This is a genomic window from Pseudomonas sp. NPDC089534 (genome assembly GCF_044749305.1).
GTDB lineage: Bacteria > Pseudomonadota > Gammaproteobacteria > Pseudomonadales > Pseudomonadaceae > Aquipseudomonas > Aquipseudomonas ekonensis.
Window position 1 is genome coordinate 1 of the sequence record NZ_JBIVHR010000037.1, and the last position, 55,824, is coordinate 55,824.

A 55,824-nucleotide genomic window follows, 5' to 3' on the forward strand; every position below is an offset into this window, starting at 1 on the left:
CCGGTCGGCTTGACCTTGGACATGTCCGACCGGCAAGCGCGTCGCGATCATCGGCGCGGGCCCGGCGGGCCTGGGTTGCGCCGACGTGCTGGTGCGCGGCGGCGTGACCCCGGTGGTGTTCGACAAGAACCCGGAAATCGGCGGCCTGCTGACCTTCGGCATCCCCGAGTTCAAGCTGGAGAAGACCGTGCTGAGCAACCGGCGCGAAGTCTTCACCGGCATGGGCATCGAGTTCCGCCTCAACACCGAGGTGGGCAAGGACGTGACCATGGAGCAACTGCTCGCCGAGTACGATGCGGTGTTCATGGGCATGGGCACCTACACCTACATGAAGGGCGGCTTCGCCGGCGAGGACCTGCCGGGCGTCTACGACGCGCTGGACTTCCTGATCGCCAACGTCAACCGCAACCTGGGCTTCGAAAAGTCGCCGGAAGACTTCGTCGACATGAAAGGCAAGAAGGTCGTGGTGCTCGGCGGCGGCGACACGGCGATGGACTGCAACCGCACCTCCATCCGCCAGGGCGCCAAGTCGGTGACCTGCGCCTACCGCCGTGACGAGGCGAACATGCCCGGCTCGCGCAAAGAGGTGAAGAACGCCAAGGAAGAAGGCGTGAAGTTCCTCTACAACCGCCAGCCGATCGCCATCATCGGCGAAGACAAGGTCGAAGGCGTGAAGGTGGTCGAGACCCGTCTCGGCGAACCGGACGCCCGTGGCCGCCGCAGCCCCGAGCCGATCCCGGGCTCCGAAGAGATCATCCCGGCGGACGCCGTGGTCATCGCGTTCGGTTTCCGTCCGAGCCCGGCGCCGTGGTTCGAGCAGTTCAGCATCCAGACCGACAGCCAAGGCCGTGTCGTGGCGCCGGAGAAGGGCCAGTACAAGCACCAGACCAGCAACCCGAAGATCTTCGCCGGCGGCGACATGGTGCGCGGCTCCGACCTGGTGGTGACGGCGATCTTCGAAGGCCGCAATGCGGCTGAAGGGATCCTCGACTACCTGGGCGTCTGACCGGGCGGCACAAAACCCTGTAGGAGCGAGCCTGCTCGCGATGAAGGCATTTCAGTCACTGCAGAGTGGCTGATCCGCCGCCATCGCGAGCAGGCTCGCTCCTACAGTTGTTTCTCGGTGTTGCCGAAACCTGCGCATTCATTGCGACAAATTGACCCGATAGACAAAAGGCTGACCTGCATCCGTGCCTTTTGCGCCGCGCTCTGAGAAAATGCCCGCACTTTTTTTCCGGATGCCGACATGACTGCCCTGAAGAACGACCGTTTCCTCCGCGCCCTGCTCAAGCAACCCGTTGACGTCACCCCGGTGTGGATGATGCGCCAGGCCGGCCGCTACCTGCCTGAATACCGCGCCAGCCGTGCCCAGGCCGGTGATTTCATGAGCCTGTGCATGAACCCGGCGTTCGCTTGCGAAGTCACGCTGCAACCCCTCGACCGCTATCCGCAGCTGGACGCGGCGATCCTGTTCTCCGACATCCTCACCATCCCCGACGCGATGGGCCAGGGCCTGTACTTCGAGACCGGCGAAGGCCCGCGCTTCAAGAAGGTCGTCAGCACCCTGGCCGACATCGAAGCCCTGCCGATCCCTGATCCGCAGAAGGACCTCGGCTATGTGATGGACGCGGTCAGCACCATCCGCCGCGAACTGAACGGCCGCGTGCCGCTGATCGGCTTCTCCGGCAGCCCGTGGACCCTGGCGACCTACATGGTCGAAGGCGGCTCGTCGAAAGACTTCCGCAAGACCAAGGCCATGCTCTACGACAACCCGCAGGCCATGCACCTGCTGCTCGACAAGCTGGCGCAGTCGGTGACCTCCTACCTCAACGGCCAGATCAAGGCCGGCGCGCAGGCGGTGCAGATCTTCGACACCTGGGGCGGCAACCTGTCGGCGGCGGCGTACCAGGAGTTCTCCCTGGCCTACATGAAGAAGATCGTCGGCGGCCTGATCCGCGAACACGAAGGCCGCAAGGTGCCGGTGATCCTGTTCACCAAGAACGGCGGCCTGTGGCTGGAAAGCATCGCCGACGCCGGCGCCGACGCGCTGGGCCTGGACTGGACGTGCGACCTGGGCAACGCCCGCGCCCGTGTCGGCGACAAGGTCGCGCTGCAAGGCAACATGGACCCGACCGTGCTCTACGCCAAGCCGGAAGCGATCCGCAGCGAAGTCGGGCGCATCCTCGCCAGCTACGGCAAGGGCAGCGGCCACGTGTTCAACCTTGGCCACGGCATCACCCCCGAGGTCGATCCGGAACACGCCGGTGCGTTCCTGCGGGCGGTGCATGAGCTGTCGGCGCAGTATCACGAGTAACCGACACCCGATAAAAATGCGGGAGCGAGCCTGCTCGCGATGGCGGAGTGTCAGACACGCATGTTCTGACGGATCCTCCGCTATCGCGAGCAGGCTCGCTCCCGCAGTTGTTTTTGGGCTCAGGCTTTTACGCCACCGAGGGGCGCGAGCTTCGACAGCTTCAACGCCACCAGCAGCGCCACCAGCAACAGCGCGCCGATGAACAGGCCGATCCCGTTCCACCCGCCCAGGTGCCAGAACACCCCGCCCGCCGTTCCGGCGATGCTCGATCCCGCGTAGTAGCTGAACAGGTACAGCGACGATGCCTGCCCCTTGGCCTTGGTCGCGCGGCGGCCGATCCAGCTGCTCGCCACCGAGTGCGCACCGAAGAAGCCGAACGTGAAGATCAGCATGCCGGTGATCACCAGCGCCAGCGGCGTGGCCATCGTCAGGGCGAGGCCGGCGAACATCAGCACGATGGTGGCCCACAGCACTTTGCGCCGGCCCAGCCGGTCGGCCAGTGAGCCGATCTTCGCCGAGCTGTAGATGCCTGACAGGTACACCACCGACAGCAGGCCGACGAACGCCTGATCCAGGTGATACGGCTCGGCCAGCAAGCGGTAGCCGATGTAGTTGAACAGGGTGACGAACGCGCCCATCAGCACGAAGGCTTCGAGGAACAGCAGCGGCAGGCCGGCGTCGCGAAAGTGCATCAGGAAACCGTCGAGCAGGCTGCGCGGGTGCAGCGAGCGGGGGCGGAAGTTGCGCGATTCGGGGAGGATCCTCCAGAACACCGCCGCCGCGACCAGCGCCAGGGCGCCGAGCACCAGCATTGCCGTGTGCCAGCTGACGAAGTCGATCAGCACGCCGATGATCAGGCGCCCGCTCATGCCGCCGATCGCGTTGCCGCCGATGTACAGGCCCATGGCCAGACCCAGGTGCTGCGGATGGATCTCTTCGCTGAGGTACGTCATGGCCACCGCCGCCAAGCCGCTCAGCGAGAGCCCGACCAGCGCACGCATGAACAGCACGCCGTGCCAGCTCGGCATCATGGCGCTGGCGAGGGTGCACAACGCGGCGGCGAACAGCGCGGCCACCATCACCGGCTTGCGGCCGATGCGGTCGGAAACCGGCCCGGTGATCAACAGACCGACGGCCAGCAGCGCGGTCGCGACCGACAGGATCAGGCTGCTTTGCGCGGCATTGATCGAAAACTCTTTGGACAGCAGCGGCATCATCGGCTGCACGCAGTACAGCAGGGCGAACGTCGCGAAGCCGCCGCAGAACAGCGCCAGCACCGTGCGCATGAACGCCGGCGTGCCTTTTTCGATGTAGATCTCTTGCAGTTCGGCCCTCACGTCGTCTTTCGCGGCGGGAGGGATTTCATGGGTCAGGGGGGCGACGGCGGTTTTCACTTCAGACCTCGGAGGGCACGGGCTGGCGGGCAGTGAAAAAATCATATAGCTGGCTAATGTTTCTATCCAATATATTGTTCGACCTGTTTGATAGCTTTGACGACCTATTGGAATCACCATGGAATTACGTCACCTGCGCTACTTCATCGCGGTGGCCGAAGAGCTGCATTTCGGCCGCGCCGCCCAGTCGCTGGGCATTTCCCAGCCGCCCTTGAGCCAGCAGATCCAGGCGCTGGAGCAGGAAATCGGCGCCCGCCTGTTCGAGCGCACCAACCGCCGGGTCGAGCTCAGCGAGGCCGGACGGCTGTTCCTGGAAGAGGCGCGGCTGGCGCTGGCCCAGGTCGACAAGGCGGCGGACGTCGCCCGGCGTGCGCAGTTGGGGGAGCTGGGCGAGCTGAAGATCGGCTTCACCTCGTCGGCGCCGTTCAACTCGACCATCCCCCAGGCGATCTTTTCTTTCCGTCAGCGTTTTGCGGCGGTGCACCTGAAGCTGCGGGAGATGAGCAGCACGATGGTGGCCGATGCGCTGCTGGACGAGTCGATCGAGGTCGGCATCATGCGCCCGCTGGCGGGGCTGCCGGACTCGCTGAGCGTGGTCGAGCTGACCCGCGAGCCGCTGGTGGCGGTGCTCAGCGCCAAGCATCCGTTGGCGTCGGGCAGCGAGGACGGCCTGTTCCTGTCGGCGCTGGCCCTGGAGCCGTTCGTGTTTTTCCCCCGCAGTTACGGCAGCGGCCTGTACGCGCAACTGTTGAGCCTGGCCCGCGACGCCGGTTTCAGCCCGCATTTCGCCCAGGAGGCCGGCGAGGCGATGACCATCATCGGCCTGGTGGCGGCAGGGCTGGGCGTGTCGGTCTTGCCAGCGTCCTTCCAGCGGATGCGCATCGACGGCGTGGTCTACCGTCCGCTGCTCGACCCGACGGCGGTGTCGGCGGTGTGGCTGGTGCAGCGCAAGGACCAGAAATCGCCGATGGCCAAGGCGTTCGTGGAGTTGCTGACGCGCAAGGTCGAGCCCTTGACGGCGTGAACGCTGCGCGGTCTATCGCGGGGATTGCGTCGGAAATTTGGGGATGGGCCGGGCAGCTCAAGGCACTCTGACCAGATCCCCCTTGAGCGCCACCCGCGTCACAAACACCCCGGCCCGGCACTCATAGGTGTTCAGGTCCTTGCGCACATGCCGGTCGTAGAAGCTCACGATGTTGGTCACCGCGTTCGCCCCGACCCGCTTGGCCTCGGCCTGCAGCGCGATCAGGTTAGATTGCAGCACCCATTCGCACGAATCGTGGTCGCTCTTGTTGAACCCGTTGGTGCCCAGATCGCTGACCGCATCCCGGCGCAGCATCTGCTGCACGCCCTGCGGCCCGTTGCCGGCCAGGTAGAACTTCACGCTGCCGTCCAGGCGCCCGGCGCGGATCGCGTCCGACAACACGGTCTCGAACGGCATGTACATCAGGTTGGTGGCATGGCTGGCGCCCGGCAACAGGCTGAGGGCAGCGGCGGCGATCAGGGCTTTCACTTGCATGGTCTTCTCCTTGACGTGAAAGAGAACCGCGAGTGACGGGCCCGCCGTTCCGACAGGTATCTGCGTTGACCTGCTTGAGCGAGTGTAGATGCTGCCACCGGCCAATGCTGGGCCGGACAGGGGATGGGCAATGGCACGACAAAGGGCGCCGAAAGGCGCCCTTTTCAGTGTCCGGCGTCACTGCACCTTCGCCAGGTCTCCCTTCAGCGCCACTCCCGCCATGATCGCGCCGGCGTGGCACTCGTAGGTCGAGGCGTCCTTGCGCTCGTTGCTCTTGTAGTAGCTGACGATGTTGGTCACGGCGTTGGCGCCGGCGTTCTTCGCGGCCTGGTGCAGGCTGATGATGGCCGATTGCACGACCCACTCGCAGGCCACCTGGTCGGACTTGTTGAAGGCGTTGGTCTTCTTGTTGGTCACGGCGCCGGGACTGACCACGGTGACCTTGCCGGCCGGCACGTTGCCCGCCAGGTAGAACTTCACGCTGCCGTCGATCTTGCCGGTGCGGGTCGCTTCGGCGACGGCCTTGTCGAACGGCAGGTACATCGGTGTGTCGCGGGCCTGGCTGACGCCGGGCAGGGCGATGATCAACAGGGCGGCGAGGTGTTTCAAACGCATGGTGGTCTCCTTGACCGGGTGGTTCAGCGCCAGCGGCGGAAGATCAACGACGTGTTGACGCCACCGAAAGCGAAGTTGTTGTTCATCACATGTTCATGGCTCATCTGCCGGAACTCGCCGCGCAGGTAGTCGAGCTTGCCGCAGTGCGGATCGACCTCGTCGAGGTTGAGCGTGTGCACGTACAGGTCGCGGTTGAGCATCTCGATGCTGAACCACGACTCCAGCGCGCCGCAGGCCCCCAGGGTGTGGCCCAGGAAGCTCTTCTGCGAGCTGATCGGCATGCGTTCGCCGAACAGGCCGCTGGTGGCCAGGGTCTCGGCGATGTCGCCCTGCTCGGTGGCGGTGCCGTGGCCGTTCACGTAGCCGATGGCGTCCGGGGCGAGGCCGGCGTCTTCCAGCGCCAGCTCCATGGCCCGGCGCATGGTGACCTGTTCGGGGCGGGTGGTGTGCTGGCCGTCGGCGTTGCTGCCGAAGCCGACGATCTCTGCGTGGATCCGCGCGCCGCGGGCCAGGGCATGCTCCAGTTCCTCAAGCACCAGCATGCCGGCGCCCTCGCCGATCACCAGGCCGTCGCGGCCCTTGTCGTAGGGGCGCGGCGAGGTGTGCGGGGTGTCGTTCTTCAGGCTGGTGGCGTACAGGGCGTCGAACACCATGGCTTCGGTCGGGCACAGCTCTTCGGCACCGCCGGCGAGCATCATCGGCAGACGGCCGAACTTGATCGCCTCATAGGCGTAGCCGATGCCCTGGCTGCCGCTGGTGCAGGCGCTGGAGGTCGGGATCAGGCGCCCGGTGAGGCCGAAGAAGATGCTGATGTTGGCCGCCGTGGTGTGCGGCATCATCCGCACGTAGGAGTTGGCGTTCAGGCCTTCGGCCACCGAGTTGAGCAGCATGTTGCCGAACGCCTTGATCTCGTCGGTGCTGCCGGTGGAGGAGCCGCAGGCAACGCCCATGCGCCCGTCCCGGATCGAGTCGTCGCCGAGCAGGCCGGCATCGGCCAGCGCCTGTTCGGCGGCGCCGACGGCCAGGCGCGAGACCCGGCCCATGCTGCGCAGTTGCTTGCGCGTCCAGTGCGCCGGCACCGAAAAGTCATCGATGGGGCCGGCCAGGCGCGTGTTGAGTTCGCTGAACCGGTCCCACTCGTCCATCCGGCGGATGCCGCTGCGGTTGGCGGCGAAGTTGCCGGCGATGGTGTCCCAGTCGCTGCCCAGCGAAGTGATGCCGGCCATGCCGGTGACGACGACGCGTTTCATCAGCACAGGCCTCCGTTGACTGCCAGCACTTGACGGGTGATGTACGACGCTTCCGCCGACATCAGGAAATTCACCGCGCCGGCCACTTCTTCCGGGGTGCCCATGCGTTGCGCCGGGATCATTTTCATCAGTTCTTCCACCGGCACGTTTTCGTCGAGCATCGCCGTGTCGATCAGGCCCGGCGCGACGCAGTTCACTGTGATTTTGCGCTTGGCCAATTCGATCGCCAACGCTTTCGCGGCGCCGATCACACCGGCCTTGGAGGCGCTGTAGTTGACCTGGCCGCGGTTGCCGATCAGCCCCGACACCGAGGTGATGCAGACGATCCGCCCGGCGGCGCGGCGGCGGATCATCGGCATCGTCAGCGGGTGCAGGACGTTGTAGAAACCGTCGAGGTTGGTGCGCAGCACCACGTCCCAGTCATCGTCGCCCAGGGCCGGGAAAGCGCCGTCGCGGGTCAGGCCGGCATTGAGCACCACGCCGTAATAGGCGCCGTGGGCTTCGACGTCGGCCTCAAGGATCGACTTGCAGGCCTCGCGGTCGGCCACGTCGAACTGCAGGATCCGGGCGTTGCGGCCCAGCGCTTCGATTTCGGCCTTCACGGCGTGAGCCTCGGCCATGCCGCTGCGGCAATGCAGGACGATGTCATGGCCTGCGCGGGCCAGGCGCAAGGCGATGGCGCGGCCGATGCCACGGCTGGAGCCGGTGACCAGTACGGATTCAGTCATCGTTCGACTCTCTTTTTTGTTCAGACGGGGTTTGTTCAAGATAATTCGCCGGCTGCGGCGGGCGGAACACGTTCAGCCGGGCGCTGGCCTCGATGCCGGGCGCGTTGATGTGGCATTCGAACACGCCCATGCCGTTGTCGTCCTCCAGCGAGCGGATGCCGTGGACCGTCAGTTCGCTGCCGGCCGGAAACGCTTCGACATTGCACTCGAACCGGCGGGTGCCCAGCAGGAAGCCCAGCTCGACGGGGTTGCCCTTCAGCCTTGCGTGGCAACCGGCGAACGCGGCGACGCTCTGCGCCATCAGTTCGATGCCGACCCACGCCGGCAGGCTGCCGTCGGGCAGGCTGAACAGTCCGCCGGGGCGGACGGTGAGGCAGGTGCGGATCTGCTCGTCGTCGAAGCCGAGGATCCGGTCGATCAGGATCATGTCGCCAGCGTGGGGCAGCAGTTCGGCGAGCGGCCAGTCGTTCATGGTGCGTCTCCGATAATCAGGCTGACGTTGTTGCCGCCGAAGGCAAACGAGTTGCTCATCAGGCAGCGGGGTGCAATGGACGACAGGCGGTCGTCTGCGGTCACCCAGCGCAGGGCCGGCAGCGCCGGATCCGGCTGGCCGTCCCAGACGTGCGGCGGCAGGCGGTGCCTTCGGTTGCCGGCTTCAAGGCTCAGCCAGCAGAACGCGGCCTCCAGCGCCCCGGCGGCGCCGAGGGTGTGGCCGGTCATCGGCTTGGTCGAGGAACACGGCACGCCGTCCGGAAACAGGCTGGCGACGGCCAGGCTTTCCATGGCGTCGTTGTGCTGGGTCGCCGTGCCGTGAAGGTTCAGGTAACTGATCTGCGAGGCTTGCAGGCCGGCGCGGTCCAAGGCCTTTTGCATCGCTTGCAGCGCGCCGCGGCCGGAGGGCTCCGGCGCGGAAATGTGGTGCGCGTCGGAGCTGGCGCCATCGCCCAGCAGAGCGATCGCAGGACCTGCGCCGCGCTCGCGGCTCATCACAAACAGTACGGCCGCCTCGCCGATGTTGATGCCGTTGCGGTTGGCCGAGAACGGATTGCAGCGCTCGTCCGACACCGCCTCCAGCGCGGTGAAACCGTTGAGGGTCAGCTTGCACAGGCTGTCGACGCCGCCGCACAGCACCGCATCGCACACGCCCAGGTCGAGCAGGCGGCGGGCGCTCATCAGCGCACGGGCGCTGGAGGTGCAGGCGGTGGAAATCACATAGGCCGGGCCGCTCAGCTGCAGCCAGTCGACCAGGAAGTTCGCCGGCGCGCCGAGCTCCTGCTGCCGGTAGTCGTAGTCGGCCGGAAAGCGCTGATCGCGGATGTAGCGGGCCAGGCCCTGGCTGGCCTCGTCGATGCCCGAGGTGCTGGTGCCGAGCACCACGCCGACGCGGTCGGGGCCGTAGGTGCGGATCGCCTGTTCGATGTCGTCGCGGATCTGCAGGGCGGCTTCCAGCAGCAACCGGTTGTTGCGGCTGCCGTGCGCCGCCAGCGCCGGCGGGATCGGTGCGAGATCGCCGTGGACGCCCGCCACCGGCAGTTCGCGCTCCGGCACCCAGCCGGACTCGCGGCGCATGCCCGAGCAGTCGCCGGCGAACAGGTTGCGGGCGACTTCAGGCTTGCCGCGGCCCAGGGCGCAGACCACGCCGAGGGCATTGAGATAGGCGGTCATGGCGTCGGTTCACCGAGGGGGGAGACGCGGTAGTGCGGGCCTTGGGGCAGATTCACTTCGAAGCTCAACGGTTGTGCGTAACGGATGTCCCAGCGCGCCGGCAAGGAACGTTGCCCGCCGCCTTGCTGCGCGGCGGGGTAGTTGCGTGTCAGCTCGTCCGCCGGGGTCAGGGCGAACAGCAGCGCGGCGAACAGCTCCCGGGCTTCCGGGTTGGGCGGCAGCAGGCCGTCGGCCTGCCAGCTTCCGTCGATCAGTCGCTGACGGGCCTGGGGAATGCCCAGGGGATCCATCATCGACCAGCGGATCCCGGCGCCTTCGCGCTGGATCACCAGCAGCCAGTCCTGGCGCTGGCCGGCCAGTTGCCGCTCGACGTGCAGTTGCAGCGGCAGCGGCAGCGCCGGGTTGCCCGCAGGCAGCGGCGCCTGGCTGGCGCAGGCGCTCAGCAAGGCCAGGCAGGCGACCACGAACAGTCGCAGCGCCGCGGACACGGCGGCGAAGGCGGGCGGGGCACCGCTTCCACAAGTTGCGTGCAGCATCAGTCGGCGACCTCCAGCGGTTTGCGGGCGACGACATTGACCAGGGTCTCTTCCCGCTGGCCGAACGGTTTGGGCCGGCGCAGGCCGAAGCGCTCGAGCAGGCCGAAATCCTTCGCCCGGCTCCACCACAGGTACGGGTACGAGACGTTGCGTTCGGTGAATTCGAATCCTTGCCCGCGGATCATGTCCAGATACTGCGCCGCGCTCTTCTGCACCTGCATCGGATGGCGGAACAGCCAGCGGATCACCCATGTATCAATGTAGGCCTCGGTGGACTCGGCGAACAGCAGGTGACCGCCGGGCTTGAGCACCCGGTAGAACTCGGCGAGGGCCTTTTCCTGTTCCACCAGATGATGGAAGGTCTGGTGGCAGAACAGCAGGTCGACGCTGTTGTCCGCCATTTTGAGCGTGGCGCAGTCGCTGCCGATCAGCTCGACGTCCAGGTTCAGGCTGGCGGCCTCTTCGGCGCTCAGGGCGAGGCTGTGCGGGTCGGCGTCGAGGCCGATCAGGTGCTTGGGCGCGAAGGTCTGGTGCAGGTGGCGGAACGACTTGCCCTGGCCGCAGCCGGCGTCCAGCAGCACCGGACGCTCCGGCAGCGGCCCTTCGAACAGCCCGCGCAGGTCGTTGATCGCCACGCGCAGCACATGGTGCTGCCAGGTGTGGCTGCGCAGGAACCAGAAGCCGAAACGGGTTTCCTCGACGTAACTGTCGCTCAAGTAGTTCATGGGGCGTCCTTTGCACAGAGTTCGGAAATCGTTTTCAGCCGGCGGCGCGCTTCGCTGACGAACGGGTTGCGCCCGTCCCAGGCATAGCCGGCGAGGATCGAGCAGATCATCCGGCGGATGTCCGGGGAGGCGTGCTCATGGAAGATCACGTCCTGGAAGGTGCCGGCGTACCAGCCTTCGACGTAGGCGCGGAACGTGTCGACGCCGCGTTTCAGGGGGACGGCGAATTCGTCCTGCCAATCGACCGCTTCGCCCCGCAGCTGACGGTGCAGCAGGCCGGCGGCCATGCTCGCCGAGCGCATCGCGATGGTCACGCCGGAGGAAAACACCGGGTCGAGGAATTCCGCCGCGTTGCCCAGCAGCGCGAAGCCCGGGCCGTGCAGGGTCTTGACGTTGGCCGCGTAGCCGCCGAGGGCGCGCGCGGGGGTGTCCCACACGGCATGCTCCAGCACCCGGGCCAGGCTCGGCGTTTGCGCGATGAAGCCGCGCAGGCAGGCGTCGAGGTCGCCATCGCGCCCCTGGAAGTGTTCGGCGCCCGCCACCACGCCCACCGAGCAGCGGCCGTCGCTGAACGGGATGGTCCAGAACCAGACGTCCCGCTGCTGCGGATGGACGGTGACGAGGATCTTCTCGCGGTCGAAGCCCGGATGGACGATGCGGTCCTCGACGTGGGTGAACACCGCCTGGCGCAGCGGGAAGTCCGACGGCGCCTCCAGATCCAGCAAGCGCGAAAGCACCCGGCCATAACCGCTGGCGTCGAGCACGAAATCCGCTTCGACGCGGTATTCGCCGCCGTCCTCGCGCTGCACGGTCAGCTGCGGCCGCGGACGGTCGAAGTCGACGCCGGCGATGGTTTCGCCGTAGCGGATCTCCACCCCTTGCAGGGCGGCCTGATCCGCCAGCAGCTTGTCGAAGCCGGCGCGCTGCACCTGGAAGGTGGTCGGTTTGCCGGCGGTGAACGTGTCGCTGAAGTCGAAGGCGCTGTAACGCTCGCCCCAGGCGAACGCGGCACCGGTCTTGAGCTGGAGTCCGGCGGCGTTCACGGCGTCGAGCATGCCGGCCTCCTCGACGAAGTCCAGGCAATGGCACAGCAGGCTTTCGCCGATGGAGAAGCGCGGGAAATGTTGGCGCTCGATCACCAGCACATCGTGCCCCTGGCGCTTGAGCAGCGCGGCGGCGATGGCGCCGGACGGGCCGGCGCCGATCACGGCCACCTGACGGGATTCCATTTCAACGGTCGGCACGTGAGCTCCTGGCCGGGGCGGCGGTAGGTTTCGGCGACGCGCGGTGCAGGCCGATGAGGGCCGGCATCAGCGTCGCGAACAGCCCCATCAGCATCAGCGCGAAATACAGCGCCGGGCTGATCAGGCCTTGATGCAGCAGCAGGTTGAGAAAGACGATTTCGCTCAGGCCGCGGATGTTCAGCAGCACGCTTTCGCGCCAGCGGCTGGCGCCGGGGAACGAAGCGCCGGCCCAGCCGAGGCCGAGCCAGTTGCCCAGCACTTTGCTGGCGACCGGCAACAGCAGCAGCGCCGCCCATTGCGCGGCCCCGAGGCTGGCGAGGGCGCTGTGCACGTCGATCTGGACGATGCCGAAGGTGAGGATCAGCGGAATGGCGATCCAGGTCTGCAGGCGGCTCATCCAGCGCGCCGGCAGCGGCAGCACCAGCGGCACCTTGAGCGCCGCCATGCACAGCACGTAGCCGATGCCGAAAATCAGCGCATTGAGCTTGAAGTGTTCGGCCGCCACCAGCAGGCCGAAGAAACCGATGCTGTAGGGCAACGGCCGGCGCACGCGCAACAGGCGCAGCAGCAACGGCACGCAGGCCAGCCCGAGCGGCAGCAGCAGGCTGCTCAGGTGCAGGCTGTCCTGGGCCAGGCCGAACAGCGTCCAGCAGGTCAGGTCGATCAGGATCGCGGTCTGCACCAGGCGCCGGGTGGCGGCCGGCGGGTAGCCGATGTGGCGCAGGTACAGGTACAGCACCGGGATCGCGGTGATGGCGAACACCAGGCCGATGGCCAGCGAGTGGATCCAGGGTTGGGGCGGCAGCAGCCAGTGCGCGGTCGCCAGGCCGCAGGCGAACGGCACGGCGAAGCTCGGCACGGCGATCTTCACGCTCCGGCGGTCCAGGCGCAGGTCGATCACATCGCTGAGGATGTGCCCCAGCAGCAGGGCGAAGCTCAGGCTGTAGAGGTGTTTCAGCCAGTCCGGCGCGATCAGTTGCGCACCGGTCAACTGCCAGCCCGGCTCGATCCAGAAGTACATCAGCAGCGGCAGGCCGAAACTGGCCAGCAGCAACTGGCTGACGATCGGGATCAGCCCGAGGAGCCGTCCGGCACGGGTCGCCAAGGCGAACAGCGCCAGGGCCATCAGCCAGAACGCGGCGACCGTCATGCTGCCGGCTCCACGGTGACGGCGTCATGGACGTGACGACCGGCCCAGGGGGCGAGCAGGAAACTGAACGCCAGCCCCAGGCTCACCGACAGGCCGAAGTTGCTCACCGCCGGGGTGCTCGACACCGCCAGCAGGCCGAACGACAGCCAGGTGGTGACCGCCGCCAGCAGGGTGCCGAGCAGGCTGACGGCGGCGCCGCCGACCTGCTCGCGCATGAGGATCGCGTAATCGACGCTGATCGCCGTCACCAGCAGCAGGCCGAACAGGCTGAACAGGGTCAGGGGCTGGCCGAGCCAGCCGAGGCTGGCCAGGCTGCACAGCGCGGCCAGCAGCGGCAGGGACACGATGCGCAGTGCGCCGCCGAAGCCGAACGGCAGGATCAGCACCAGCACGATCAGCACGCACGAAGCCAGTTTCAGTTCGGCGGCGCTGATCTGGGTGGCGGCGAACACGTCGTTCAGTTCGCCGAGCCGGTCCACCAGCGCCACGCCCGGCAGGTCCCGCGCCTGCACCCGCAGCAGCGCCGGGTTGTTCAGGCCTTGCAGGCTGGTCATCGCCGCGACGCCGCCGTCTTCGGTGGGGCCGAGCCACAGGGGACGGTACGGCTCGCCGAGCGGGCCCTCCAGGGCGGTGTCGATGTCTTCGGCGGGCAGGGCCTGCAATTGGGCGAGCTCGGCCTGCAGCGCTTGGGTCGGCACGCCCAAGTCGATCAACGGCTGCCAGAACTGCGGCAGCTTGCCCAGGGCCTCGCGCACCTGTTGCTGTTGGGTCGGCGGGCCGAGCAACTGGTCGAGGGCCAGATAGCCTTGCAGCTTGTCGAGGTTGACCAGTTGCTCCAGCCGTTCGCTCAGCGCCGCTTGCCGTTCGAGCAGTTCCTGCTGGTTGGCCGCGCGCACCAGGAAGAACTGACTGGTGGGCTGGAAGCCGGTGATGCGGGCGATGGCCTGCGCTTCGTCGGTCAGGTGTTTCGGTGCGCCGATCCACTGGCGGATATCGTTGCGGGTCTCCAGCTGCAGCAGGCCGCCGGTGCAGAAGGCGATCAGCAGGGCGAACAGGACGGGTGTCTTGGCGTGCTCCAGCAGTTTTTCCCGCAGCTTCACCATCCGTTCCGCCAGGCGCAGCGGCCATTGCGCCGGACGCAGCTCGACGCTGTCCAGCAGCGCCGGCAGCAGGCACACCGCCGACAGGTAGGCGCCGAGCAGCCCGGCGGCGGAGAACACGGCGATCTGGGTCAGGGCCGGGAACGGCGTCCAGGCCAGCGCCAGATAACCGATGGCGCTGGTGACCAGGCTCAGGGTCAGCCCGGACACGGTCAGGCGCAGGGCCGGCCAGCTGCGCCAGGGCTTGAGGCTCCAGCTCTTGGACAGGTAGTGCAGCGGGTAGTCCACCGCCACGCCGATCAGGCTGGAGCCGAGCACCAGCGTCATCACATGCAGGTGCCCGAACAGCGCCACGCAGGCCACCGCGCCGAACAGCATGCCCACCAGCACCGGAACGAACGCCAGCAGCACCCGCCAGCGACGGAAGGCGAACAGCAGCAGCAACAGGATGCCGAGGGTGGCGCCGCCGCCGACCCAGGTCATTTCCCGCGTCGCCTGCCGCTGGCCGTCGGCGGCGTACAGCAGGCCGCTGGCGGCCAGCAGTTGCACGTCCGCCGCCGCGGCCTGTTCACGGCTTTGCTGCAGCAGTGCGGCGACCCGCGGCGGCAGGTTCATGTCGAAGGCGTCGCCGGTGGTGCGCGCGCGCAGCAGCACCCAGTGCCTGCCGTCGGCCTCGGCGACCAGCGTGCCGCTGCCGATGTCCAGCTGCACGGCGCCGTGCTTGGGCTGGCTGTTCTGGATGCGCCCGGTCAGGCCCAGCCAGTCGTCCTGGCTGGGCACCAGGCTGAAGCCGGCGAAGGGGTCGAACAGCCCTTGCACCCGTTGCTGGATGAACGCATCCGGGTGTTCGCTCAGCAGTTGCCGGTCATCCGCCGACAGCATCGCCAGCCGGCCCCGCAGCAATTGGGCGCGCAGGGCCGGCAGATCCGCCTGAAGGTTCCACTGCACGCGCTCGAACAGACCGCTGGCCTGCCACCGCTCGCCCAGGGCCTGAGCCATGGCGACGGCCTGCTGTCGGTCCGCGTGGCCGACCAGCACCAGCATTTCGCGGTTGAGCGGCTCCTGCATGCGCTGTTCGGCACGCAGCTCCAGCGCGTCGGGGTGGGTGCCCGGCACCAGCTCCATCAGGTTGGCCGACAGCGGCGCGCCGTTGCGCCATTGCCAGCCGCCCAAGGCGACGACCGCCAGCAGCAGGATCAGGAACAGCCAGGGCAGCCTGCGTTCGCCAGGCGTGTGCTCACGGGGCAAAGTCATGGCGCTCCGCGTCGCTCAGCGGCTGGCCGGCGGTGCTGTCCTGCATGCGCAGCACGGTGCTGTCGCCCTGGGTTTCCTGCAGTTCGATGGTCCGCACCAGGGCGCCGCCGTCGATGTCGATCCGGTTGAACACCTGCTTGAGCAGCACCGAGCGCGGGGTGAGGGTCAGTTTCCATTGTTGGGCGTCGCCGCTCAGGGCCAATTCGAAGTCCCGTTGCAGGCCGCTGCTGTCGCCTTGCAGCACCGCGAGGAACAGACGGTTCTGCTCGGCGCCTGCGCCCTTGTTCGGCAGCATCTGCCAGCCGCCGGCATCGCGCCGGGCGATGCCGGCGGCGGTGATGCGGTAGTCCTGCTGCAGCGGGGTTTTCAGCAGCCAGAGCAGGCCGTGGTCCTTGGCCAGGACGAAGCTGCCCTGGCTGATCAGCGGTTGGGGCAGGGCGCGCAGGTGTTTCTCCTGGGTGAACCGGCCGTGGATCACGTCCGGCTTCGCCAGTTGATCGCTGAGCTGCTGCAGGTCGAAGGCGTGGGCCAGCGACGTGACGGCCAGCAGCGCCAGGGCGCCGAGCCATTTGAGTCGAACGGTCATCGCAGCATCCTTTCCACGGCTTCGGTGAAGACTTTCGGTGACGCCAACTGCATCTCGCGGCTGCTGATCTCCACCGCCACCTGCACCGAGCTTGCGCGGGTCAGGCGCTCGCCGGTGCTGGCGTCGGTGATCAGGTAATGGATCTTCAGCCGGTTCTCCCACTCCACCAGGCTGGCGCGCACGTTCAGCCGCTGGCCGAACACGGCGCCGCGCACGTAGCGCAGCTGCAGGTCGATCACCGGCCACGCGTAGCCGGAGTCGGACATTTGGTTGTAGTTGTGGCCGATCTTGTCCAGCAGCGCGCAGCGCGCCACTTCCAGGTATTTGACGTAATGGCCGTGCCAGACGACGTGCATGGTGTCGACGTCGAAGAACGGCACGACCACTTCCGTGTCGGCGTGAAGCACCCCGGCGCTACGCATGCAGCCTCCAGCGGCGTTCGCCGATGCGTTGCAGGCACAGGCGCAGTTCGCCTTCCAGGGCGCGGTCTTCGATCACCGGGGCAAAGTCCTCGGCGAGCGCTGCGTGCATGGCGGCCAGCGCCGGCGGCAACGGCCGCGCATCGTCGGCCCGGCCGCGCAGCCAGACGCCCTGGTGGGCGGCGAGCAGCGTGGCGGCGGCCACCTGTTCGGTCAGCTCCAGCACGCGGATCGCATCCCGGGCGGCGATGGTGCCCATGCTCACCTTGTCCTGGTTGTGGCACTCGGTGGAGCGCGAGAACACGCTGGCCGGCATCGTGTTCTTCAAGGCTTCGGCGGTCCAGGCGCTGGCGCCGATCTGCACGGCCTTGAAACCGTGGTTGAGCATCGCCCGTTCGGCGCTGGCGCCGGACAGGTTGCTCGGCAGCCCGTGGTTGTAACGCTCGTCCACCAGCAGGGCGAGCTGGCGGTCGAGCAGGTCGGCGACGTTGGCCACGAGGTTTTTCAGGCTGTCCATGGCGAACGCGATGTGGCCGCCGTAGAAGTGCCCGCCGTGCAGCACGCGCTCGGCCTCGGCGTCGATGATCGGGTTGTCGTTGGCGCTGTTGAGTTCGGTCTCGATGAACCCGCGCAGCCAGCCCAGGCTGTCGGCCAGCACGCCGAGCACGTGGGGCGCGCAACGCAGGGAGTAGCGGTCCTGCAGGCGGTGCAGCGGCGCGGTCGGCGCGTCGATGGCCAGATCCTGGCGCAGCCACGCGGCGACCTGCATTTGCCCCGGATGCGGCTTGGCGGCGAACAGGCGCTCGTCGAAGTGCTCCGGATTGCCCTGCAGCGCCACCACGTTCAGCGCGGTGATGCGGGTGGCCAGTCGCAGCAGGTAATCGGCGCGGGCGAAGGCCAGGCAGGCGAGGCCGGTCATCACGGCGGTGCCGTTCATCAGGGCCAGGGCTTCCTTGGGCCGCAGCACCAGCGGCGTCCAGCCCAGTTCGCGGTGCACGTCGGCCGCTTGGCGGCGCTCGCCGCGGTACATCACTTCACGCTCGCCGGACAGGGTCGCGGCGACGTAGGACAGCGGCGTCAGGTCGCCGCTGGCGCCCACCGAGCCCTCTTCCGGAATCAGCGGCAGGATGTCGTGTTCGAGGAAGGCCTGCAGCCGCTCCAGCAGCTCGACCCGCACCCCGGACACGCCGTGGCACAGCGACTGCAAGCGCGCCGCCAGCACCGCACGGGTGGCCTGGGCGTCGAGCAGCTTGCCCAGCCCGCAGCCGTGGAAGGTGAACAGGTGCTGCGGCAGCGCCTCGACGTGGTGCAGCGGCACCGCGACCACGCAGGAGTCGCCGTAGCCGGTGGTCACGCCGTAGATCACGCCTTCCTTGTCCAGCAGCGAATCGAGGAACTGCGCGCCCTTGGCGATGCGCCGGCGGTAGTCGGCGTCGTCCTGCAGCTGCACGGGCGCCTGACGGTCGGCCAGGGCCAGCACGTCTTCGATGCGCAAGGGGCGTTCGCCGAAGGTTACCGGCTCATGGGTTGGCGTCGTCATCGGTCTTCCAGAAAGGGTAGAAATTGAACCATTGCTGCGGTGCCTCAAGGCAATAGTGACTCAGTCGCCCGGCATAGCGTGCCGCCCACTGATGAATGACCTGTTCGCGCTCGCTGCGCTTCCACTCCACGCTGCCGGCGAAGGGTTCGAGGGTCAGGCGGTAGCGGCCGTCGGGACGTTTCAGGCACATCAGAAGGTTGACCGGGCACTTGAGCAGCCCGGCCAGCAGCCACGGGCCCTGGGGGAACGCGGCCGGGTGGCCGAGGAAGTCCACGGTCACGCTGCGCCCGCCGTGCAGGGGCACGCGGTCGCCGGCGATCGCCAGCCATTCGCCGCGCTCCAGGCGCTCGTGCAGCTGCAGCATGATCACGGGATCCAGCTCGCTGACCTGGATCAGCCGCAGGTTGGTCGCCCCGGCCTCGCCCAGCAGGCGGTTGAACTGTTCGGCGTGCTTGGTGTGCACCAGCACGTTCATGGTGACCTTCTCGCCGATCTCCGCCAGCGCCCGGCACACTTCCAGGTTGCCCAGGTGCGAGCCGACCAGCAGTTGTCCGCGCTTGCCGCGCATCTGGTGGCGCAGCAGCGCCGGGTCGACGATCTCGATCTGTTCGAGGCGGATCTTGCCGTGCCACACGTCGAGCTTGTCGAGCATCGCATCGGCGAAGGCCATGAACTGGCCGAACACCCGCCACCGGCTGGGGCGCAGGTCGCTGCGCCCGCTCCACTCGGCCAGGCGCTGCTGGTATTGCCAGGCGCTGTGCCGGGCGCTGCGGCCGAACAGGAAAAAGTACAGGACGATGCCGTAGAGCAAAGGGCTCAGCAGGCGCCGGCCCAGCACCCGGGCGGCGAACGCGGTGAATTTCATCAGCAGGAAGCTGCCGCGCTCCTGGCGGTCGGCCCAGTGCCTGTTCTCGGTCTCGACGCTCATGTCCGCCACCGTCGCCAGAGGATCACGGGGGCGCGCAGCAGCATGCCGAAGAACAGCCGGGTGTGCATGCCCGAGATCAGCGCATTGTCGCGCAGCAGCCGGAAGTGCGACACGCCGTCCAGCGGGTAGTGCACGCGGGTCTGCAGCCAGTGCATCGGCTGGCCGCGCCACGACAGGCGCACGAGGATGTCCGAATCGAAATCCATGCGCTTGCCGATCCGCGCCGAGTCGATCAGCGCCAGCGTCGGCTCCAGCGGGTACACGCGAAAGCCGCACATCGAATCGCGGATCTTGAGCGACAGGCTGTTGATCCACACCATCACGTGGGTCAGGTAGCGCGCGTACAGGCGCCCCTTGGGCACGCTGGCGTCATACAGCGGATAGCCGCAGATGACCGCGTCGGGGAGCGCACGGGAGGCTTCGATGAAGCGGGCGACGTCCTGCAGGTCATGCTGGCCGTCGGCGTCCACCTGCAAGGCATGGGTGAAGCCCAGCCGCGCCGCTTCGCGCAGGCCGGTCATCACGGCGCCGCCCTTGCCCTGGTTGGCGGTGAGGCGCACCAGGTGCACGCGGTCGCGCCCGGCCAGCGTGTCCAGCACCTGGGCGCAGGTCCGGCTGCTGGCGTCGTCCACCAGGATGCACGGCAGGCCTTGGGCGAGCAGGGCCTCGACCACGGTGGTGACGGCGGTTTCGTGGTTGTAGACGGGGATGACCGCGCAGGGGCTATGCATGTGGGCCCCGCGCGTCGGGAAGGCTGGCGGGCGCGGCCCCCAGCAGGATCCGGCCGCTGGAGCAGGTCGCGGTGTCATTGCGGTAGGCGAAGTACAGCTTGCCCCGCTCGGGGTCGTAGCGCAGGTGCAGTTGGATCTCGTCGCCGGGACGCACCAGTTGCTGGAACTTGAGCACTTCCATGCCGGCGAACGCCCCTGTCAGGTTCAGGCATTGCCGACCGAGGTTGAACGCCCATTCGACCTGCACCACGCCGGGCAGCACCGGGGCCTTGGGGAAGTGGCCGCTGAAGTGGGCCAGATCCGGCGGCACCGCCAGTTGCAGGCTCCATTCGCCGTCGCTTTCGAGACGCTCCAGCACTTCGGGCGTTTTCGGCCGGGGCGCCAGCAGCAGCGCCTCGACGTCGGCCTGAGGCAGCTTGCCCTGGGTGTTCAGCGGCATTTGCCGCAGCAGCCGCCAGCGCCGGGGCAGGGCAAGGGCCTCGCAGTGCTGGCTCAGGTGCCGGCGCAGGGTTTCGGTCAGGTGGCGTCGGCCGTGCTCGCGCAGGGCCTGCAGGCCCGCTTCGCTGAGCACCAGCAAGGCGCCGAGGGACGCCCGGTTTTCCTGCACCACCGCCAGCCGCGCGTCCGTCACCCAACCGTGGGCCGTCAGTGCCTGTTCCAGCATGGGCAACGAGATGCGCTTTTCTTCCAGCTTCACGATCCGGTCCAGCCGGCCGAGCAGTTCGAACCGGCCATCGGCGCCGATGCGGGCGGCGTCGGCGGTGTGTTCGACATGGCCGGCGGGCAGGTAAGGCGAAGCGACCAGCAGGGCGCCGTCGCTGTCCTGGCTCAGTTCGACGCCGGGGAACGGCTGCCAGAGCGGCTCGCCCTGTCGCCAGGCGATGCCGCCGGTTTCCGAGCTGCCGAGGATCTCCGTCGGCCATTGCCCCAGGCGCAGGTTCAGGCCTTGTGCGGCGTCCTGCGGCAGCGCGCCTCCGGAGGAGAACACCCGGCGCACAGCGCTGAGGGCCGGCCAGTCGAGGTTGTCGCCCATGCGCTTGAGCAAGGCCGGGCTGGCGACCCAGGCGAAGGCCGGGTGCTCGCGGCTGGCGCGTTGCAGATCCTCGGGAAACGGCAGTTGCCTGCGCAGGAACGGACGCCCGGCGCACAATGGCCACAGTACGCGGAACAGCAGGCCGTAGATGTGTTGGGTGGCCACGCTGCCGATGATGCAGGCGTCGCCCAGGCCCTCGCCCCAGAGCCGTTCGAGGGCTTCGACTTCATTGGCCAGTTGCCGCAGTGTCTTGTCGATGCGCTTGGGCTCGCCGCTGGAGCCGGAGGTGCACAGGCTCAGCCGGCACCGGTCGAGGTCGAGCTCGGTAGCGTTCAGGGGCGGATGGTCGAAATCGTTCGGGTGCGGGTCGCCGGCCTGGTCGGTCAGCCACAGGTCGACCCCGTCCGACCAGCGCTGGCGGGTCTGGGCCTGCAGGTCAGCGGGCAGCAGCACAGCCGTGCCGGCGTACCAGGCGCCGAACAGCGCGACGGCCAGCTCGGCGGCGTCCTCCAGGTGCACGGCCACCTGCCGCACGCCCCGGGCCTGCAGGCCGGCGGCCAGGCTCAGGGCCTGCCGGCGCAGCTCTGCGTGAGTCAGTGCCGGTGCGCAGGAGACCGCGCGGGCCGGCAGGTTCTTGAGCAACAACTGCTCAAGTCGTATCCAGTTCATGTACGGCCCCTTACCCGTTGTCGTATGAGCCATTCAATGGCAAACATCAGGCCGATCAACCCGTAGGAGATCAGGCCGGTGTACAACATCCACCAATGCAGCGGCGCCCACAGGGTCAGGAGCGCGGCGCACAAGCCGTTGCAGAAGAAAAACACGCTCCAGGCCACGGTGACCCGGCGGGTGTAGCGGATCGCCGCGGGCGGCAGATCCGGTTCGCGCAGGCGCGCCAGGCGCTCGGCCATCGGCGGGCCGTACTTCAGGCTCAGGCCGAACAGCGCCAGCATGAAGCCGCTGATCAGCACCGGATACCAACGCAGCAGGCGCGGGCTGTCGAACGCCGCCAGCATCAGGCAGAACCCGATGGCCGTGGCGGCCATCCACAGGCTGCCGGGCTTGCGCCGGCCGGTCAGCGCCCGGGCCAGCCACAGGCCGCCCAGCAGCAGCCCGAACTGCCACGGCGCAAAGTGCTCCATGCCGAAATACACCGCAAAGGGGTACAGCAGACCCGCCAGCAGCAGGCCGAGGCCGATCAGTCGGCTCATGCGGCCGGCTGGACCAGGCGGTAGACCGCTTCGACCACGTCGCTGACGGTGCGCACCGATTTGAATTCCTCGGCGGCGATTTTCTTGCCGGTCTGGCGCTTGATGTGATCGATCAGGTCGACGGCGTCGATGCTGTCGATTTCCAGGTCCTGGTACAGGTTCGATTCCAGGCTCACGCGGGCCGGATCGAGTTCGAACAGCTCGACCAAGGCGTCGCGCAGGGTGTTGAAGATGTCGTCACGAGTTTGCATGGTGGGTCTCAAGCTGCCTGTCTGGCCGTGACGAAAGCCGCGAGGCTGGTCACGTTGGCGAAATGGTTGCGGGTGTCCTTGGCATCGGCGTCGATCTTGATGCCGTACTTCTTCTGGATGGCCAGGCCCAGTTCCAGGGCGTCGACGGAGTCCAGGCCCAGGCCTTCGCCGAACAGCGTCATGTCGTCGCCGATGTCGTCGACGCTGATGTCTTCGAGCCCCAGGGCGTCGATGATCAGCAGTTTTATCTCACGATGCAGATCGCTCATCTTCGGCGAGCTCCTTAATGAAAAGTTGATGCAAATAGTCGTTGAGCTTGCGCGAAGCCTGGGGGGCGGGTCCCTGCGCAGCGAAGGTCTGTGGGTCTATATCGGCCCCGACGCGAAAACTGAAATGCACGCGGCGGTGGGGGATCCGATACCAGGGCTCTGCCTTGGTCAGGGTGGTGGGGCTGACCTTGATGATCACCGGTGTGAGAAGTCTGGCACCGCGCAGCGCAATGGCCGCCGCCCCCCGATGAAAGGCCGGGGCCTGGTCCGGGCAGGTGCGGGTGCCTTCGGGGAAAATGATCAGGGTCTGGCCTTCCTTCAAGGCATCGGCGGCGGCATCGAGCATCTCCATGCTGCCGTCGTTGCTGATGTAGCCGGTGCGGCGCAGCGGGCCGCGGGTGAAGGGGTTTTCCCACAGGCTCTGCTTCACCACGCAGTTGGCGTGGCGCACCAGGCCGATCAGGAACACCACGTCGATCAGCGAAGGGTGGTTGGCGATGATCATCTGGCCGGGCCGGCCGAGGCGTTCGGCGCCCTGGATGTCGTAGGTCAGCACGCCGGTGCGGGCCATGAACCGCACGAAGAACCAGAACAGCCGGCTGACGGTCTGGCGCGCCCGCTGCCGGTGGGCGCGTGCGTCGCCCGGCAGGCACGCCAGCAGCGGAAACACCAGCAGCCGCAGGCACAGGCCGCCGAGCCCGAACAGGGCGAAGCTTGCGGCGGTGGCCAGCAGGCGCCAGTGGTAGGCGTCGCGGGGTTTTCCGGTCACGGGTTGCGTTGCCAGGTCCATACACGATTTTTCCAGGCATGTTGGCAATGGGGTTGCTGGCCGAGCAGGGTCTGCACGAGGGTCAGCGCATGGGGCCAGTGCGCGTTTGACAGCGCCTGCGGGGCGCTGTTCAGCGTCAGCCGCCAGCCGGTTCCCGGCGTCAGCAGCAGGCCGAGCGCATACGGAAACGGCACATCGTCGATCCACGCGGAGTAGGCTTGGGGCGGCTGTTCTTCGGCGATCACCAGCAGAACGGCAGGGGCGCCTTCGTCGAGCAGGGCGCAGGCCTCGAGCATGCCGTGCTCCAAACCGTCGCCGGCGGCGGCGAGGGCGGTCATTTCGCTGGTTTCGCCGCGCATGATCGACCACAGGCCGATGATCGCGTTGTGCACCGACAGGCTGAACTGGGTCGGCGACAGCGGCTGTTCCGCGGCCAGGTCGCTGAGGATGTCGTAGGTGCGCGGCGTTTCGCCGTGCCGGGACACGAACACCAGCGGCAGGTTGTCCCGGCCTTCGGCCAGGGGCCAGCCGACGCTGAACGCCATCCGCGCCAGACGGCTGAGGCGACGGCGCTGCATGGCCGGCAGGAACGACACATCGGGCGCGGCATCGCTGGCCTGGGGCACGACCGGCTGTCGACTCCAGGCCTGCCAGGCTTGCTCGCTGTCGAGCCCGGGGGCCCACGCGCGCCATTGGGCGATGTTGAAGTTGATCACGGACATTCATCCCGCCCCTGCGGGCTTCATCGATGCGGTTTCGTCAAAGCCGCGGCTGAGCTGACCCTGCCGTCTGGTGCCGGGTGGCGCGCATTATCCCGGTGCGACGGGTGTGTAGCAAATGTTGGTTACATTTTGCACAGGCCAATGTACCGAATGGTGTAAACGGCAGACTGTCAGTTGGCCATTATCCAGATTGCGGCCGTCGTGTCTGTCAGCCAAATCGGCGTTGGCGGGCAGAGTCTGCGGGAATGTTGTCGGCTATTTGCGCCTGACTTTGTAGTCCGCTTCGGCGGAGGTAGCGAAGCAGGGGCAGGCGCATCTACACTCGGTCATTCTTTGATACACGGAGGTCTAGTCATGCGGCGCGTGGTGTTCAATCAGAAAGGTGGCGTGGGCAAGTCCAGCATCGCCTGCAACCTGGCGGCGGTCAGCGCCAGCGAAGGCTATCGCACGCTGTTGGTGGATCTCGACGCCCAGGCCAACTCGACCCAGTACCTGACCGGGCTCACCGGGGAAGACATCCCGATGGGCATCGCCGATTTCTTCAAGCAGACGCTGTCGTCCGGGCCGTTCTCGAAGAAGAACCAGGTCGACATCTACGAAACGCCGTTCGACAACCTGCACGTCATCACCGCCACCGCGGAGCTGGCCGACCTGCAGCCCAAGCTTGAGGCCAAGCACAAGATCAACAAACTGCGCAAACTGCTGGAGGAACTGGACGGCGAGTACGATCGGATCTACCTCGACACCCCGCCTGCGCTGAACTTCTACGCCGTATCGGCGCTGATCGCCGCTGACCGCGTGCTGATTCCCTTCGATTGCGACAGCTTCTCCCGTCAGGCGCTGTACGGCCTGATGGCGGAGATCGAGGAGCTGAAGGACGACCACAACGAGGCGTTGGAGGTGGAAGGCATCGTGGTCAACCAGTTCCAGGCCCGGGCCAGCCTGCCGCAGCAGATGCTCGACGAGCTGATCGCCGAGGGCCTGCCGGTATTGCCGGTGTACCTGGCCAGTTCGGTCAAGATGCGTGAGTCGCACCAGGCCAGCATCCCGTTGATCCACCTGGATCCGCGGCACAAGCTCACCCAGCAGTTCGTCGAGCTGCACAACCTGCTCACGGACGCCTGAAAACGGCAGGAGCGAGCCTGCTCGCGATGAGGGACGCCCGTTCAGCGCAGATGCCGAACGGGAAACCACCATCGCGAGCAGGCTCGCTCCCGCATTGTCCGGGCGGGTGTCAGATGCCCTGGCTGCGCAGCCAGGCCATCAGTTGCGGCAGCGGGAAGGCGCCGCTCTGGCGCGCCACTTCCTTGCCGTTCCTGAACAGGATCAGGCTCGGGATCGAACGGATCCCCAACTGCGCCGCCAACGGCTGATTGGCCTCGCTGTCGAGCTTGGCCAGCCGGCACCGGCCCGCCAGTTGCGCGGCGGCCTGCTCGAACACCGGCGCAAACGACTTGCACGGCCCGCACCAGTCCGCCCACACGTCCACCAGCAGCGGCAGGTCGCCCTTGATCTGGCTGGCGTAGTCGCCCTGATTCAGCTCGAAAGGCTTGTCCAGCAGGACATCGGCCTTGCAGCGCCCGCATTTGGGATGGTCGCCCAGGCGTTCGGCGGGGATGCGGTTGAGGCCGTTGCAGGTGGGGCAGGGGATGAGCAGAGGGGTGGACATGGTTGGGTTTCCAATGGAGAGCCGATGACGCCTAGTTGGAGACGTTTGCTCATATTTTCAACCGTGATGGGGCGGGTATCGGGCCTAGGCTGGTGTTTGCCGGGCCAATCCATTGGTCTGCCAGGTGTTATCGCAACTTGCGATAATCCTGTTGTGTGGTTCACTCTCCGTAGCGGAAAGCGATAAGGATGTTGCATGCATGTCATCAGCGAAAAACGAATACGTGAAGCGAAGGACAAGTGGCCGAACGCAGCCAGTGCCTTGGATCACTGGCTTGTACTGGCGAAAGGAAGCAAACCCTCTGACTTTGCCGCGATGAAGGCATTGTTTCCGGCTACCGACAAGGTAGGTGAGTTTCACGTTTTCGATATTGGCGGAAACAAACTGAGGCTGATCGCATACGTCAGGTACCGACCCCAAAAGCTGTACATCAAGCATGTGTTGGATCACCGCGAGTATGACCGCGGCAAATGGAAGGAGTTGAAGGCATGAGTGTTCTGATCAAAAAGGCCGCCGAGCACTGGGAGTTCGTCTCGCCACTGTTGCGCAAGCCAAAAAGCGAAAGCGATTACGATACGCTGGTCGAGGCTCTTCACGAGTTGCTGGGGATGACCGGCGATGACGAATCTCATCCGTTGATGAGTCTGGTGGACATCATCGGTGACTGGATTGAGGAGTGGGATCGCACGCATCACCCGATGCCCAAGCCGCCAGGGCACGAAGTGCTCGGATACCTGATGCGCGAGCATGGTATGACCCAGAGCGATTTGCCCGGTGTCGGCACTCAGTCGGTCGTTTCGGAAATCCTGAGCGGTAAGCGTCAGCTCAACCTGCGGCAGGTCCGGTGGCTGGCTGAGCACTTTAAGCTGCCGGTGGATGTGTTTATCTGACCCGGCTCACGACGAACAACTGATCTCCAGGTGCTTGCCCCATTCCGGCGGCCGCTCGGCGTAGCTTTCCATCCCCGGCTGTTCCTCGAACGGCTTGCTCAGCACCGCGTGCAGTCGGCGAACCTCTGAATAGTCGCCGCCCTCGGCCGCTTCGATGGCCCGCTGGGCCAGGTAGTTGCGCAGGATATACAGCGGATTGACCGCGTGCATGCGCGTCCGGCGCTGTTCCTGGCCGGTGTCGCCGTCCCGCGCGGCGCGGGCGACATAACGCTCGCCCCAGGCATCGAAGCCCTTGATGTCGACGAAGTCGTCGCGCAGCCGGGCGACGGCCTGTGCCGCCGGTTCCTCGCCCAGGCGGCGGAAGAACAGGGTGTAGTCGACGCCGCTGTTCTGCATCAGTTGCAGCAGCTGTTCGAGCAATGCCTGATCACCGTCCTCGGCGGTGGCGAAGCCGAAGCGGCGGCGCATCAGGTCCAGGTAATGGGCCTGGAACAGCGGCAGGTACAGGCCGAGGGTCTCGCGCAGGGCCTCGACGCTGATGAACGGGGTCAGGGCCTGGGCCAGGGCGCTGAGGTTCCACTGGCCGACCGGCACCTGGTTGCTGAAGGAGTAGCGGCCCTGGTCGTCGGAATGGTTGCAGATGAAGTGGGCGTCGAAGTCGTCGAGGAAGGCATACGGGCCGTAGTCGAAGGTGATGCCCAGGATCGACATGTTGTCGGTGTTCATCACGCCGTGGCAGAAGCCGTAGGCCTGCCACTGGGCGATCAGGCCGGCATTGCGCTCGACGATCTCGCGAAACATCGCCAGGTAAGGTTCCGGCTGATCCAGGCAATGGGGGAAATGCTCGGCCAGCAGGTGTTCGCCCAGTTGCTTTTGCTGCTCGGTGCGCTGGGTGTAGTAGAAGTATTCGAAGTGGCCGAAGCGGATGTGGCTCGGCGCCAGGCGCAGCACCATCGCCGCCCGTTCCTGCTTCTCGCGCCACACCGGGGTGTCGGAACCGATCACGCACAGGGCGCGGCTGGTGGGGATGTTCAGGGCGTGCAGCGCTTCGGAGGCGAGGAACTCGCGGATCGACGAGCGCAGCACCGCGCGGCCGTCGCCCATGCGCGAGAACGGCGTCTGCCCGGCGCCCTTGAGGTGCAGGTCCCAGTGCTCGCCGGCGTCGTTGAGCGCCTCGCCCAGCAGCAGGCCGCGACCGTCGCCCAACTGCGGCGTGTAGCCGCCGAACTGATGCCCGGAATAGACCATCGCCCGCGGTTCGGCATCGGCCCAGAGTGTGTGGCCGCCGAACAGCTCGGCGAACGCTTTCGTCTCGGCCGTTGCGGGGTCGAGATCCAGCAGCGCCATGGCGGCCGGGCTGGCGACCACCAGCCGCGGGTTGTCGATCGGGTCGGGCAGCACATGGGCCGAGAACGCATCGCCCAGGCGGGCGAAGCGGTTGTCGAAGGTCAGTTCGTCGAGGGCTTTCAAGGGCCGGCTCCAGCAGAATGTCCGAGCATTCTGCTGGGAATAGACCGGTTAGTCGAGCTTGGCCGGCGGCGGTTCCTGCAACGGCTTTTGGCCGTCGGCGACCGGCACGATGGTTTTGGCCTCGGGCTCGATGGGCACCATCTTGTATTCCTGGCCGTGGAGGTTTTTCAGGTAGACCTCCATCTGGCGGAACGAGATGTTGATGTGCTGCTTCTTGAACTCGCGGTTGATGAAGCGGTTGACCTCGTCGATCACCGGGTTGCGGTCGCCGAGGTCGCGCACGTGCATGCGCAGCTCGTGGTCCAGGGTGCTTTCGCCGAAGTTGAGGAAGTACACGTGCGGCTCGGGCTCCTTGAGCACCCGCGGGTTTTCCCGGGCGGCCTTGAGCAGCAGTTCCTTGACCAGGTCCAGGTCCGAGCCGTAGTCCACGCCCAGCTTGAGCGTGACCCGGGTGATGGTGTCGGTCAGCGACCAGTTGATCAGTTGCCCGGTGATGAACGTCTTGTTCGGGACGATGATGTCCTTGCGGTCGAAGTCGGTGATGGTGGTGGCGCGGATGCGGATCTTGCTCACCGTGCCCGACAGGTTGCCGATGGTGATGGTGTCGCCGATCCGCACCGGGCGCTCGAACAGGATCATGATGCCGGAGATGAAGTTGGCGAAGATCTCCTGCATGCCGAAGCCCAGGCCCACCGACAGCGCCGCCACCAGCCATTGCAGCTTGTCCCAGCTCACGCCGAGGGTCGAGAGCGTGGAGACGAAGCCGACCCCGGCGATCACGTAGGACAGCAGCGTCGTGGTGGCGTAGGCGCTGCCCTGGGCCAGGTTCAGTTTCGACAGCACGAACACTTCGAGCAGGCCCGGCAGGTTGCGCGCCAGGGCGAAGGTGATGCCGATGATGATCAGCGCGCCGAGCATGTCGCCGATGCTGATCGGCACCATGCTCATGTTGGCGCCGGTGCCGCTGGTGTATTCGTAGAGGGTGACGTTGTCCAGGTACGAGAACACCGTGATCAGGTCCGCCCACGCCCAGTACAGCGCCGCGATGAAGCCGCCGAGCAGGGCCAGGCGGATCAGGCGCAGGGACTGTTCGTTGACCTTCTCGATGTCCAGGGTCGGCTCTTCGATGACGGCCTCGCCGTCGCCGGCCTCCTTGGCCGCCTGCCGCTTGGCCAGCGCCCGCTGGTAGGCCAGGCGCCGCGCCGCCACGGCCAGGCCGCGCACGAAGGTGGCCTCGATGACCAGCCAGAGCATCAGCAGGTACAGGGTGTTGATCAGGCGGTCGCTGAGCTTCAGCGCGGTGTAGTAGTAGCCGAAGCACACGGCGACGAACAGCGCGATCGGCAGCAGGGTGAACATGATCCCCACGGCCTTGCGGAACAGCGAGGCGTTTTCGTGGGTCGGGCTGCTGATCAGCAGGCGGCTGAGCAGCCAGGCCATCAGGGCGTAGCAGGTCAGCACCACCGGCATGCCGATCACGTCGTCGGCCAGCGCCGCCGGTTGCAGCTCGGCGACCGCCACCACGGCCACCAGCGCCATCACCACCAGCCCGAGCCGGCGGATCCAGCCCTGGAGGAACTCGACCTGCGGCTTCTCCCAGCGGAAGTGCAGCTCGGCCACGCCGCCCGGCGCGAGGATCCGGTAGGCGGTGTAGAACACCAGCCAGGCCTGGGCCATCTGCAGCAAGGCTGCGCCCATGTTGGCGTTCTGCCCGCGGGCGTCGATCTGCAGGGCCAGGCCGCAGAGGGCCAGGCCCAGGGTCACCGGCATCGCCAGCAGGATGTTGATCAGGATCGCCTGCGGCGTGTGCCACTGGCTGTCGCGCTTGAAGTGGCCGATGTCCTGGTGGACCTTGTTCAGGCGCGCATACAGGTGCTTGCGCCGCCACAGCAGCGCGCCGATCAGCAGCGCCAGCGGCAGGAACAGCAGCGGACGCTGGGTCAGGCCGTCGGTCAGTTCGCTGAGGCTGGAGGCCAGCGGCAGGGTGTCGATCTGGCGCTTGAGGCGCTCCGGCACGCCGCGCATCCATTCCAGGTCCAGCGGCTTGTTGCTGGGGATCCAGAACATCTGCTCGTCGAGGGTCGCGCGCAGGCTCTGGGCGGTGCTCAGCAGTTGCTTCTGGTTCAGTTGCAGGGTGATCGACTCGTTGAGCACCGCGCTCAGTTCGCGGTTCAGGCGCTCCAGCAGGTCGGCGCGGGTGTTGGCCAGCTCCAGCAGGCTTTTGCGCAGCTGCGGGGTGACCTGCTCCGGCGGCTGGGTGGACAGCAGGTTGTCGACGTAGGTGGCCGGGTTGCTCAGCAGTTCACGCTGTTGGCTGACTTCGAACTGGTACAGGCGGATGTCGGCGATCTGGTCCGCCAGGTCGCGGTCGACCCGCAGCCGCGGCAGCGCCTGCTTCTGCTTGTAGAGGATCTTGGACAACAGCAGGCTGCCCTTGAGCACGTTGATCTGCTCGTCGAGGGCCGAGTCGCTTTGGGTCAGGCTGTCGAGCTGCTGCTTGGTCTGCAGGTTCTGCTGGGTGACTTCGTTGAGGCGGTCGGTGCTCTTGAGCAGGTAGTCCGAGAGTTTCAGGTTGGCCGCGCTTTCGGTGGCCAAAAGGCTGCTGCCGCCGGCCTTCTGGGCTTCGATGGACTGCTGGGTGACGGTCTCCTGGGACTGGGCCAGGCGCTTCTGGTTGATCAGGGTCTGCAGTTCCTGGATCTCGCGGTCCAGGCGGTCGGACTTCTCCGAGAGCAGGTCATGCTGGCTGTTGCCCAGGTCCTGCAGCTGGCTGTTGCCGGCCAGCTCCTGGCGGCGCAGCGGGATCAGGGCGTTCAGGGCCACAAGCTCGGCGTTGAGCTGGTCGCGCTGTTCGGCCGTCAGCGGCTTGCCGCTGTCCTTGCCGGTCTTGAGGACGGTGTTGATCTGCTGGATGCGCGTCTGGCTGCCGGCGATCTCGGCCTGGGCGCGCTCGGGGCGGGTCTGGGCGGTGATGATCAGGCTGTTGGCGTCGGCCAGGGCCTTTTGCATGTCGCTCTGCTGGGTCGAGCGCTCGGCCAGCATCTGTTCCAGCTGCGCGATCGATTCCTTGGGGAAGCGCTGCGCCACCGGCACCACGCTGCTGGCCTTGAGGCGCGTCAGCTCGCGGGTGTTGTCCAGGGTCTGCTTGGGGGCGGTGGCCAGCTGCTGCTTGAGGTCGCTCAGCTTGCGTTCGTAGTCGCGCCGGTTGTTGAGCTGGGTCAGCGTGCTCTGCAGCACCGTCTGCAGGGCCTTCTGGTCGGCCTCCGGCAGTTTGCGGTCGGCGATCTTGTCCAGGCTGGCCTGCACGGCTTCGCTGGACGGCGGCTCGGCGGCGTGGAGCGGGCCGACGGAAAGACTCAGGCCCAGCAGGGCCGCGGCAAAAAAGGAACGCAGGGTAGGCATAGAGACCGGTCAAGCAAGTGATGGTGGACGCAGTTTAGAGGAAGAGCCCGGGGCCCGGGCGACTTCCTTCGGGGAATCTGACGCCCACTTTGCCGATCTTGTTCCCGTCCATGACCGCGACCGTCCAGTGGGTGTTGTTCCACTCCACCTGGTCGCCGACCACCGGGGCACCCCCGACTTTCTGGGCGATGAAGCGGCCCAGGGTCATGTCCGGATCGATGCCCTCGGCGGACAGGCCGTAAAGGGCCGCGACGGCTTTAAGCTGGGCGTCTCCTTCGAGCACGAAGTCGCCGAAGAAGCGCAGGTCCAGGCCCCGCTGCGGCGCCTGGCTGAACAGTTTTCCGAGGGCCGGCAGGTTGTGTTCGTGGCCGATGACGCACAGCAGATCATCGACTTCCAGCACCGTGCTACCCGACGGATGGAGCAATTGCTGGCCACGGAACAGGGCCGCGATGCGGGTGCCCTCGGGCATTTTCAGTTCGCGCAGGGGCGAGCCGATGCACCATTTCTCCGCGCCGAGGCGGTAGACGAACAGCTCCCACTCGCTGGTGACGTGCACCTCCAGCGCCGAACGCGAGATCGGCGCCGGCTCCGGCGGCACGGTGACCTTGAGCAGCCGGGCCACCCAGGGCAGGCTCGTGCCCTGCACCAGCAGCGACACCAGCACGATGAAGAAGGCGAGGTTGAAGTACAGCTGCGCATTGGGCAGCCCGGCCATCAGCGGGAACACCGCCAGGATGATCGGCACCGCGCCGCGCAGGCCGACCCAGGAAATGAAGGCTTTCTCGCGGCCGTGGAAGGCCTTGAACGGCAGCAGGCCGACCAGCACCGACAGCGGCCGGGCGAACAGGATCATCCACAGCGCCAGGCCCAGGGCGGGCAGGGCGATGGGCAGCAGGTCGTGCGGGGTGACCAGCAGCCCCAGCACCAAAAACATGCCGATCTGCGCCAGCCAGGCCATGCCGTCGAGCATGTGCAGGATGCCGTGGCGGCTGCGCACCGGGCGGTTGCCGATCACCAGGCCGCACAGGTAGACCGCCAGGAAGCCGCTGCCGTGCAGGGCGTTGGTCAGGGCGAACACCACCAGGCCGCCGGCGATCACCAGGATCGGGTACAGGCCGGTGGCGAGGTTGATCCGGTTGACCAGCTGCAGCATCAGCCAGCCGCCGCCCAGGCCGATCACCCCGCCGATGCCGAACTCGCGGACCAGGTGGGTGAGCAGGCTCCAGTGCAGGCCGGTCTGGCCGCTGGCGAGCATGTCGATCAGGGTGACGGTGAGGAACACCGCCATCGGGTCGTTGCTGCCGGATTCGATTTCCAGGCTGGCGGTCACCCGCTCGTTCAGGCCCTTGCCGCCGAGCAGCGAGAACACCGCCGCGGCGTCGGTGGAGCCGACGATGGCGCCGATCAGCAGGCCCTGGATCAGGTTCAGGTCGAACAGCCAGGCCGCAGCCATGCCGGTCAGGCCCGTCGTGATCAGCACCCCGACCGTGGCCAGCGACAGCGCCGGCCACAGCGCCACGCGAAAGCTCGACACCCGCGTGCGCAGGCCGCCGTCGAGCAGGATCACCGCGAGCGCGAGGTTGCCGACCAGGTAGGCCGTCGGGTAGTTGTCGAAGATGATCCCGCCGCCGTCGACCCCGGCGGTCATGCCCACGGCGAGGATGATGACCAGGATCGGGATGCCCAGGCGGGAGGACAGTGAGCTCACCAGAATGCTTGCACCTACCAGCAACGCGCCGATCAAGAACAGGCTGTTGATGGTCGTCGCATTCAAAGGCAGTACTCCAGAAAAGCGAAAAGGCGGGCACGGACTGACCATGCAGTCTGTGTGCCAGCGATAATAACCTGCGCAAATGCGCGGCTGTCAAAGAGCTTTTTGCGCAGGCCTTGCGGCGCTGCAGGCGGGGCTGTCGGCTTCGTGGCGAGGGAGCTTGCTCCCGCTGGCCGCAACGCGGCCCAAACCATCCTGCGCGGGACGTTGTTCAGCGTCCGTCAGGAGGGTTTGCGGCTGCTTCGCAGCCGAGCGGGACGGTGCGGCGATCCGACAAGCGCCCTCGCCACAGGGGCTTAAAGGCTGAAGCGGCCGACCATGTTGTTCAGGTCCAGCGCCAGGCGCGACAGTTCGTTGCTCGCCGCACTGGTCTGATTCGCGCCGGTGGCCGACTGCACCGACAGGTCGCGGATGTTCACCAGGTTGCGGTCCACTTCCCGCGCCACTTGCGCCTGCTCTTCGGCGGCGCTGGCGATCACCAGGTTGCGCTCGTTGATCTCGACGATGGCGCTGTTGATGGTGTCCAGCGACAGGCCGGCGCCGCGGGCGATGTTCAGGGTCGATTCGGCGCGCTCGGTGCTGTTGCGCATCGAGTCCACGGCGTGTTCGGTGCCGCTCTGGATGCTGCCGATCATCCGCTCGATCTCGCTGGTCGACTGCTGGGTGCGGTGGGCCAGGGCCCGCACTTCGTCGGCCACCACCGCGAAGCCGCGGCCGGCCTCGCCTGCACGTGCGGCCTCGATGGCGGCGTTGAGGGCCAGCAGGTTGGTCTGGTCGGCCAGGCCGCGGATCACGTCCAGCACCTTGCCGATGTCACGGGATTCGTTGGCCAGGTCGCCGATCAGGGTGGCGGTGCTCTGCACGTCGGCGCTCATGCGTTCGATGGCGCTGACGGTCTCCATCACCAGGTCGCGGCCGTCGCCGGCGGAGGTGGTGGCGTGCCTGGAGGCTTCGGAGGTGCTGACTGCGTTGCGGGCGACTTCTTCCACGGCGCTGGTCATTTCGTTGACCGCGGTGGCGGCCTGCTCGATCTCGTTGTTTTGCTGGGTCAGGCCACGGGCGCTTTCGTCGGTGACGCTGTTGAGCTCTTCGGCGGCGGAGGCCAGTTGGGTGGCCGAACCGGAGATCCGCTGCAGGGTGTCGCGCAGCTTGGACTGCATCTTGGCCATGGCCGCCAGCAGGCGACCGGCTTCGTCGCTGCCGTCGACGTGGATCGAGCGGGTCAGGTTGCCTTCGGCGATGGTTTCCGCCGCGTCCAGGGCCTTGGCGATCGGCTTGGTGATGCTGACCGTCAGCAGCCAGGCGAACAGGAACGTCAGGCCGGTGGCGATCACCAGCAGGCTCACCACCAGGGTGAACGCGGTGGCGTACTGGTCGGCGGCGTTCTGGTTGGTCTTGCTGATCTGTTCGCCGTTGATCTGCATCAGCTGGTTGAGCACGGTGTTGATCGCTTCGGAGTTGTCCAAAAGCTCGGTGTTCACCAGATTGCGCAGCGCATCCACCTGATTGTTGCGCGACAGGGTCTTCATCCGGTCTTCGATCTGGCGGTACTGCGCCAGCAACTGCACGTACTGGTCATAGGCGGCGCGCTCCTGCGGGCTGCTGATCAGCGGCTCGTAGTCGGTCTGGGCCTTGCGGATCTGCTGGTTGCGCATCTCCAGCAGCTCGATGGTCTTCTGCTGCACGTCCGGCTCGCGGTTCACCAGCAGGCGGTACGACAGCACCCGCAGGCGCAGGGACAGCTGCGTGAACTCGTCGAGGTTCTTGATGCTCGGCACGCTGCTGGTGGTGATGTTCTCGGCGGCGCCGCGGATGTTGCTCATCTGGTTCAGGGCAAAGATTCCGAGGATCAGCATCAGGGCGCCGATCAGGGAAAAACCGGTGAACGCCCGGGGGGCGATGTTCATGTTGCGAAGGGACATTGGGGATACCAGGAAGGGCCGCGTCCTTGCGGGCTGAGACTGCTGTTGGATGACTTATCGGTCATGGGATGGAAGTCTTGAGCCCCTGTGCGCATTTGCCGCATCGGGCCTTGGGCGACGAAGTGCAGGAACCCAATCGGCCGACGGCAGTCTCTAAAGCTCGCGAGAACGGTCGACCGCCAGGAAAATCAAGGCTTTGCGCCGGTTTAGCCCTGGCATCCACGGTGACTTTTCTTTATCTTACGCGCCCTTTGAAAAATGCCTGGAAATCAAAATGTTGGAAGCCTCCCTCAGCCAATTGGAACAGCTCGTCAGCGACCTGGTGCAGCAGAACCAGACCCTGTCGCACACCAACCAGACCCTGACCGCGGAACTGGCCCAGGCCAAGGATGAAAACGAAAGCCTGCAACTGAGCCTGATGGAGCAGGAAGAGAAGCACGGCGCCACCGCCGCCCGCATCCAGGCCCTGGTCGACCGGGTCAACGCAGGTCCCGTCAGCGTATGAGCCACGGAGCCGGGGTAAAGGTCATCTCCATTCTCGGGGAAGACTATTCGATCAAGGCGCCGGCCGGGGAAGAACAGACCCTGATGGACGCGGCCATGATGCTCAAGGCCGCGCTGGCCGACACCAAGCGCAAGTACCCGACCCTGATCGGCGACCGCCTGCTGGTGCTGGCGGCGATGAACCTGTGCTCGCAGCAGATCGAAATGAAGAAGCAGCACCAGCAGGAACTCGAGCGTTACCAAGAGCAAGTCAGCGCCACGGTCGAGACCATCGCCAAGACCATCCAGGGATGATGGCCTGAACACAACCTGGGAATAAGATTGTCGATTGCGATGTATACAATCGGCACGGCTGTTGCAATGTTTCAGCCTCTTATTCCTTGGGGGTGATCCATGCAGTTCTGGCGGCGCAGTATTCAGTGGCAGTTGATCCTCGGCATGGGCAGCGCCCTGCTGGTCAGCATTCTGATCGTGGTTGGCATTTATACCCTGGTGGTCAACCGCCTCGCCCAGAACTACCTGGTGGAGCAGGCGTTGCCGTCGAGCATCGAAGCGACGCGCAACGACATCGAACGGATCCTCGTCCAGCCGCTGACGGCCGCCAAGGACATCGCCAGCAACCAGATGGTGCGCGACTGGCTCGCCAACGGCGAAGACAGCAGCCAAACGGCGGCCTTCGTGCAGTATCTGGAAGGCATCCGCGCCGAACACAAGGCGTTCACCGCACTGATCGTCGGCACCGCCTCCAACCATTACCTCACCGAAAAGGGCCTGGACCGCACCCTCAGCCGCTCCAATCCGGCCGATGCCTGGTTCTATGCCTTTCTGGACAGCGGCCAGCCGCGCACCCTCAACATCGACAAGGACGGCGCCACCGGCGAGCTGGCGCTGTTCATCGACCTCAAGGTCGAGCACGCCGGCAAGACGGTGGGCGTGGCGGGGCTCGGCCTGAGCATGAAAGAGCTGTCGCAGCTGATCCACGACTTCAGCTTCGGCGAGCGCGGCAAGGTCTATCTCGTGCGTTCCGACGGCCTGATCCAGGTGCATCCCGAGGCGCAGTTCAGCGGCAAGCGCACCCTCGGCGAGCAGATCGGCGCAGGTGCCGCGCAAACCGTACTGGGCCAGAAGAACGCCGTGAACGCCACCTTCAGGCGCGATGGCGAAGACTTCCTCGCCTTCAGCCTGCCGCTGCGCGATCTGGGCTGGACGCTGGTGGCCGAAGTGCCGCAGTCGCAGATCTACGCCGAGGCCCGCCGGGCGATGTGGATGAGCAGCGGCATCGGCGTCGCGGTGGCGCTGCTGTGCCTGGCGCTGGTGGTGTGGCTGGCCCAGGGATTGGTGCGGCCGATCCGTCAGGTAACAGCGGCATTGGTAGCGATCGGTAGCGGTGGTGGAGATTTGACCCATCGGTTAGATTCCAGCCGGGCCGATGAGCTGGGCGACCTCGCCCGTGGCTTCAACCGTTTCCTGGACAGCCAGCGGGCCATGATCGGCGAAGTGCTGACCACCAGCGAAAGCCTGCGCGTCGCCGTCGGCCAGGTCGCCAGGGTGGTGGACAATACCGCCGAACGCTCCGGCCGCCAGCAGGAAATGACCGACATGGTCGCCACCGCCGTCCATGAGATGGGCCTGACCGTGCAGGAGATCGCGCAGAACGCCGGCAATGCCGCGCTCGCCTCGCAGACCGCCCGCGACGAAGCCCAGCAGGCGCAGGAGGTGGTCGGCGGCTCTATCCGGCACATAGAAAGCATGTCCGACGAGATCGGCGTCGCGGCCGGCGCGGTCGGCGAGCTGGCCCAGCAGGTGGCGTCCATCGATCAGGTGCTGGCGGTGATCCGCGGCGTGTCCGAGCAGACCAACCTGCTGGCGCTCAACGCCGCCATCGAGGCTGCTCGGGCCGGCGACATGGGCCGTGGCTTTGCCGTGGTGGCCGATGAGGTGCGCACGCTGGCGCGGCGCACCCAGGCCTCCACCGACGAGATCCAGCAGATGATCGGCAGCCTCAAGCAGGGCGCGGAAAACGCCGTCTCGTCGATGCGTTCAGGCCAGGCCGCCACGGGCACCGGGGTCGAGTCGAGCCAGCGCACCGGCGCGTCGCTGACCGCGATCACCGGACAGGTCGAGCGCATCAGCGACATGAACCATCAGGTGGCGACGGCGACCGAAGAGCAGTCGGCGGTGACCGAAGAGATCAACCGCAACGTGCAGGGCATTTCCGATCTGGCCCGGGCGACGGCGGGAGAGGTTAGGGCGTGCCGCGAGGACTGCCAGATGCTGCGGCGCCTGGCCGATGACCTGGCGCGGCAGATGGGCGGGTTCAAGCTGAGTTGATGGGTTCGACGCCGGACGCAAGCCCGGCAGTGTCCTCGTCGACGCCGACGCCAGCAGGCTGGCTCCCACATTGGAACGCGTTCTCCTGTGGGAGCCAGCCTGCTGGCGAAGGGACCTCAAGCGCCACGCAAGATCCGGATCAGAACCAGGCGTCCTGCATCGCCAGGCAGGTATCGTCCCGCGCCTCCAGCAATGTGAGCTCATGCTGGCACCCCGGCACTTCCCAGGTCAGGAAGTACCGCGCCGCCTGCAGCTTGCCCTTATAGAAGTCGGCGTCCGCCGCATTCCCCTTGGCCAGGCCTTCCTCGGCGCGGATCGCCTGCTCCAGCCAGCGCCAGCCGATCACCGCGTGGCCGAACACTTTCAGGTACAGCGCCGAATTCGCCAGGCTGCCGTTGACCTTGCCCTGGGCCAGGTCTGTCAGCAGGCCCAAGGTCACGCCTTGCAGGCGGGCCACCAGTTTCTCCAACGGCTCGCGCAGCGGCGTGAGCGCATCGAACGCTTGCGCGCGCTCGGCGGTGTCGGCGATCAGGCGGATCAGTTGCTTGAGCCCCGCACCGCCGTTCTGCGCCAGTTTGCGCCCGAGCAGGTCGAGCGACTGAATGCCGTGGGTGCCCTCGTGGATCGGGTTCAGGCGGTTGTCGCGGTAGTACTGCTCCACCGGGTATTCGCGGGTGTAGCCGTGGCCGCCGAGGATCTGGATCGCCAGTTCGTTGGCCTTCAGGCAAAACTCCGACGGCCAGGATTTGACGATCGGCGTCAGCAGGTCCAGCAGCTCATGGGCCTGCTTGCGCCCGTCTTCGGTCTCGAGCGTGGTGGTGTCGTCGAACAGGCGGGCGGCGTACAGGCCGAGGTCGAAGGCGCCTTCCACGTAGGCCTTCTGGGTCAGCAGCATGCGCCGCACGTCCGCGTGTCGGATGATCGCCACCGGCGCCGTGGTCGGATCCTTGCTGTCCGGCAGCCGCCCTTGCGGCCGTTCGCGGGCGTATTCCAGCGAATAGAGGTAGCCGGCATAGCCGAGCATCACCGCGCCCATGCCGACGCCGATCCGCGCCTCGTTCATCATCTGGAACATGTAGCTGAGGCCATGGTGCGGCTTGCCCACCAGATAGCCGACGCACTCGCCGTTGTCGCCGAAGTTCAGCGCCGTGGAGGTGGTGCCGCGCCAGCCCATCTTGTGGAACAGCCCGGCCAGCAGCACGTCGTTGCGCTGGCCCAGGCTGCCGTCGTCGTTGACCAGGAACTTGGGCACGATGAACAGCGAAATGCCCTTCACGCCGGGCGGCGCGTCCGGCAGCTTGGCCAGCACCATGTGCACGATGTTTTCCGACAGCGGATGGTCGCCGCCGGAGATGAAGATCTTGTTGCCCTTCAGGCGGTAGGTGCCGTCCGGCGCCGGTTCGGCGCGGGTGCGGATGTCCGACAGCGACGAGCCGGCGTGGGGCTCGGTCAGGGCCATGGTGCCGAAGAAGCGGCCGTCGATCATCGGCTCCAGGAAGCGCTGTTTCTGTTCCTCGGTGCCGAAGCTCTCGATCAGGTTGGCCGCGCCCATGGTCAGGAACGGGTACGAGGTGGTCGCCGCGTTGGCCGACTGGAAATGCGCGAAGCAGGCCTGGGACAGCAGCGTCGGCAACTGCATGCCGCCGGCCTCGAAGCTGCGCGCCGCATTGAGGAACCCCGCTTCGAGGAACGCGTCCACCGCCGGTTTCACTTCGGGAATCAGGATCGCCTGGCCGTTCTCGTAGCGCGGCTCGTTCTCGTCGCCCTTGCGGTTGTGCGGCGCGAAGCGCTGTTCGGCGATGCTGCGGGCGGTGTCGATGGCGGCGTCGAAGGTTTCGCGGTTGTGTTCGGCAAACCGCTCGCGCCGGGTCAGGCCTTCGGCATCGAGGACTTCGTACAGCTCGAAAGCCAGATTGCGGGAACTGAGCAGCGTCTCGGACATGGCGGCCTACCTGAAATGGGAATGGGCCGAGTGTAGGCGGGGTGATAAAGGCTGAACAGGAAGATTGATAGCGCTGATATTAGAGCCGAGCAATGGCTTAACAAGCAGCACAAACCACTGTGGGAGCTGGCTTGCCAGCGATGGCGGCGGTTCAGTCAACATCGAGGGTGACTGACCTATCGCTATCGCTGGCAAGCCAGCTCCCACAGGTTTTGTCGCTATGCCGGCACCTGCGCGGTGCCGGCTTTTCGGGGGTCAGCCGATGGTCATCAGGCTGGCGTTGCCGCCCGCCGCGGCGGTGTTGACGCTCAACGCCCGCTCGATCACCAGGCGCTCCAGCGCAATGTTGGTCTCGCCCTGGGACAGGCCCTGGACGCCGACGATCGCACCGCTGCGCTTGGCCACCTGCTCGCAGACCGCGCGCAGCTGGTCGGAATGACCGTGGTGCAGCACGGCGTCGAACACCGTCTCGTCCTTGTTCCAGTCGGCCACACGCTTGATGCGCGCCTGAATGTCCTTCGGCAGGCGTGCGAACAATGCCTTGCTGGTGTCGGACTCCGGCCAGACCGCCGAACCGCCCACCGCCAGCACCGCGGCCAGCTGGGTCAGCAGGTCGCCTTCGATGTCCGCCAGGCACAGCACATGCTCGCGCGGCAGGATCGTGTAGCTGTTGCGCTCACCGGTCGGGCCGGCCAGCGCGCGGGTGATGCCGCTCTGCGACTGGGCGCCGTACTGCACGCACAGGGCGCTGAGGTCGGCGTACTGGTTGCTGTCGGCCCAGGCCTTCAGGGCGACCAGCGGCTTGCTCATGGCGTCGCGCAGGCGCACGTCCGGCGCGTTGGCCGCGTCGCCGCGGGCGAACGACTGCTCGATGGCGTCGGCCGGACGGGTGGACAGCAGGCGGTACAGGTACAGCGGGCCGCCGGCTTTCGGGCCGGTGCCCGACAGGCCTTCGCCGCCGAACGGCTGGACGCCGACCACGGCGCCGACGATGTTGCGGTTGACGTAGACGTTACCGGCGTTGACGTTGTCGATCACCTTGGCGATGGTCTCGTCGATGCGGGTGTGCACGCCGAGGGTCAGGCCGTAGCCGGAGGCGTTGATCTGGGCGATCAGCTGGTCGATGTCCTTGCGCTTGTAGCGCACCACGTGCAGCACCGGGCCGAAGATCTCGCGCTGCAGCTCGTCGAAGCTTTCCAGCTCGATCAGGGTCGGCATGACGAAGGTGCCGCGCTTGACTTCCTCGGCGTCGGCGATGGCCACCTGGTACACGCTGCGGCCTTTGTCGCGCATGCCCTGGATGTGCTTCTCGATGCCGGCCTTGGCTTCGGCGTCGATCACAGGGCCGATGTCCACGGCCAGGCGCTCAGGGTTGCCGAGGCGGGATTCGGCCATCGCGCCCTTGAGCATTTCGATGACGCGGTCGGCGGAATCTTCCTGCAGGCACAGCACGCGCAGGGCCGAGCAACGCTGGCCGGCGCTGTCGAACGCCGAGGACACCACGTCGATCACCACCTGTTCGGTCAGCGCCGAAGAGTCGACGATCATCGCGTTCTGGCCGCCGGTCTCGGCGATCAGCGGGATCGGACGGCCCTGGTTGTCCAGGCGGCCGGCGATGTTGCGCTGCAGCAGGCGCGCCACTTCGGTGGAACCGGTGAACATCACGCCTTTGACGCGCTCGTCGCCCACCAGGCCGGCGCCGACGGTCTCGCCGCGGCCCGGCAGCAGTTGCAGCACGCCTTCCGGAATCCCGGCTTCGAGCAGCAGGCGCACGGCCTGGGCGGCCACCAGCGGGGTCTGTTCCGCCGGCTTGGCCAGCACCGGGTTGCCGGCGGCCAGTGCGGCGGCGACCTGGCCGCTGAAAATCGCCAGCGGGAAGTTCCACGGGCTGATGCACACCACAGGGCCCAGCGGACGGTGGGCGTCATTGCTGAAGTCGTTGCGGGCCTGCACGGCGTAGTAGCGCAGGAAGTCGACGGCTTCGCGGACTTCGGCGATGGCGTTGGCGAAGGTCTTGCCGGCTTCGCGGGCCAGCAGGCCCATCAGCGGCTGGATCTCGCCTTCCATCAGGTCGGCGGCGCGCTCGAGGATCGCGGCGCGTTCGGCCGGCGGGGTGGCCTGCCAGATCGGCGCGGCGCTCAGGGCGCACTGGATCGCATTGTTGACGTCGTCGACGGTGGCTTCCTGCACGTGGCCGACCACGTCGCGGTGGTCCGCCGGGTTCAGCACCGGCGCCGGCGCTTCGTTGCTGGAGGCGCAGCCGAGCATCGGCGCGGCTTTCCAGTTGTTGTGCGCGGTGGCCAGCAGGGCGCAGGACAGCGACGCCAGACGGTGTTCGTTGGCCATGTCGATGCCGCTGGAGTTGGCGCGCTCGGCGCCGTACAGGTCACGCGGCAGCGGAATGCGCGGGTGCGGCAGGCCGAAGCCGCCTTCCACGGTGGCCATCTGCTCGATGCTCGCGACCGGATCGGCCACCAGTTCCTGGATCGAGATCGACTGGTCGGCGATGCGGTTGACGAACGAGGTGTTCGCGCCGTTTTCCAGCAGGCGGCGCACCAGGTAGGCCAGCAGGGTCTCGTGGGTGCCGACCGGCGCGTACACGCGGCACGGACGGTTCAGCTTGCCTTCGGCGACCTTGCCCACGACCTGCTCGTACAGCGGTTCGCCCATGCCGTGCAGGCACTGGAACTCGTACTGGCCCGGGTAATAGTTCTGACCGGCGATGTGGTAGATGGCCGACAGCGTGTGGGCGTTGTGGGTGGCGAACTGCGGGTAGATGACTTCCGGCACCGACAGCAGCTTGCGCGCGCAGGCGATGTAGGAAACGTCGGTGTACACCTTGCGGGTGTACACCGGGTAGCCTTCCAGGCCTTCGAGCTGGGCGCGCTTGATCTCGCTGTCCCAGTACGCGCCTTTCACCAGGCGGATCATCAGGCGGTGACGGCTGCGGCGCGCCAGGTCGATCACGTAGTCGATCACATAAGGGCAGCGCTTCTGGTAGGCCTGGATCACGAAGCCGATGCCGTTCCAGCCGGTCAGCTGCGGCTCGAAGCACAGGCGCTCCAGCAGGTCCAGCGACAGTTCGAGGCGGTCGGCCTCTTCGGCGTCGATGTTCAGGCCGATGTCGTACTGCTTGGCCAGCAGGGTCAGCGACAGCAGGCGCGGGTACAGTTCGTCCATCACGCGCTCGTACTGGGCGCGGCTGTAGCGCGGGTGCAGGGCGGACAGCTTGATCGAGATGCCCGGGCCTTCATAGATCCCACGGCCGTGGGACGCTTTGCCGATCGAGTGGATGGCTTGTTCGTACGAGGCCAGGTACTTCTGGGCGTCGTGCTCGGTCAGCGCGGCTTCGCCGAGCATGTCGTAGGAATAGCGGAAGCCCTTGGCTTCGAACTTGCTCGCGTTGGCCAACGCTTCGGCGATGGTTTCGCCGGTGACGAACTGCTCGCCCATCAGGCGCATGGCCATGTCCACGCCCTTGCGGATCATCGGCTCGCCGCTCTTGCCGATGATGCGGCTCAGGGACGAGGTCAGGCCCGCTTCGTTGTGGGTCGACACCAGCTTGCCGGTCAGCAGCAGGCCCCAGGTGGCGGCGTTGACGAACAGCGACGGGCTGTTGCCCAGGTGCGGCTGCCAGTTGCCGGTGCTGATCTTGTCGCGGATCAGGGCGTCGCGGGTGCCCTTGTCCGGGATGCGCAGCAGCGCTTCGGCCAGGCACATCAGTGCCACGCCTTCCTGGGACGACAGGGAGAACTCCTGCAGCAGGCCCTGGACGATGCCGGCACGGCCGCCGGCGCTCTTCTGATTGCGCAGCTTTTGCGCGATGGTCGCGGCGAGCTTGTTGGTGGCTTCGGCCATCGGCGCCGGCAGGCGGGCCTGTTCGATCAGCATCGGCACCACTTCCGGCTCAGGGCGGCGGTAAGCGGCGGTGATCGCGGCGCGCAGCACCGATTGCGGCAGGATGCTCTCGGCGAATTCGAGGAAGCACTGGTGGGCGTGGTCGACATGGACTTCGCCCGCCTCGTCGGCGTCCTTGGCCGCCAGGCCGTTGAGCTCGTTCAGGGTTGCACCACCCTCGAGTTTTTCCAGGTAATTGAAAATCGCCTGTTTGATCAGCCAGTGCGGCGTGCGATCAATCGAGGTTGCGGCGGCTTTCAGGCGCTCGCGGGTCGGGTCGTCGAGTTTGACCCCAAGGGTGGTGGTAGCCATATTTTTATCCTCATAGGTGCCGCAATTGCGCGACAACAGCTGGCGGCAAGATTAGCTGTGGGCCGAAAGAGGTGCAACCGGGTGCAACCCATTTTTTGCCGGAATTATCGGCAGTTCGTCAGGAATAAATTTCTGCATCGAAATGACCGCTCTAACGCGGTGCTTTCGGAGCGGAGCCCGAAAAGGCCCCACACCAAGTCCGGGTAAAATGCGGTTCTTCGTCTGAAAAAACCATGCAGGTGCAACTAATTCCCAAGAAACAGGTTGCACCTGTTTAGTTTTGTTGCATAGGATTCGCGCCCTAGGTGCAACCGGGACAACCCGGTGCGCCGGCCGATGGCTTTCCTGGGGAAACATCGGTCATAAATGCGCGGCCGTGCATTTCGTCCTTCAGGCGTCAGTCTGCAGACGGTGCAACCGCCGCCGCTACATAAAAACAAAGCCAGGGCCGTAACGTAATGAGCGCAAGCAACCCAACCCTGATCACGTTCGTGATCTACATCGCAGCAATGGTGCTGATCGGCTTCATGGCCTATCGCTCCACCAACAACCTCTCCGACTACATTCTCGGCGGCCGCAGCCTCGGCAGCGTCGTGACGGCCCTGTCCGCCGGTGCCTCCGACATGAGCGGCTGGTTGCTGATGGGCCTGCCGGGCGCCATCTACATGTCCGGCCTGTCCGAAAGCTGGATCGCCATCGGCCTGATCGTCGGCGCCTACCTGAACTGGCTGTTCGTCGCCGGCCGCCTGCGGGTGCAGACCGAGCACAACGGCGATGCGCTGACCCTGCCGGACTACTTCTCCAGCCGTTTCGAAGACAAGAGCGGCCTGCTGCGGATCATCTCGGCGGTGGTGATCCTGGTGTTCTTCACCATCTACTGCGCGTCCGGCATCGTGGCCGGCGCCCGCCTGTTCGAAAGCACCTTCGGCATGTCCTACGAGACCGCGCTGTGGGCCGGCGCTGCGGCGACGATCGCCTACACCTTCGTCGGCGGCTTCCTGGCGGTGAGCTGGACCGATACCGTCCAGGCCACCCTGATGATCTTCGCCCTGATCCTCACGCCGATCATCGTGCTGCTGGCCACCGGCGGCGTCGACACCACGTTCCTGGCCATCGAGGCGCAGAACCCCGAAAACTTCAACATGCTCAAGAACACCACCTTCATCGGCATCATTTCGCTGATGGGCTGGGGCCTGGGCTACTTCGGCCAGCCGCACATCCTGGCGCGCTTCATGGCCGCCGACTCGGTGAAATCCATCGCCAACGCCCGCCGCATCTCCATGACCTGGATGATCCTGTGCCTGGGCGGCACCGTGGCCGTGGGCTTCTTCGGCATCGCCTACTTCTCGGCCAACCCGGCCGTGGCCACCCCGGTCAGCGAGAACCACGAGCGCGTGTTCATCGAACTGGCCAAGCTGCTGTTCAACCCGTGGATCGCCGGTGTGCTGCTGTCGGCCATCCTGGCGGCGGTGATGAGCACCTTGAGCTGCCAACTGCTGGTGTGCTCGAGCGCCCTGACCGAAGACTTCTACAAGACCTTCCTGCGCAAATCCGCCTCCCAACTGGAGCTGGTGTGGGTCGGCCGCGCCATGGTGCTGCTGGTCGCGCTGATCGCCATCGCCATGGCGGCCAACCCGGAAAACCGCGTGCTGGGCCTGGTGTCCTACGCCTGGGCCGGTTTCGGCGCGGCGTTCGGCCCTGTCGTGCTGATCTCGGTGATCTGGAAAGGCATGACCCGCAACGGCGCACTGGCCGGCATCCTGGTCGGTGCGGTCACCGTGATCGTGTGGAAGCATTTCGAACTGCTGGGCCTGTACGAAATCATTCCGGGCTTCATCTTCGCCAGCCTGGCGATCTACCTGGTCAGCCTGATGGGCCAGCCGAGCGCCGGCATGGTTCAGCGCTTCGAGGCGGCCGAGAAGGATTACCACCTGAACAAGTGATTGCGGTGGGCTGAGTCCCAGCGCTTTCGCCGACATGAAAACGGCCCGTCTCCCACCGGAGGCGGGCCGTTTTTCATGCCTGCGATTTCTTGAATCTGCCGAAAACCCTGTAGGAGCGGGCCTGTTCGCGAAAGCGGTCGGTCACTGGATGATGCGTCGTCTGACACGCCGCCATCGCGAGCAGGCTCGCTCCTACAAGGTTTGGGGATAAGTTTTAGGGATGTGTCTGTAGTCGAACTCGCCTGATTTTTGAGGGCCATTCGGTGTTGTACGTAGGGCAAATCTGATTTTCCTGTCGCTGGCTCTCCAGCCCTGGCCCCTCATGCAGAATCGCCCGCCTCCATTCTGCAGAGACACATCGGATGTTCGCGCCTGCCAATCAACTGCGTTTCACGTTGACCTTCGAAGGCGCCCAATTTGACCTCAACGTGCTTGAGTTCACGGGCAAGGAAGCCATCAGCCAACCTTTCCGCTTCGACCTGGAACTGGTCGGCGAGCGACCGGACCTGGACCTTGAAAGCCTGCTGCACCGTCAGGCGTTTCTGAGTTTCGATGGGCAAGAGTCCGGCATCCACGGTCAGGTCTATCGCGTCGGGCAAGGGGACTCGGGCAAGCGGCTGACCCGCTATCACGTCAGCCTCGTCCCGCGCCTGGCCTACCTCGGGCACCGCATCAACCAGCGGATCTTCCAGCGGCAAAGCGTGCCGCAGATCGTGGCGCAGGTGCTCAAGGATCACGGAATCCTGCGCGATGCCTTCGAATTCCGCCTGGGCAGCGATTACCCGCCCCGGGAATACTGCGTGCAGTACGCCGAAAGCGATCTGACGTTCATTCAACGGCTGTGCGGCGAAGTCGGCATTCATTTCCACTTTCGGCACAGCCCCGAGGGGCATCTGCTGGTGTTCGGCGATGACCAGACCGTGTTTCCCCGCCTGGCCGGGCCGACGCCCTACCGGCCGGGCAGCGGCATGGCCGCCGCGGCGCCGGCGGTGAAGCGCCTGAGGGTCCGTGTCGAGACCCGCACCAGCGTGGTCAGCCGCCGCGACTACGACTTCGAAAAACCGCAGCTGTCCCTGGAGGCCCGGGTCGACGGCGAGCAGCGGCCGGTGCTGGAGGACTACCGCTTCCCAGGCCGGTTCACCGAGCGCGAGGCCGGTAAGCAACTGGCCCGGCGAACCCTTGAGCGGCATATGGCCGACCATTGCCTGGCGGAGGGGCACAGCGACGAATCCGCACTGCTCAGCGGACATTTCCTGCAACTGACCGAGCATCCGCGCCAGGACTGGAATGACCTGTGGCTGCTGACCGCCGTCGAGCACCATGGCCGGCAGCCGCAGGTGCTGGAGGAGTCGGTCACCAGCGACGGGAAAGGGTTCCAGGGCTACCGCAATACTTTTCTCGCCACGCCGTGGGACGTTTTCTTTCGCCCGTCGGCGGTTCCGGAAAAGCCGCGGATGTCCGGCTACCAGCAGGCGGTCGTCACCGGGCCGAAGGACAGCGAAATCCACTGCGACGAATACGGTCGGGTCAAGGTGCAACTGGCGTGGGACCGGGACGGCGAACTCAACGAGCATTCCAGTTGCTGGCTACGGGTCGCCACCGGTTGGGCCCATGACCGCTACGGCAGCGTGCTGATCCCTCGGGTCGGCATGGAGGTGCTGGTGGGTTTCGTCGATGCGGACGCGGACAAGCCGCTGGTCATGGGTTGCCTGCCGAACGCCGCCACGCCGGTGCCGCTGGATCTGCCGGCGGACAAGACCCGCAGCGTGTTCCGCAGCCAGAGCAGCCCCGGTGGCGGCGGCTACAACGAGCTGCGCATCGAGGACCGCAAGGGCGCCGAGGAAATCTACCTGCGGGCCCAGCGCAACTGGACGCAGCATGTGCTGCACGACCAGCAGGTGCAGGTGGACAACCAGCGCAGCGTCGTCGTCACCGGCCTGGCGAGGCACGAATTGAAGGCCGACGAACAGCGCGTCACCCACGGCCGGCGTCAGGCCGAAGTGAAGCAGGACGACCACCTCACGGTGGCCGGCGACCGGCATGTCCGGGTGAACAGCCAGGCGCTGAGCGCGAGTGCGCAGTTCCATGTCAGCGCCGGTCAGCAGGTGGTGATCGACGGCGGCGCGAGCGCGACGATCCAGGCGGGCGGGCAGTGGATCAACATCGGCCCCGGCGGGATCTTCAGCAGCGTGCCGATCCAGGTCGGCGGCGCGCCGATGGCGGCGATGGCGGCGGCCCCGGCGGTGGTGGGGCAGGCTGCCGGGCTGGCGGCAGCGCCGGCGGCGATCCTGACTGCCGCGCAAATCATGAGCCTGAAAAGCGATGCGCCGTTCTGCGAAGAGTGCGAGCGGTGCAAGGAGGGAGTCTGTGAGACCTGATCAATGGCTGGCGGCTGAGCCGCTGAAGCCTTCGGAACAATTGTTTGCGGTATTGAGCGGCGCCAGCGCGGGAGAGCCGCTCAAGGCTTGGCCCTCGCAGGCGCCGACGCCGGTCTGGGCGAAAACAGCGTTTTCCGAGTGGGAAGCGGTAATGCCGTACGTGGGAATCGTTGCCGCTGACAGTGAGTTCCTGGAATGGGCGGCGAGCACCGGGTCTGACGATTGGGGGTGGCTGGGGGTGTCCTCGGCAAGTCTTGAAGAAGTGGCCGCGCATCTTCGTAGCCTGACGCAAGTGCTGATGCCGGACGGGCGCCCGGCGTTCTTCCGGTTTTGGGACGGGCGCTTCCTGCTGCCGATCCTGACGTCGTCCGAGGTCGATGCGGGGGAGCTGCTGGCGGTCTTCGGGCGTGCCCTGATCAATGGCCGGGCGGTGGCGGTCGGCGGCCGGGGGCAAGCCTCGGATCGGGCCTTTCCTTGGTGGCGGGTGCCGCAAGGGCTGCTGGCGCGGTTCGGCGGCGATGTCCGGATGCGCAATGCTTTGCAGTGGCTGAGCGAGGCGCATCCGACGCTGGCGCAGGCATTTCCGGCCGATGTCCTGCGCCGCAAGGTCGAAAGGTTCTATCAGGTTTCGCTGTCGCAAGAGGCGTCGGAAGCGGCGTTGCTGGATTACCTGCTGCAGGAAACGCAGTGAGGTTGGCGGGTGAGGGGTCGCTTCGCGGCCCGTTCGGCTGCGGCCCCTGACTTGCCGCCCGGTAAAAGGTAAACTTTGCGGCCCTCGCAGGAGCCACCATGAATTATCGTCACGCCTTCCATGCCGGCAATCACGCCGATGTGTTCAAACACCTGACCTTGACCCGCCTCATCGCCCTGATGTCGCGCAAGGAGCAGCCGTTTGCCTATCTCGACAGCCACGCCGGCATCGGCCTGTATGACTTGCAGGGCGATCAGGCCAACCGCACCGGCGAGTACCTGGAAGGCATCGCGCGGTTGTGGGATCAGCCTGACCTGCCGGCGCTGACCGCCGACTACATGCAGGTGCTGCACGAGATGAACCCGGACGGCCAGCTGCGCTACTACCCCGGCTCGCCGGAGCTGGCGCGGCGCCTGACCCGGCCGCAGGACCGGGTGCTGCTCAACGAGAAGCACCCGGAAGACGGCGTGCTGCTCAAGGACAACATGAAGGGCGACCGTCGGGTGGCGGTGCACCTGGGCGAAGGCTGGCACGTGGCGCGGGCGCTGCTGCCGGTGGCCGAGAAGCGGGCGGTGATGCTGATCGATCCGCCGTTCGAGAAGCTCGATGAGATGCAGCGTTGCGCCGCTTCCCTGAAAGAGGCGATCTCGCGGATGCGTCAGACCGTGGCGGCGATCTGGTATCCGGTGAAGGATCAGCGAGCGCTGCGCCGTTTCTACCAGGACCTGGCCGGCACCGGCGCACCGAAGCTGCTGCGGGTCGAGCTGCTGGTGCATCCGCTGGACACGCCCAACAGCCTGAACGGTTCGGGACTGGCGATCGCCAATCCGCCGTGGGGGCTGGAAGAGGAATTGCGCGAGCTGCTGCCGTGGTTGTCCAAGAAGCTTGGGCAGACCCAGGGCGGGTGGCAGATGGATTGGTTGATCGCCGAGAGCTGATCAACATTTAACCACCTGTGGCGAGGGAGCTTGCTCCCGCTGGGGTGCGAAGCGCCCCTGATACCGGTCGATGCGTCCTTTCAGAAAGCACTCATCGCCGGGATTGCGACTGCTGCGCAGTCGAGCGGGAGCAAGCTCCCTCGCCACGGTTTCAGGCTTAGTTGCCCGCCAGGCTCGGTGGCATGCACACGCCGGTGCCGCCGATCCCGCAGTAGCCTTCCGGGTTCTTCGCCAGGTACTGCTGGTGATAGGCCTCGGCGAAGTACACGGTCGGGGCCTGTTCGATCTCGGTGCTGATCTCGCCCAGGCCGGCCTTGTTCAGTTCGGCCTGGTACACGGCCTTGCTCTTGTTCGCCGCGTCCAGCTGCTCCGGGGTGGTGGCGTAGATCACCGAGCGGTACTGGGTGCCGATGTCGTTGCCCTGGCGCATGCCCTGGGTCGGGTTGTGCAGTTCCCAGAACATGTTCAGCAGTTCCTGGTAGCTGACTTTTGCCTTGTCGAACACCACCAGCACCACTTCGGCGTGAGCGGTCAGGCCCGAGCAGACTTCTTCGTAGGTCGGGTTCGGCGTGAAGCCGCCGGCGTAGCCGACCACGGTGCTGACCACGCCCTCGCGCTGCCAGAAGCGGCGCTCGGCGCCCCAGAAGCAGCCCAGGCCGAAGATGGCGAACTCGACATCGTCGAAGAACGGGCCGAGCAGCGGGGTGTCTTTGAAGACGAAATGGGTTTCAGGCAGGGCCATCGGGGTTTCGCGGCCCGGCAGGGCTTGGTCTTGAGTCGGTAGCACGTTTTTGTTCACCAGAATTTCCGAGCGCAGAACCATGATCGTTCCTCTCAGTCAGGATGGGATGTTCAATCAGCAGACCGCCAGTGTGCCCAATGATGCCGAGTTAATCACTAGCCAAACGATGTGGGATTGGCGCATCCGGACCGGGGCAGGGATTACAGGGACAGCGGGCCGCGCGGGTAGCGCTTGAGCGTGCCGATCAGCTCGGCGCCGGGGATCGGCCGGTCGAACAGGTAGCCCTGGCCGACGTCGCAGCGGTGGCGGCGCAGGAACGCGAGCTGCTCGGCGGTCTCGATGCCTTCGGCCACCACTTTCAGCTTCAGGTTGTGGGCCATGGCGATCACCGCGGAGGTGATTTCCATGTCGTCCTGGTTGTCCGGGATCTCATGGATGAAGCTGCGGTCGATCTTGATGATGTCGATCGGGAATTTCTTCAGGTAGCTGAGCGACGAGTAGCCCGTGCCGAAGTCGTCCATGGCCAGGGTCAGGCCCAGGCGCTTGAGCTGGTCGAGCTGCAGGTGGGTGTCTTCGGTGGCCTCCAGCAGCAGGCCTTCGGTCAGCTCCAGTTCCAGCAGGTTGGCCGGCAGCGCCTCTTCCTTGAGGATGTTGGCGATGGACGCCACCAGGTCCGGGTCGGAGAACTGCTTGGGCGACAGGTTGATCGCCACCTGCAGGTTGCCCAGGCCGGCGGCGGTCAGGGCCTTGCTCATGCGGCAGGCCTGGCGGGCGATCCATTTGCCGATCGGGATGATCAGCCCGGTTTCCTCGGCGACGCTGATGAACTGGTCCGGGCGGATCATGCCGCGTTCCGGGTGGTTCCAGCGCAGCAGCGCTTCCATGCCCAGCAGCCGGCCGCTGCGCAGGCACAGCTTGGGCTGGTAGAACACGTCCAGCTCGTTCTGGGTCAGGGCCCGGCGCAGGTTGTTCTCGACGAACAGTTTGTAGCTGGCCTCGGCGTTCAGCGCCTCGGTGAAGACCTGCACCTGATGCTTGCCGTTGGCCTTGGCCTTGTGCAGCGCCAGGCCCGCGTTGCGCATCAGGGTCTGCGGGTCGCGGCCGTGCAGCGGCGCGCTGGCCAGGCCCACGGAGCCGGTGACGCTGATCAGCTGATTGTCGACGAACATCGGTTTGTCGAGGGTCATCAGCAGTTGGCTGGCGATCTGCTGGCCGGCCTCAAGGTCGGTGTTGTCCAGCAGCACCGCGAATTCGTTGCTGGCGAACCGCGCCAGGCTGCCGCTCGGGCTCAGGCTGTTGCGCAGGCGCCGGGCCAGGCTGATCAGCAGCTTGTCGCCGGTCTGGTGGCCGAGGCTGTCGTTGATCCGCTTGAAGTTGTCGATGTCCACCAGCAGCAGGCTGATCGGGGTATCGCTGTCTCGGGCGAAGCGCTCGTCCAGGTTGCGGATGAACGCGGGGCGGTTGCCCAGGTTGGTCAGGTTGTCGGTGTAGGCCAGGCGCTCGATGCGCTGCTGCGCCAGCTTGGTCTGGGTGATGTCTTCGTAGATGCCGATGTAGTGGGTCAGCTCGCGGTTGTCGCCGTAGACCTTGGAGATCGACAGTTGCCCCCAGTACGGTTCGAGGTTCTTGCGCCGGCTCTTGAACTCGCCCTGCCAACTGTTGCTCTTGGCCAGCGCCGACGGCGCGTCGAACAGCAGTTCGCTGAGGTTTTCCAGGGCCGGCAGTTCCGACAGGCGCTGGCCGTGGACTTCCTCGGTGGTGTACTGGGTGATGGCGGTGAAGCTGGGGTTGACGTACTCGACCACGCCTTCGCAGTTGACCAGCAAGAAGGCGTTGGCGCTCTGCTCGACCGCCCGCTGGAACAGGTGCAGGGCGCTGGTGGCGGTGCGCCGGTTGTGGTTGTTGATGACCTGGGCGAACTGGTCGGCCAGTTCGCCGGCAAAGGCGATCTCGTCGGATTGCCAGGCGCGGGTCACGCCGGTCTGCTCCAGGCAGAGCACGCCGACCACCTGGCCGTCGACCCGGATGCTGGCGTCGAGCATCGCATTGACGTCGCGCGGGCGCAGGGCTTCGGCCATGTCGCGGGTGCGCGGGTCGTGCATCGCATTGTGGGCGTCGATGGCGCGGCTGCTGTGCAGCGCTTCCATGTAGTCGGGGAAACCGCTGACGTCGATCACGTCCGGCAGCAGGTATTCCTGGCTGGCGCGGTGGTAGGCCGAGATCGGCACTAAATGCTGGCCTTCGAGGTTCCACAGGCTGGCGCAGTCGATCTCATAGATGTCGCAGGCGCAGCGGGTGATCAGTTCGGCGGCTTCCTGCAGCGAGTTGTGGCTGCTGTAGCGCTGGCGGGCCAGCAGCAGGATCAGGTCCTGCTGGGCGCGCACCCGTTCCAGGTGCTGCAGTTGTTCCTGCTGGGCGCGCTGGTTGAGCTCCAGGGCGATCTGCAGGCGCGAATTCTGGGTTTCCAGGTCGACGGAAGGCAGCGCCGGCACGTCGTCGAACACATCGTCGACCACCAGCAGGTAGCCGCGCAGGAGATGGCGGTTGTGCTGTTTGTAGGCCTCGCCCAGTTCCAGCACGCTCAGCACGCCGGCGGCGGTGTGCAGGGTGTAGCGCACCAGGTAATGGGGGCTTGCGCTCAGTTGCTGCTGGATCGTGTCGTGCAGCTGATAGCGCGCTTCCGGCTCCATCAGGCTGGCATAGGGCGAGCCGACCAGGGCGCAGAGCTCGACGGCCGGCTGGCCGAACTGGCGTTCGCAGTTGGGGTCGAGGAACAGCATCGCCCAGCTCGCTTCATTCAGGCGCTCGAAACGCAGCATGCCGAGCCGCGAGGGCACAGGCAACTGCGTCACTACCTCGGCCACCATACGGCTGGCGGCATCGGGTTGGCTCTTCATGAAGGGAACTCGCTTGGAAATATGCTGAACGCGCCGGGCTCTCGCCCTCTTTACTGTTGCCTGCGGCAAGGTTGCATCATTGCGGCACCGACTGACAAGAGAGATGAAGGCCAAGTGCTATAAGAATGTGTCGGCTGACCGGCGCATTTCTCCAGCCAGCCCCGAAAACTAATCCGGACGTGACGCAAGACTGCCGTTCCAGAGCCTTTGCGGCGCAGGAGCGGCGATCCTGCCGATTCAGCGCAGCGGTATTTCGACCGATTGCAGGAGGTTGCCGTCGCGGTCGTGATAGTCGACCCGGATGTGCTCGGCCCCGACCACCAGGTGGGCGAAGTTGTCCTGGCTGATCACTCGGCTGGTCAGTTCGTGCCGGTAATCGCCCGTCGCGGTGCGGGCCAGCGGCTGGTCGAGGATGAAGGTCGACGCTTTGGCATAGGGCAGCAGCTTGCTGTTGTGCAGCGGCGAGGAGACCACGGTGTGCACTTCGAAGTCCGGATCCTCGCTGTGGCTCAGGCGAGCGGTCAGCGAGCCGTGCACATCTCCGCTGATGAACACGACATTGTCGATCCTGTGCCGGCGAATGGTTTCCAGCAGGCGCAGGCGCTGTTCCGGAAAGCCCCGCCAGGCATCGTCGGCGTTGAGCCTGCGGTCGGGATAGAACATCACGCCGGTGACGACGAACTTCACCCGCGCCGGACTGTTGACCAGCCACTCGGTCAGGGCCTGCTCCTGTTCCCGGTCGAGAATGCGTCGGTCGTCGGCGGCCAGGTTGCGCCGGGTGCGGCTGTCGGTCACGAACCATTCAACGTCGCCGTCACCGAACCGATACCAGTAGTGCTCAAGCTTCAGGCGGTTGACTTTGTCTTCGGCGGTCAGTTCATGTGCCGGGCTGTGGCTGACTTGATAAAGTTCATAGGCGGCCATGGCGTTGCGATATAACTCATGATCATTCTTTCCGGCGTTGGCGGGCCAGTTGTCTTCGATTTCATGATCATCAAGGATCATGTAAGTGGAAGTTCCAGACATCAGTTGCCGTATGTTGGGTTGAGAAAACGCCGCGTGGTATTTCTCAAGGATCTCTTTGTATTCACGATCCGGCGCAATGAAGTTCAGATCATCGACATAGACTTGATCCCCGGTCATCACGATGGCGTCGACGGGCGGTTGCGCGTTGTCGACCAACCGGTTGACCGATGCAAAGATCCGGTCGCTCAGGCTCGGAAACGAGGCGATGCCGGCGGTCATCCGCAAGTAGCGGCAGGAACCCACGATGTAGGCCCGGGGCCGGGATTGCGTGCGGCAGCGGGTGCGCAGGCGATAGGTCTCGCGGGGCCATTGCAGCGGCAGTTCCGCGACGCTCTCCACGGTGTGCACCGGGCTCATCGGGCTGAACCAGCCGGCCTGGTATTCATGTTCGGTGTCGTCGCTCAAGTTGTTGAGCGACACAACGCCGGTCATGTCATTAATGACATCAAGTTTAACGAAAATACCGGTTGACCACTGTTTCTCTCCCTGTTTGCGATGGCGGACGCCTGCAAATACAGGGGCATTGCCATTGAGTTCTCCGCGAATAAATATCCGGGCGTGATTAGTTGTCACGTGGCCAAGGATCGGGCCGACAGTCGGTTTTAACATGTTCGAATCCATTCGAATTAAGTTGCAATAAGAAGATAAAGTCGCCGGTATTCTTCAATGAACTTCGGCGCGCCAAGGTTAGTTGTCTCGTCCGGAAAAATATCGACGGGAAGTAGACTCAGGTTGTGGCGTATGTCAGCGCGACGTGTGGGAAAAGGCGCTGCAAAGGGGCTCAGAGCAAAAAAAAGCCCCGCCGAAGCGGGGTTGAGGTACGGGCGTGTGGCACCCGAAATCGTGCGGCGTTCGGCCCTCCGTGGCGGGAGGGCCGAGCGGTTTACAGCAGGATGGTGCGGATGTCCGCCAGCAGGCTGCCCAGACGTTGGGTGAAGCGTGCGGCGGCGGCGCCGTTGATCACACGGTGATCGTAGGACAGCGACAGCGGCAGCATCAGCTTCGGCTGGAAGGCCTTGCCGTCCCAGACCGGCTGGATGGTCGCCTTGGAGACACCGAGGATCGCCACTTCCGGCGCGTTGACGATCGGCGTGAAGCCGGTGCCGCCAATGTGGCCGAGGCTGGAAATGGTGAAGCAGGCGC

General features: G+C 66.0%; 46 protein-coding genes and 3 pseudogenes. 14 read left to right on the forward strand and 35 right to left on the reverse strand.

The features are described from left to right. Positions 1–25: 25 nt before the first annotated feature. A pseudogene (locus ACIP0B_RS13710) lies at positions 26–1,006 on the forward strand (FAD-dependent oxidoreductase); the annotation flags it as partial. A gap of 240 nt (positions 1,007–1,246) precedes the next feature. Continuing rightward, positions 1,247–2,314 (forward strand): uroporphyrinogen decarboxylase, encoded by a 1,068-nt coding sequence (hemE, locus tag ACIP0B_RS13715; protein WP_400832627.1) that lies wholly within the window; start codon positions 1,247–1,249, stop codon positions 2,312–2,314. Positions 2,315–2,433: 119 nt separating this feature from the next. Here the strand turns inward: hemE and ACIP0B_RS13720 are convergent, their stop codons facing one another. Beyond that, positions 2,434–3,708 carry an MFS transporter gene (locus ACIP0B_RS13720; protein WP_400832630.1) on the reverse strand — a complete coding sequence of 425 codons (1,275 nt, stop codon included), beginning with the start codon at positions 3,706–3,708 and terminating at the stop codon, positions 2,434–2,436. A 118-nt stretch (positions 3,709–3,826) separates the two neighbouring features. On the opposite strand from ACIP0B_RS13720, the gene ACIP0B_RS13725 reads away from it, so the two are divergent. Beyond that, the gene (locus ACIP0B_RS13725) at positions 3,827–4,732 is read left to right on the forward strand and encodes a LysR substrate-binding domain-containing protein (RefSeq protein ID WP_400832631.1); all 906 of its coding nucleotides are present in this window, start codon (positions 3,827–3,829) and stop codon (positions 4,730–4,732) included. Between the two features lie 57 nt (positions 4,733–4,789). Here the strand turns inward: ACIP0B_RS13725 and ACIP0B_RS13730 are convergent, their stop codons facing one another. The 22 genes from ACIP0B_RS13730 to ACIP0B_RS13835 form a co-directional block, all read right to left on the reverse strand. Next, positions 4,790–5,227, reverse strand: a complete 438-nt coding sequence (locus ACIP0B_RS13730) for an excinuclease (RefSeq protein ID WP_400832633.1) — start codon at positions 5,225–5,227, stop codon at positions 4,790–4,792. A 177-nt stretch (positions 5,228–5,404) separates the two neighbouring features. Further along, positions 5,405–5,842, reverse strand: coding sequence for an excinuclease (locus ACIP0B_RS13735; RefSeq protein WP_400832635.1), 438 nt, complete (start codon positions 5,840–5,842; stop codon positions 5,405–5,407). 23 nt (positions 5,843–5,865) lie between these two features. Next, the gene (locus ACIP0B_RS13740; RefSeq protein WP_400832637.1) at positions 5,866–7,092 is read right to left on the reverse strand and encodes a beta-ketoacyl-ACP synthase; all 1,227 of its coding nucleotides are present in this window, start codon (positions 7,090–7,092) and stop codon (positions 5,866–5,868) included. Then, entirely contained in the window at positions 7,092–7,820 is a 729-nt protein-coding gene (gene fabG / locus ACIP0B_RS13745; protein WP_400832639.1) for a 3-oxoacyl-ACP reductase FabG, read from the reverse strand. Before fabG ends, ACIP0B_RS13740 begins: the two co-directional genes overlap by 1 nt. Beyond that, positions 7,813–8,292 carry a hotdog family protein gene (locus ACIP0B_RS13750; RefSeq protein WP_400832641.1) on the reverse strand — a complete coding sequence of 160 codons (480 nt, stop codon included), beginning with the start codon at positions 8,290–8,292 and terminating at the stop codon, positions 7,813–7,815. Before ACIP0B_RS13750 ends, fabG begins: the two co-directional genes overlap by 8 nt. Next, complete coding sequence (locus ACIP0B_RS13755; RefSeq protein ID WP_400832642.1) at positions 8,289–9,485, reverse strand: beta-ketoacyl-[acyl-carrier-protein] synthase family protein; 1,197 nt, start codon at positions 9,483–9,485, stop codon at positions 8,289–8,291. The genes ACIP0B_RS13750 and ACIP0B_RS13755 overlap by 4 nt, the downstream gene beginning before the upstream one ends. Continuing rightward, complete coding sequence (locus tag ACIP0B_RS13760) at positions 9,482–10,021, reverse strand: hypothetical protein (protein WP_400832644.1); 540 nt, start codon at positions 10,019–10,021, stop codon at positions 9,482–9,484. Before ACIP0B_RS13760 ends, ACIP0B_RS13755 begins: the two co-directional genes overlap by 4 nt. Beyond that, positions 10,021–10,746, reverse strand: coding sequence for a class I SAM-dependent methyltransferase (locus ACIP0B_RS13765; protein WP_400832646.1), 726 nt, complete (start codon positions 10,744–10,746; stop codon positions 10,021–10,023). Before ACIP0B_RS13765 ends, ACIP0B_RS13760 begins: the two co-directional genes overlap by 1 nt. Beyond that, positions 10,743–11,990, reverse strand: coding sequence for an NAD(P)/FAD-dependent oxidoreductase (locus ACIP0B_RS13770; protein WP_400832648.1), 1,248 nt, complete (start codon positions 11,988–11,990; stop codon positions 10,743–10,745). Before ACIP0B_RS13770 ends, ACIP0B_RS13765 begins: the two co-directional genes overlap by 4 nt. Beyond that, positions 11,977–13,140: a sodium:proton antiporter gene (locus ACIP0B_RS13775; protein ID WP_400832651.1), complete on the reverse strand. Its 1,164-nt coding sequence runs from the start codon at positions 13,138–13,140 to the stop codon at positions 11,977–11,979. Before ACIP0B_RS13775 ends, ACIP0B_RS13770 begins: the two co-directional genes overlap by 14 nt. After that, complete coding sequence (locus ACIP0B_RS13780; protein ID WP_400832653.1) at positions 13,137–15,494, reverse strand: MMPL family transporter; 2,358 nt, start codon at positions 15,492–15,494, stop codon at positions 13,137–13,139. The genes ACIP0B_RS13775 and ACIP0B_RS13780 overlap by 4 nt, the downstream gene beginning before the upstream one ends. Then, positions 15,478–16,080 (reverse strand): outer membrane lipoprotein carrier protein LolA, encoded by a 603-nt coding sequence (locus ACIP0B_RS13785; RefSeq protein WP_400832654.1) that lies wholly within the window; start codon positions 16,078–16,080, stop codon positions 15,478–15,480. The genes ACIP0B_RS13780 and ACIP0B_RS13785 overlap by 17 nt, the downstream gene beginning before the upstream one ends. Then, positions 16,077–16,502: an acyl-CoA thioesterase gene (locus ACIP0B_RS13790; protein WP_400832657.1), complete on the reverse strand. Its 426-nt coding sequence runs from the start codon at positions 16,500–16,502 to the stop codon at positions 16,077–16,079. Before ACIP0B_RS13790 ends, ACIP0B_RS13785 begins: the two co-directional genes overlap by 4 nt. Continuing rightward, positions 16,495–18,039, reverse strand: a complete 1,545-nt coding sequence (gene hutH, locus ACIP0B_RS13795; RefSeq protein ID WP_400832659.1) for a histidine ammonia-lyase — start codon at positions 18,037–18,039, stop codon at positions 16,495–16,497. The genes ACIP0B_RS13790 and hutH overlap by 8 nt, the downstream gene beginning before the upstream one ends. Continuing rightward, complete coding sequence (locus tag ACIP0B_RS13800; RefSeq protein WP_400832660.1) at positions 18,020–18,967, reverse strand: glycosyl transferase; 948 nt, start codon at positions 18,965–18,967, stop codon at positions 18,020–18,022. The genes hutH and ACIP0B_RS13800 overlap by 20 nt, the downstream gene beginning before the upstream one ends. Beyond that, entirely contained in the window at positions 18,964–19,698 is a 735-nt protein-coding gene (locus ACIP0B_RS13805; protein ID WP_400832663.1) for a glycosyltransferase family 2 protein, read from the reverse strand. Before ACIP0B_RS13805 ends, ACIP0B_RS13800 begins: the two co-directional genes overlap by 4 nt. Beyond that, positions 19,691–21,400, reverse strand: coding sequence for an AMP-binding protein (locus ACIP0B_RS13810; RefSeq protein WP_400832665.1), 1,710 nt, complete (start codon positions 21,398–21,400; stop codon positions 19,691–19,693). Before ACIP0B_RS13810 ends, ACIP0B_RS13805 begins: the two co-directional genes overlap by 8 nt. Then, positions 21,397–21,942 carry a hypothetical protein gene (locus tag ACIP0B_RS13815; RefSeq protein ID WP_400832667.1) on the reverse strand — a complete coding sequence of 182 codons (546 nt, stop codon included), beginning with the start codon at positions 21,940–21,942 and terminating at the stop codon, positions 21,397–21,399. The genes ACIP0B_RS13810 and ACIP0B_RS13815 overlap by 4 nt, the downstream gene beginning before the upstream one ends. Then, on the reverse strand, positions 21,939–22,193 hold the full coding sequence (locus ACIP0B_RS13820) for an acyl carrier protein (protein ID WP_007947135.1): 255 nt from the start codon (positions 22,191–22,193) through the stop codon (positions 21,939–21,941). Before ACIP0B_RS13820 ends, ACIP0B_RS13815 begins: the two co-directional genes overlap by 4 nt. Positions 22,194–22,201: 8 nt before the next feature. Beyond that, positions 22,202–22,462: a phosphopantetheine-binding protein gene (locus tag ACIP0B_RS13825; protein ID WP_400832669.1), complete on the reverse strand. Its 261-nt coding sequence runs from the start codon at positions 22,460–22,462 to the stop codon at positions 22,202–22,204. Then, positions 22,443–23,252 (reverse strand): lysophospholipid acyltransferase family protein, encoded by an 810-nt coding sequence (locus ACIP0B_RS13830; protein ID WP_400832670.1) that lies wholly within the window; start codon positions 23,250–23,252, stop codon positions 22,443–22,445. Before ACIP0B_RS13830 ends, ACIP0B_RS13825 begins: the two co-directional genes overlap by 20 nt. Next, a complete protein-coding gene (locus ACIP0B_RS13835) occupies positions 23,228–23,953 on the reverse strand; it encodes a beta-ketoacyl synthase chain length factor (RefSeq protein WP_400832673.1) in 726 nt (241 codons plus the stop codon). The genes ACIP0B_RS13830 and ACIP0B_RS13835 overlap by 25 nt, the downstream gene beginning before the upstream one ends. Positions 23,954–24,307: 354 nt before the next feature. On the opposite strand from ACIP0B_RS13835, the gene ACIP0B_RS13840 reads away from it, so the two are divergent. Continuing rightward, positions 24,308–25,078: a ParA family protein gene (locus ACIP0B_RS13840; protein ID WP_085585361.1), complete on the forward strand. Its 771-nt coding sequence runs from the start codon at positions 24,308–24,310 to the stop codon at positions 25,076–25,078. Between the two features lie 109 nt (positions 25,079–25,187). On the opposite strand, the gene trxC is transcribed toward ACIP0B_RS13840, so the two are convergent. Continuing rightward, a complete protein-coding gene (gene trxC, locus ACIP0B_RS13845) occupies positions 25,188–25,622 on the reverse strand; it encodes a thioredoxin TrxC (protein WP_400832675.1) in 435 nt (144 codons plus the stop codon). Positions 25,623–25,817: 195 nt separating this feature from the next. Between trxC and ACIP0B_RS13850 the strand changes: the two genes are divergently transcribed. After that, positions 25,818–26,114, forward strand: a complete 297-nt coding sequence (locus ACIP0B_RS13850; RefSeq protein ID WP_400832678.1) for a type II toxin-antitoxin system HigB family toxin — start codon at positions 25,818–25,820, stop codon at positions 26,112–26,114. Continuing rightward, complete coding sequence (locus ACIP0B_RS13855) at positions 26,111–26,512, forward strand: type II toxin-antitoxin system HigA family antitoxin (RefSeq protein ID WP_400832681.1); 402 nt, start codon at positions 26,111–26,113, stop codon at positions 26,510–26,512. Before ACIP0B_RS13850 ends, ACIP0B_RS13855 begins: the two co-directional genes overlap by 4 nt. Positions 26,513–26,518: 6 nt before the next feature. Here ACIP0B_RS13855 and selO read toward each other — a convergent pair whose 3' ends face one another. The 5 genes and pseudogenes from selO to ACIP0B_RS13880 all read right to left on the reverse strand — a co-directional run. Further along, positions 26,519–27,982, reverse strand: coding sequence for a protein adenylyltransferase SelO (gene selO / locus ACIP0B_RS13860; RefSeq protein ID WP_400832683.1), 1,464 nt, complete (start codon positions 27,980–27,982; stop codon positions 26,519–26,521). Between the two features lie 48 nt (positions 27,983–28,030). After that, entirely contained in the window at positions 28,031–31,384 is a 3,354-nt protein-coding gene (gene mscK / locus ACIP0B_RS13865; RefSeq protein WP_400832686.1) for a mechanosensitive channel MscK, read from the reverse strand. Positions 31,385–31,418: 34 nt separating this feature from the next. Next, the gene (locus ACIP0B_RS13870; RefSeq protein ID WP_400832689.1) at positions 31,419–33,161 is read right to left on the reverse strand and encodes a potassium/proton antiporter; all 1,743 of its coding nucleotides are present in this window, start codon (positions 33,159–33,161) and stop codon (positions 31,419–31,421) included. Positions 33,162–33,454: 293 nt separating this feature from the next. Then, positions 33,455–34,327 (reverse strand): methyl-accepting chemotaxis protein, encoded by an 873-nt coding sequence (locus ACIP0B_RS13875; RefSeq protein WP_371916646.1) that lies wholly within the window; start codon positions 34,325–34,327, stop codon positions 33,455–33,457. 30 nt (positions 34,328–34,357) lie between these two features. Beyond that, positions 34,358–35,080, reverse strand: a pseudogene (locus ACIP0B_RS13880) (MCP four helix bundle domain-containing protein); the annotation flags it as partial. Positions 35,081–35,354: 274 nt separating this feature from the next. Here ACIP0B_RS13880 and ACIP0B_RS13885 point away from each other — a divergent pair. The 4 genes and pseudogenes from ACIP0B_RS13885 (at position 35,355) to ACIP0B_RS13900 (ending at position 37,915) form a co-directional block, all read left to right on the forward strand. Next, positions 35,355–35,585, forward strand: coding sequence for a hypothetical protein (locus tag ACIP0B_RS13885; protein WP_217893961.1), 231 nt, complete (start codon positions 35,355–35,357; stop codon positions 35,583–35,585). Continuing rightward, on the forward strand, positions 35,582–35,878 hold the full coding sequence (locus ACIP0B_RS13890; RefSeq protein WP_217893960.1) for a cell division protein ZapA: 297 nt from the start codon (positions 35,582–35,584) through the stop codon (positions 35,876–35,878). Before ACIP0B_RS13885 ends, ACIP0B_RS13890 begins: the two co-directional genes overlap by 4 nt. Before the next feature lie 144 nt (positions 35,879–36,022). Then, positions 36,023–37,048: pseudogene (locus ACIP0B_RS13895) on the forward strand (cache domain-containing protein); the annotation flags it as partial. A 135-nt stretch (positions 37,049–37,183) separates the two neighbouring features. Then, positions 37,184–37,915 carry a methyl-accepting chemotaxis protein gene (locus ACIP0B_RS13900; protein WP_371857108.1) on the forward strand — a complete coding sequence of 244 codons (732 nt, stop codon included), beginning with the start codon at positions 37,184–37,186 and terminating at the stop codon, positions 37,913–37,915. Between the two features lie 139 nt (positions 37,916–38,054). On the opposite strand, the gene ACIP0B_RS13905 is transcribed toward ACIP0B_RS13900, so the two are convergent. Both ACIP0B_RS13905 and putA read right to left on the reverse strand, forming a co-directional pair. Next, complete coding sequence (locus tag ACIP0B_RS13905; RefSeq protein WP_400832692.1) at positions 38,055–39,857, reverse strand: acyl-CoA dehydrogenase; 1,803 nt, start codon at positions 39,855–39,857, stop codon at positions 38,055–38,057. 255 nt (positions 39,858–40,112) lie between these two features. Beyond that, on the reverse strand, positions 40,113–44,066 hold the full coding sequence (gene putA / locus ACIP0B_RS13910) for a trifunctional transcriptional regulator/proline dehydrogenase/L-glutamate gamma-semialdehyde dehydrogenase (protein WP_400832694.1): 3,954 nt from the start codon (positions 44,064–44,066) through the stop codon (positions 40,113–40,115). Positions 44,067–44,524: 458 nt separating this feature from the next. On the opposite strand from putA, the gene putP reads away from it, so the two are divergent. From putP to ACIP0B_RS13930, 4 genes are all read left to right on the forward strand, one after another. Beyond that, the gene (putP, locus tag ACIP0B_RS13915) at positions 44,525–46,009 is read left to right on the forward strand and encodes a sodium/proline symporter PutP (protein WP_400832696.1); all 1,485 of its coding nucleotides are present in this window, start codon (positions 44,525–44,527) and stop codon (positions 46,007–46,009) included. 362 nt (positions 46,010–46,371) lie between these two features. Continuing rightward, positions 46,372–48,387, forward strand: coding sequence for a type VI secretion system tip protein VgrG (locus ACIP0B_RS13920; protein WP_400832698.1), 2,016 nt, complete (start codon positions 46,372–46,374; stop codon positions 48,385–48,387). Continuing rightward, entirely contained in the window at positions 48,332–49,078 is a 747-nt protein-coding gene (locus tag ACIP0B_RS13925; RefSeq protein WP_400832701.1) for a DUF4123 domain-containing protein, read from the forward strand. Before ACIP0B_RS13920 ends, ACIP0B_RS13925 begins: the two co-directional genes overlap by 56 nt. A gap of 98 nt (positions 49,079–49,176) precedes the next feature. Then, the gene (locus ACIP0B_RS13930) at positions 49,177–50,016 is read left to right on the forward strand and encodes a 23S rRNA (adenine(2030)-N(6))-methyltransferase RlmJ (RefSeq protein WP_400832704.1); all 840 of its coding nucleotides are present in this window, start codon (positions 49,177–49,179) and stop codon (positions 50,014–50,016) included. Between the two features lie 157 nt (positions 50,017–50,173). Here ACIP0B_RS13930 and msrA read toward each other — a convergent pair whose 3' ends face one another. From msrA to ACIP0B_RS13950, 4 genes are all read right to left on the reverse strand, one after another. Beyond that, entirely contained in the window at positions 50,174–50,839 is a 666-nt protein-coding gene (gene msrA / locus ACIP0B_RS13935) for a peptide-methionine (S)-S-oxide reductase MsrA (protein WP_400832707.1), read from the reverse strand. A gap of 119 nt (positions 50,840–50,958) precedes the next feature. After that, the gene (locus ACIP0B_RS13940) at positions 50,959–53,655 is read right to left on the reverse strand and encodes a putative bifunctional diguanylate cyclase/phosphodiesterase (protein ID WP_400832709.1); all 2,697 of its coding nucleotides are present in this window, start codon (positions 53,653–53,655) and stop codon (positions 50,959–50,961) included. Positions 53,656–53,892: 237 nt separating this feature from the next. Further along, positions 53,893–55,290 carry an alkaline phosphatase D family protein gene (locus ACIP0B_RS13945; RefSeq protein WP_400832710.1) on the reverse strand — a complete coding sequence of 466 codons (1,398 nt, stop codon included), beginning with the start codon at positions 55,288–55,290 and terminating at the stop codon, positions 53,893–53,895. A gap of 274 nt (positions 55,291–55,564) precedes the next feature. Then, a partial coding sequence (locus ACIP0B_RS13950) for a 2-oxo acid dehydrogenase subunit E2 (RefSeq protein ID WP_400832713.1) occupies positions 55,565–55,824 on the reverse strand: 260 nt, incomplete at its 5' end.

Coding starts and splice junctions, on each gene's coding strand:
- ACIP0B_RS13855 (WP_400832681.1), top strand. CDS start 26,111: ATGAGTGTTCTGATCAAAAAGGCCGCCGAGCACTGGGAGTTCGTCTCG.
- ACIP0B_RS13840 (WP_085585361.1), top strand. CDS start 24,308: ATGCGGCGCGTGGTGTTCAATCAGAAAGGTGGCGTGGGCAAGTCCAGC.
- ACIP0B_RS13890 (WP_217893960.1), top strand. CDS start 35,582: ATGAGCCACGGAGCCGGGGTAAAGGTCATCTCCATTCTCGGGGAAGAC.
- ACIP0B_RS13785 (WP_400832654.1), bottom strand. CDS start 16,080: ATGACCGTTCGACTCAAATGGCTCGGCGCCCTGGCGCTGCTGGCCGTC.
- ACIP0B_RS13735 (WP_400832635.1), bottom strand. CDS start 5,842: ATGCGTTTGAAACACCTCGCCGCCCTGTTGATCATCGCCCTGCCCGGC.
- ACIP0B_RS13725 (WP_400832631.1), top strand. CDS start 3,827: ATGGAATTACGTCACCTGCGCTACTTCATCGCGGTGGCCGAAGAGCTG.
- ACIP0B_RS13930 (WP_400832704.1), top strand. CDS start 49,177: ATGAATTATCGTCACGCCTTCCATGCCGGCAATCACGCCGATGTGTTC.
- ACIP0B_RS13830 (WP_400832670.1), bottom strand. CDS start 23,252: ATGGACCTGGCAACGCAACCCGTGACCGGAAAACCCCGCGACGCCTAC.
- ACIP0B_RS13760 (WP_400832644.1), bottom strand. CDS start 10,021: ATGCTGCACGCAACTTGTGGAAGCGGTGCCCCGCCCGCCTTCGCCGCC.
- ACIP0B_RS13945 (WP_400832710.1), bottom strand. CDS start 55,290: ATGTTAAAACCGACTGTCGGCCCGATCCTTGGCCACGTGACAACTAAT.
- ACIP0B_RS13800 (WP_400832660.1), bottom strand. CDS start 18,967: ATGAGCGTCGAGACCGAGAACAGGCACTGGGCCGACCGCCAGGAGCGC.
- ACIP0B_RS13765 (WP_400832646.1), bottom strand. CDS start 10,746: ATGAACTACTTGAGCGACAGTTACGTCGAGGAAACCCGTTTCGGCTTC.
- hemE (WP_400832627.1), top strand. CDS start 1,247: ATGACTGCCCTGAAGAACGACCGTTTCCTCCGCGCCCTGCTCAAGCAA.
- ACIP0B_RS13780 (WP_400832653.1), bottom strand. CDS start 15,494: ATGACTTTGCCCCGTGAGCACACGCCTGGCGAACGCAGGCTGCCCTGG.
- ACIP0B_RS13940 (WP_400832709.1), bottom strand. CDS start 53,655: ATGAAGAGCCAACCCGATGCCGCCAGCCGTATGGTGGCCGAGGTAGTG.
- ACIP0B_RS13750 (WP_400832641.1), bottom strand. CDS start 8,292: ATGAACGACTGGCCGCTCGCCGAACTGCTGCCCCACGCTGGCGACATG.
- ACIP0B_RS13850 (WP_400832678.1), top strand. CDS start 25,818: ATGCATGTCATCAGCGAAAAACGAATACGTGAAGCGAAGGACAAGTGG.
- ACIP0B_RS13885 (WP_217893961.1), top strand. CDS start 35,355: ATGTTGGAAGCCTCCCTCAGCCAATTGGAACAGCTCGTCAGCGACCTG.
- msrA (WP_400832707.1), bottom strand. CDS start 50,839: ATGGTTCTGCGCTCGGAAATTCTGGTGAACAAAAACGTGCTACCGACT.
- ACIP0B_RS13775 (WP_400832651.1), bottom strand. CDS start 13,140: ATGACGGTCGCCGCGTTCTGGCTGATGGCCCTGGCGCTGTTCGCCTTG.
- hutH (WP_400832659.1), bottom strand. CDS start 18,039: ATGACGACGCCAACCCATGAGCCGGTAACCTTCGGCGAACGCCCCTTG.
- ACIP0B_RS13790 (WP_400832657.1), bottom strand. CDS start 16,502: ATGCGTAGCGCCGGGGTGCTTCACGCCGACACGGAAGTGGTCGTGCCG.
- ACIP0B_RS13730 (WP_400832633.1), bottom strand. CDS start 5,227: ATGCAAGTGAAAGCCCTGATCGCCGCCGCTGCCCTCAGCCTGTTGCCG.
- fabG (WP_400832639.1), bottom strand. CDS start 7,820: ATGACTGAATCCGTACTGGTCACCGGCTCCAGCCGTGGCATCGGCCGC.
- ACIP0B_RS13810 (WP_400832665.1), bottom strand. CDS start 21,400: ATGAACTGGATACGACTTGAGCAGTTGTTGCTCAAGAACCTGCCGGCC.
- ACIP0B_RS13755 (WP_400832642.1), bottom strand. CDS start 9,485: ATGACCGCCTATCTCAATGCCCTCGGCGTGGTCTGCGCCCTGGGCCGC.
- ACIP0B_RS13820 (WP_007947135.1), bottom strand. CDS start 22,193: ATGCAAACTCGTGACGACATCTTCAACACCCTGCGCGACGCCTTGGTC.
- ACIP0B_RS13825 (WP_400832669.1), bottom strand. CDS start 22,462: ATGAGCGATCTGCATCGTGAGATAAAACTGCTGATCATCGACGCCCTG.
- ACIP0B_RS13900 (WP_371857108.1), top strand. CDS start 37,184: ATGGTCGCCACCGCCGTCCATGAGATGGGCCTGACCGTGCAGGAGATC.
- putP (WP_400832696.1), top strand. CDS start 44,525: ATGAGCGCAAGCAACCCAACCCTGATCACGTTCGTGATCTACATCGCA.
- trxC (WP_400832675.1), bottom strand. CDS start 25,622: ATGTCCACCCCTCTGCTCATCCCCTGCCCCACCTGCAACGGCCTCAAC.
- ACIP0B_RS13875 (WP_371916646.1), bottom strand. CDS start 34,327: ATGGCCAAGATGCAGTCCAAGCTGCGCGACACCCTGCAGCGGATCTCC.
- ACIP0B_RS13925 (WP_400832701.1), top strand. CDS start 48,332: ATGCGCCGTTCTGCGAAGAGTGCGAGCGGTGCAAGGAGGGAGTCTGTG.
- ACIP0B_RS13905 (WP_400832692.1), bottom strand. CDS start 39,857: ATGTCCGAGACGCTGCTCAGTTCCCGCAATCTGGCTTTCGAGCTGTAC.
- ACIP0B_RS13815 (WP_400832667.1), bottom strand. CDS start 21,942: ATGAGCCGACTGATCGGCCTCGGCCTGCTGCTGGCGGGTCTGCTGTAC.
- ACIP0B_RS13805 (WP_400832663.1), bottom strand. CDS start 19,698: ATGCATAGCCCCTGCGCGGTCATCCCCGTCTACAACCACGAAACCGCC.
- mscK (WP_400832686.1), bottom strand. CDS start 31,384: ATGCCTACCCTGCGTTCCTTTTTTGCCGCGGCCCTGCTGGGCCTGAGT.
- ACIP0B_RS13835 (WP_400832673.1), bottom strand. CDS start 23,953: ATGTCCGTGATCAACTTCAACATCGCCCAATGGCGCGCGTGGGCCCCC.
- putA (WP_400832694.1), bottom strand. CDS start 44,066: ATGGCTACCACCACCCTTGGGGTCAAACTCGACGACCCGACCCGCGAG.
- ACIP0B_RS13740 (WP_400832637.1), bottom strand. CDS start 7,092: ATGAAACGCGTCGTCGTCACCGGCATGGCCGGCATCACTTCGCTGGGC.
- ACIP0B_RS13920 (WP_400832698.1), top strand. CDS start 46,372: ATGTTCGCGCCTGCCAATCAACTGCGTTTCACGTTGACCTTCGAAGGC.